This is a genomic window from Sinorhizobium sp. BJ1 (genome assembly GCF_002531555.1).
Taxonomy (GTDB): domain Bacteria; phylum Pseudomonadota; class Alphaproteobacteria; order Rhizobiales; family Rhizobiaceae; genus Sinorhizobium; species Sinorhizobium fredii_B.
In genome coordinates, this window is sequence record NZ_NWTH01000007.1 from 1 (window position 1) to 55,511 (window position 55,511).

The 55,511-nt window shown below is 63.3% G+C and carries 55 protein-coding genes, 2 tRNA genes, 2 pseudogenes and 2 riboswitches (1 of these 61 running past the window's edge); of the genes and pseudogenes, 29 read left to right on the forward strand and 30 right to left on the reverse strand.

Annotation, left to right across the window (positions count from 1 at the left end; translation table 11 throughout):
• Window positions 1-731: 731 nt before the first annotated feature.
• Window positions 732-821: transfer RNA gene (locus CO676_RS11970), tRNA-Ser, on the reverse strand.
• Between the two features lie 304 nt (window positions 822-1,125).
• Here CO676_RS11970 and rplU point away from each other — a divergent pair.
• The 14 genes from rplU to CO676_RS12045 all read left to right on the forward strand — a co-directional run bounded on the left by rplU (window position 1,126) and on the right by CO676_RS12045 (window position 13,799).
• Window positions 1,126-1,497 carry a 50S ribosomal protein L21 gene (gene rplU / locus CO676_RS11980; RefSeq protein WP_041414740.1) on the forward strand — a complete coding sequence of 124 codons (372 nt, stop codon included), beginning with the start codon at window positions 1,126-1,128 and terminating at the stop codon, window positions 1,495-1,497.
• A 32-nt stretch (window positions 1,498-1,529) separates the two neighbouring features.
• Window positions 1,530-1,799 (forward strand): 50S ribosomal protein L27, encoded by a 270-nt coding sequence (rpmA, locus tag CO676_RS11985; RefSeq protein WP_003531206.1) that lies wholly within the window; start codon window positions 1,530-1,532, stop codon window positions 1,797-1,799.
• Between the two features lie 131 nt (window positions 1,800-1,930).
• Complete coding sequence (locus CO676_RS11990; RefSeq protein WP_014766297.1) at window positions 1,931-2,563, forward strand: GNAT family protein; 633 nt, start codon at window positions 1,931-1,933, stop codon at window positions 2,561-2,563.
• On the forward strand, window positions 2,560-3,144 hold the full coding sequence (locus CO676_RS11995) for a GNAT family N-acetyltransferase (RefSeq protein ID WP_097521253.1): 585 nt from the start codon (window positions 2,560-2,562) through the stop codon (window positions 3,142-3,144). The genes CO676_RS11990 and CO676_RS11995 overlap by 4 nt, the downstream gene beginning before the upstream one ends.
• Before the next feature lie 181 nt (window positions 3,145-3,325).
• On the forward strand, window positions 3,326-4,336 hold the full coding sequence (gene obgE / locus CO676_RS12000; protein WP_014766299.1) for a GTPase ObgE: 1,011 nt from the start codon (window positions 3,326-3,328) through the stop codon (window positions 4,334-4,336).
• A gap of 1 nt (window position 4,337) precedes the next feature.
• A complete protein-coding gene (gene proB / locus CO676_RS12005; protein WP_097521254.1) occupies window positions 4,338-5,519 on the forward strand; it encodes a glutamate 5-kinase in 1,182 nt (393 codons plus the stop codon).
• Complete coding sequence (locus CO676_RS12010; protein WP_097521255.1) at window positions 5,512-6,795, forward strand: glutamate-5-semialdehyde dehydrogenase; 1,284 nt, start codon at window positions 5,512-5,514, stop codon at window positions 6,793-6,795. Before proB ends, CO676_RS12010 begins: the two co-directional genes overlap by 8 nt.
• Before the next feature lie 56 nt (window positions 6,796-6,851).
• The gene (locus tag CO676_RS12015; protein WP_231698946.1) at window positions 6,852-7,418 is read left to right on the forward strand and encodes a nicotinate-nucleotide adenylyltransferase; all 567 of its coding nucleotides are present in this window, start codon (window positions 6,852-6,854) and stop codon (window positions 7,416-7,418) included.
• A gap of 90 nt (window positions 7,419-7,508) precedes the next feature.
• A complete protein-coding gene (rsfS, locus tag CO676_RS12020; protein ID WP_041414745.1) occupies window positions 7,509-7,955 on the forward strand; it encodes a ribosome silencing factor in 447 nt (148 codons plus the stop codon).
• A gap of 261 nt (window positions 7,956-8,216) precedes the next feature.
• Window positions 8,217-8,699, forward strand: coding sequence for a 23S rRNA (pseudouridine(1915)-N(3))-methyltransferase RlmH (rlmH, locus tag CO676_RS12025; protein ID WP_097521256.1), 483 nt, complete (start codon window positions 8,217-8,219; stop codon window positions 8,697-8,699).
• A 277-nt stretch (window positions 8,700-8,976) separates the two neighbouring features.
• Window positions 8,977-10,410, forward strand: coding sequence for a murein hydrolase activator EnvC (locus CO676_RS12030; RefSeq protein WP_179875472.1), 1,434 nt, complete (start codon window positions 8,977-8,979; stop codon window positions 10,408-10,410).
• Window positions 10,400-11,722, forward strand: a complete 1,323-nt coding sequence (locus CO676_RS12035) for a S41 family peptidase (protein WP_014766306.1) — start codon at window positions 10,400-10,402, stop codon at window positions 11,720-11,722. The genes CO676_RS12030 and CO676_RS12035 overlap by 11 nt, the downstream gene beginning before the upstream one ends.
• 285 nt (window positions 11,723-12,007) lie before the next feature.
• Window positions 12,008-13,213, forward strand: coding sequence for a divergent polysaccharide deacetylase family protein (locus tag CO676_RS12040; protein ID WP_097521257.1), 1,206 nt, complete (start codon window positions 12,008-12,010; stop codon window positions 13,211-13,213).
• Window positions 13,214-13,268: 55 nt separating this feature from the next.
• Window positions 13,269-13,799, forward strand: a complete 531-nt coding sequence (locus CO676_RS12045) for an RNA pyrophosphohydrolase (protein ID WP_097521258.1) — start codon at window positions 13,269-13,271, stop codon at window positions 13,797-13,799.
• 130 nt (window positions 13,800-13,929) lie between these two features.
• Here the strand turns inward: CO676_RS12045 and bfr are convergent, their stop codons facing one another.
• The 5 genes from bfr to CO676_RS36030 all read right to left on the reverse strand — a co-directional run bounded on the left by bfr (window position 13,930) and on the right by CO676_RS36030 (window position 20,760).
• On the reverse strand, window positions 13,930-14,415 hold the full coding sequence (gene bfr / locus CO676_RS12050; protein WP_014766309.1) for a bacterioferritin: 486 nt from the start codon (window positions 14,413-14,415) through the stop codon (window positions 13,930-13,932).
• The gene (locus CO676_RS12055) at window positions 14,381-14,692 is read right to left on the reverse strand and encodes a (2Fe-2S)-binding protein (RefSeq protein ID WP_097521259.1); all 312 of its coding nucleotides are present in this window, start codon (window positions 14,690-14,692) and stop codon (window positions 14,381-14,383) included. Before CO676_RS12055 ends, bfr begins: the two co-directional genes overlap by 35 nt.
• A gap of 293 nt (window positions 14,693-14,985) precedes the next feature.
• Entirely contained in the window at window positions 14,986-18,339 is a 3,354-nt protein-coding gene (locus tag CO676_RS12060) for an error-prone DNA polymerase (protein WP_097521260.1), read from the reverse strand.
• Complete coding sequence (locus CO676_RS12065; RefSeq protein ID WP_280952035.1) at window positions 18,336-19,895, reverse strand: DNA polymerase Y family protein; 1,560 nt, start codon at window positions 19,893-19,895, stop codon at window positions 18,336-18,338. Before CO676_RS12065 ends, CO676_RS12060 begins: the two co-directional genes overlap by 4 nt.
• Entirely contained in the window at window positions 19,807-20,760 is a 954-nt protein-coding gene (locus CO676_RS36030; protein WP_245424305.1) for a hypothetical protein, read from the reverse strand. Before CO676_RS36030 ends, CO676_RS12065 begins: the two co-directional genes overlap by 89 nt.
• 169 nt (window positions 20,761-20,929) lie before the next feature.
• Here CO676_RS36030 and CO676_RS12070 point away from each other — a divergent pair, with 169 nt between their 5' ends.
• Complete coding sequence (locus tag CO676_RS12070; protein ID WP_014330104.1) at window positions 20,930-21,364, forward strand: metallopeptidase family protein; 435 nt, start codon at window positions 20,930-20,932, stop codon at window positions 21,362-21,364.
• Window positions 21,365-21,514: 150 nt separating this feature from the next.
• Here CO676_RS12070 and CO676_RS12075 read toward each other — a convergent pair whose 3' ends face one another.
• The 4 genes from CO676_RS12075 to CO676_RS12090 all read right to left on the reverse strand — a co-directional run bounded on the left by CO676_RS12075 (window position 21,515) and on the right by CO676_RS12090 (window position 24,086).
• Window positions 21,515-21,703 (reverse strand): Trm112 family protein, encoded by a 189-nt coding sequence (locus CO676_RS12075; protein WP_012709672.1) that lies wholly within the window; start codon window positions 21,701-21,703, stop codon window positions 21,515-21,517.
• A gap of 10 nt (window positions 21,704-21,713) precedes the next feature.
• Entirely contained in the window at window positions 21,714-22,394 is a 681-nt protein-coding gene (locus CO676_RS12080) for an LON peptidase substrate-binding domain-containing protein (RefSeq protein WP_014766313.1), read from the reverse strand.
• 143 nt (window positions 22,395-22,537) lie between these two features.
• Window positions 22,538-23,518, reverse strand: a complete 981-nt coding sequence (gene trxA / locus CO676_RS12085) for a thioredoxin (RefSeq protein ID WP_014766314.1) — start codon at window positions 23,516-23,518, stop codon at window positions 22,538-22,540.
• A 58-nt stretch (window positions 23,519-23,576) separates the two neighbouring features.
• Window positions 23,577-24,086, reverse strand: coding sequence for a prolyl-tRNA synthetase associated domain-containing protein (locus CO676_RS12090; protein ID WP_014766315.1), 510 nt, complete (start codon window positions 24,084-24,086; stop codon window positions 23,577-23,579).
• Between the two features lie 250 nt (window positions 24,087-24,336).
• Here CO676_RS12090 and CO676_RS12095 point away from each other — a divergent pair.
• Window positions 24,337-24,411 (forward strand) — tRNA-Gly (locus tag CO676_RS12095).
• Between the two features lie 264 nt (window positions 24,412-24,675).
• Here the strand turns inward: CO676_RS12095 and CO676_RS12100 are convergent.
• The 8 genes and pseudogenes from CO676_RS12100 to CO676_RS12135 form a co-directional block, all read right to left on the reverse strand.
• Window positions 24,676-25,692, reverse strand: coding sequence for an aldose epimerase family protein (locus CO676_RS12100; RefSeq protein WP_097521262.1), 1,017 nt, complete (start codon window positions 25,690-25,692; stop codon window positions 24,676-24,678).
• Between the two features lie 83 nt (window positions 25,693-25,775).
• Window positions 25,776-26,958: pseudogene (locus tag CO676_RS12105) on the reverse strand (VWA domain-containing protein).
• On the reverse strand, window positions 26,958-27,881 hold the full coding sequence (gene metA / locus CO676_RS12110; RefSeq protein WP_014766317.1) for a homoserine O-succinyltransferase: 924 nt from the start codon (window positions 27,879-27,881) through the stop codon (window positions 26,958-26,960). Before metA ends, CO676_RS12105 begins: the two are co-directional and overlap by 1 nt.
• A gap of 60 nt (window positions 27,882-27,941) precedes the next feature.
• Window positions 27,942-28,019: riboswitch (SAM riboswitch) on the reverse strand.
• Between the two features lie 117 nt (window positions 28,020-28,136).
• Window positions 28,137-28,597, reverse strand: a pseudogene (locus tag CO676_RS12115) (NUDIX domain-containing protein).
• Window positions 28,594-29,433 carry a MoxR family ATPase gene (locus CO676_RS12120; RefSeq protein ID WP_097521263.1) on the reverse strand — a complete coding sequence of 280 codons (840 nt, stop codon included), beginning with the start codon at window positions 29,431-29,433 and terminating at the stop codon, window positions 28,594-28,596. The pseudogene CO676_RS12115 and the gene CO676_RS12120 overlap by 4 nt, the downstream one beginning before the upstream one ends.
• A 57-nt stretch (window positions 29,434-29,490) precedes the next feature.
• The gene (locus tag CO676_RS12125; RefSeq protein ID WP_097521264.1) at window positions 29,491-29,871 is read right to left on the reverse strand and encodes a RidA family protein; all 381 of its coding nucleotides are present in this window, start codon (window positions 29,869-29,871) and stop codon (window positions 29,491-29,493) included.
• 6 nt (window positions 29,872-29,877) lie between these two features.
• A complete protein-coding gene (gene leuD, locus CO676_RS12130; protein WP_097521265.1) occupies window positions 29,878-30,483 on the reverse strand; it encodes a 3-isopropylmalate dehydratase small subunit in 606 nt (201 codons plus the stop codon).
• A gap of 101 nt (window positions 30,484-30,584) precedes the next feature.
• The gene (locus tag CO676_RS12135; protein WP_041414755.1) at window positions 30,585-30,830 is read right to left on the reverse strand and encodes a hypothetical protein; all 246 of its coding nucleotides are present in this window, start codon (window positions 30,828-30,830) and stop codon (window positions 30,585-30,587) included.
• Window positions 30,831-30,930: 100 nt separating this feature from the next.
• On the opposite strand from CO676_RS12135, the gene CO676_RS12140 reads away from it, so the two are divergent.
• The 3 genes from CO676_RS12140 to ispG all read left to right on the forward strand — a co-directional run bounded on the left by CO676_RS12140 (window position 30,931) and on the right by ispG (window position 33,546).
• Window positions 30,931-31,836 carry a CoA ester lyase gene (locus tag CO676_RS12140; protein ID WP_097521378.1) on the forward strand — a complete coding sequence of 302 codons (906 nt, stop codon included), beginning with the start codon at window positions 30,931-30,933 and terminating at the stop codon, window positions 31,834-31,836.
• A complete protein-coding gene (locus CO676_RS12145) occupies window positions 31,833-32,039 on the forward strand; it encodes a DUF1737 domain-containing protein (RefSeq protein ID WP_097521266.1) in 207 nt (68 codons plus the stop codon). Before CO676_RS12140 ends, CO676_RS12145 begins: the two co-directional genes overlap by 4 nt.
• A gap of 253 nt (window positions 32,040-32,292) precedes the next feature.
• A complete protein-coding gene (ispG, locus tag CO676_RS12150; protein ID WP_014766323.1) occupies window positions 32,293-33,546 on the forward strand; it encodes a flavodoxin-dependent (E)-4-hydroxy-3-methylbut-2-enyl-diphosphate synthase in 1,254 nt (417 codons plus the stop codon).
• A 10-nt stretch (window positions 33,547-33,556) separates the two neighbouring features.
• Here the strand turns inward: ispG and CO676_RS12155 are convergent, their stop codons facing one another.
• From CO676_RS12155 to CO676_RS12165, 3 genes are all read right to left on the reverse strand, one after another.
• Entirely contained in the window at window positions 33,557-34,198 is a 642-nt protein-coding gene (locus tag CO676_RS12155) for a LysE family translocator (protein ID WP_097521267.1), read from the reverse strand.
• Between the two features lie 202 nt (window positions 34,199-34,400).
• Complete coding sequence (gene hisC / locus CO676_RS12160; RefSeq protein ID WP_097521268.1) at window positions 34,401-35,456, reverse strand: histidinol-phosphate transaminase; 1,056 nt, start codon at window positions 35,454-35,456, stop codon at window positions 34,401-34,403.
• Window positions 35,457-35,461: 5 nt separating this feature from the next.
• Window positions 35,462-36,376 (reverse strand): polyprenyl synthetase family protein, encoded by a 915-nt coding sequence (locus CO676_RS12165; RefSeq protein ID WP_041414756.1) that lies wholly within the window; start codon window positions 36,374-36,376, stop codon window positions 35,462-35,464.
• Window positions 36,377-36,587: 211 nt separating this feature from the next.
• Here CO676_RS12165 and mtgA point away from each other — a divergent pair, with 211 nt between their 5' ends.
• From mtgA to rpmF, 3 genes are all read left to right on the forward strand, one after another.
• Window positions 36,588-37,334 (forward strand): monofunctional biosynthetic peptidoglycan transglycosylase, encoded by a 747-nt coding sequence (gene mtgA, locus CO676_RS12170; RefSeq protein ID WP_080605851.1) that lies wholly within the window; start codon window positions 36,588-36,590, stop codon window positions 37,332-37,334.
• 77 nt (window positions 37,335-37,411) lie between these two features.
• Window positions 37,412-38,059, forward strand: a complete 648-nt coding sequence (locus CO676_RS12175; protein WP_097521269.1) for a glutathione S-transferase family protein — start codon at window positions 37,412-37,414, stop codon at window positions 38,057-38,059.
• Between the two features lie 172 nt (window positions 38,060-38,231).
• Window positions 38,232-38,417, forward strand: a complete 186-nt coding sequence (rpmF, locus tag CO676_RS12180) for a 50S ribosomal protein L32 (protein WP_012067326.1) — start codon at window positions 38,232-38,234, stop codon at window positions 38,415-38,417.
• Between the two features lie 215 nt (window positions 38,418-38,632).
• Here the strand turns inward: rpmF and phaR are convergent, their stop codons facing one another.
• On the reverse strand, window positions 38,633-39,211 hold the full coding sequence (phaR, locus tag CO676_RS12185; RefSeq protein WP_014766329.1) for a polyhydroxyalkanoate synthesis repressor PhaR: 579 nt from the start codon (window positions 39,209-39,211) through the stop codon (window positions 38,633-38,635).
• Between the two features lie 225 nt (window positions 39,212-39,436).
• Here phaR and CO676_RS12190 point away from each other — a divergent pair, with 225 nt between their 5' ends.
• Entirely contained in the window at window positions 39,437-40,618 is a 1,182-nt protein-coding gene (locus tag CO676_RS12190) for an acetyl-CoA C-acetyltransferase (protein WP_097521270.1), read from the forward strand.
• Between the two features lie 110 nt (window positions 40,619-40,728).
• On the forward strand, window positions 40,729-41,454 hold the full coding sequence (locus CO676_RS12195; protein WP_097521271.1) for a beta-ketoacyl-ACP reductase: 726 nt from the start codon (window positions 40,729-40,731) through the stop codon (window positions 41,452-41,454).
• 140 nt (window positions 41,455-41,594) lie between these two features.
• On the opposite strand, the gene CO676_RS12200 is transcribed toward CO676_RS12195, so the two are convergent.
• From CO676_RS12200 to CO676_RS12210, 3 genes are all read right to left on the reverse strand, one after another.
• Window positions 41,595-43,418 (reverse strand): ABC-F family ATP-binding cassette domain-containing protein, encoded by a 1,824-nt coding sequence (locus CO676_RS12200; protein ID WP_097521272.1) that lies wholly within the window; start codon window positions 43,416-43,418, stop codon window positions 41,595-41,597.
• A 4-nt stretch (window positions 43,419-43,422) separates the two neighbouring features.
• Window positions 43,423-44,073, reverse strand: coding sequence for a thiamine diphosphokinase (locus CO676_RS12205; protein WP_097521273.1), 651 nt, complete (start codon window positions 44,071-44,073; stop codon window positions 43,423-43,425).
• A gap of 81 nt (window positions 44,074-44,154) precedes the next feature.
• Window positions 44,155-44,637 carry a GNAT family N-acetyltransferase gene (locus CO676_RS12210; RefSeq protein ID WP_097521379.1) on the reverse strand — a complete coding sequence of 161 codons (483 nt, stop codon included), beginning with the start codon at window positions 44,635-44,637 and terminating at the stop codon, window positions 44,155-44,157.
• 167 nt (window positions 44,638-44,804) lie between these two features.
• Window positions 44,805-44,919: riboswitch (TPP riboswitch) on the forward strand.
• Between the two features lie 49 nt (window positions 44,920-44,968).
• Between CO676_RS12210 and thiB the strand changes: the two genes are divergently transcribed.
• From thiB to ampC, 5 genes are all read left to right on the forward strand, one after another.
• On the forward strand, window positions 44,969-45,997 hold the full coding sequence (gene thiB / locus CO676_RS12215; protein WP_097521274.1) for a thiamine ABC transporter substrate binding subunit: 1,029 nt from the start codon (window positions 44,969-44,971) through the stop codon (window positions 45,995-45,997).
• Window positions 45,998-46,004: 7 nt separating this feature from the next.
• A complete protein-coding gene (gene thiP, locus CO676_RS12220; RefSeq protein ID WP_097521275.1) occupies window positions 46,005-47,630 on the forward strand; it encodes a thiamine/thiamine pyrophosphate ABC transporter permease ThiP in 1,626 nt (541 codons plus the stop codon).
• Window positions 47,627-48,358: a thiamine ABC transporter ATP-binding protein gene (thiQ, locus tag CO676_RS12225; RefSeq protein ID WP_097521276.1), complete on the forward strand. Its 732-nt coding sequence runs from the start codon at window positions 47,627-47,629 to the stop codon at window positions 48,356-48,358. Before thiP ends, thiQ begins: the two co-directional genes overlap by 4 nt.
• A gap of 332 nt (window positions 48,359-48,690) precedes the next feature.
• Window positions 48,691-50,199: a M48 family metalloprotease gene (locus CO676_RS12230; RefSeq protein ID WP_014766340.1), complete on the forward strand. Its 1,509-nt coding sequence runs from the start codon at window positions 48,691-48,693 to the stop codon at window positions 50,197-50,199.
• Between the two features lie 202 nt (window positions 50,200-50,401).
• On the forward strand, window positions 50,402-51,586 hold the full coding sequence (gene ampC / locus CO676_RS12235; RefSeq protein ID WP_097521277.1) for a class C beta-lactamase: 1,185 nt from the start codon (window positions 50,402-50,404) through the stop codon (window positions 51,584-51,586).
• A gap of 25 nt (window positions 51,587-51,611) precedes the next feature.
• Here the strand turns inward: ampC and CO676_RS12240 are convergent, their stop codons facing one another.
• The 5 genes from CO676_RS12240 to CO676_RS12260 form a co-directional block, all read right to left on the reverse strand.
• Entirely contained in the window at window positions 51,612-52,478 is an 867-nt protein-coding gene (locus CO676_RS12240; RefSeq protein WP_097521278.1) for an RNA polymerase factor sigma-32, read from the reverse strand.
• Window positions 52,479-52,888: 410 nt separating this feature from the next.
• Window positions 52,889-53,458 (reverse strand): CarD family transcriptional regulator, encoded by a 570-nt coding sequence (locus tag CO676_RS12245; RefSeq protein ID WP_014766344.1) that lies wholly within the window; start codon window positions 53,456-53,458, stop codon window positions 52,889-52,891.
• A 405-nt stretch (window positions 53,459-53,863) separates the two neighbouring features.
• Window positions 53,864-54,202, reverse strand: coding sequence for a ferredoxin FdxA (fdxA, locus tag CO676_RS12250; protein WP_012709747.1), 339 nt, complete (start codon window positions 54,200-54,202; stop codon window positions 53,864-53,866).
• Window positions 54,203-54,633: 431 nt separating this feature from the next.
• Window positions 54,634-55,044, reverse strand: coding sequence for an RNA-binding S4 domain-containing protein (locus CO676_RS12255; RefSeq protein ID WP_097521279.1), 411 nt, complete (start codon window positions 55,042-55,044; stop codon window positions 54,634-54,636).
• Window positions 55,045-55,051: 7 nt separating this feature from the next.
• A protein-coding gene (locus CO676_RS12260) for a helicase-related protein (RefSeq protein WP_179875479.1) crosses the window boundary here: on the reverse strand, window positions 55,052-55,511 show its end. 2,579 nt of this gene lie beyond the right edge of the window; only the last 460 of its 3,039 coding nucleotides appear in the window; the start codon falls outside the window, past its right edge; the stop codon is at window positions 55,052-55,054.

The following is a 55,511-nucleotide window of genomic DNA, read 5'->3' on the forward strand; positions in this document are numbered from 1 at the left end:
CACGCCGCAACCTTGAAGATTCATGTCCCGCCAAAACGCGTTTCCACACAGTCTCCACCCCGTGCAGACGGTCGATTGATTGGAGAAGCTCACGGCATCATCGCCCCCGCCGAAGCCCGAGGACTTTGGTTGGCTATTCGGTCGTGAAGGCAGCGATGGGGTGCCGACGTTAGGCAGCGGCTCGGTTGAGGCGGACCCAGCCACGCCTTCGCACTTCTGGATCCTGACGACGACATTGTTCAGCCTCAACGGTTGATCGATGCCTACGGGGAATTCGTGATCGTGGGGGGCGCAGCGGTGAATGGGCAACGAGCATCGACGGGCGGGCGCGACAGGGACCTAGACCTCCTCCTCCGCCAGACAGACGCAAACCTCGAGCGCCTGATCGACGTGCAACTCAACTGGTTACGCTTCAACGACACGCGCATCGCCAACTCAAGGAAGCGGGCGCAAAAATCCAGGATCGTAGACGGGGTCTAGGCGCGTCTGCTTACGGGTGGCGCTCAAGGCAATCATCTTCTTGCTTCGCGCACGTTTCGATGGTCGCCGTATCTTCCGCCACCGCGCTGACGCGATGGGAGCAGGAGGGGATTTACGCATGCAGCCGGGCAAGCGGATATGGTCAGCGGGTCCACTTCGAGCGAGGACGCGCGGATTCGTTGGAAAGAGCTTAGGCTAGAGCCGCTGCTTTAATGGTTTTCGCCAAACAATTCAAATACTTACTAGTGTACTGGCGGAGAGGGGGGGATTCGAACCCCCGATGGGCTTGCACCCATGCCGCATTTCGAGTGCGGTGCATTCAACCACTCTGCCACCTCTCCGCGGGGCCGGTTGGCGCTATGTGAGCGCGGCCGGTTCATAGCGGCAGTTTCCGCCGCTGACAAGGGGCAGAAAGAAGAATATCTTCAACTCAGTACCTTTCGCCTTGACAAGGCAGGGCGACTCCCTTAATCCGCGCCATGAAGTGGTGTGGCCTGCCCGCACCGCGGCGGGTCATGGTTTGTGCCCGTTCACTGGCGGTGGCCAAGAGTTTCCCTCAAGGCGCTCCGCTCAACGTAACGACTGAAAAAAAGACGGCCTTGCTGTTTCAGGCAAAGAGCCGGACCGAACATGAAAGGATAACAAATGTTCGCAGTCATCAAGACCGGCGGTAAACAGTACCGCGTGGCAGCCGACGACGTCATCACCATCGAAAAGTTGGAAGGCGTTGCAGGCGACAAGATCGAATTCACCGAGATCCTGATGGTCGGCGTCGGCGCCGATGCAACCATCGGTGCTCCGTTTGTCGAAGGTGCCGTTGTCAGCGCCGAGGTCGTGGACCAGGGCCGCGCCAAAAAGGTCATTGCCTTCAAGAAGCGCCGCCGCCAGAACTCCAAGCGTTCGCGCGGCCATCGCCAGCATCAGACGACCGTCCGCATCCTGGACATCGCTGCCGCCGGCGGCAAGGCGAAGAAGGCTTCGAAGAAGACCGAAGCCGCCGCTGAAGCTGCAAACTGAGTTCGGGATCGAAGGTTTAAAGGAGAACACCAATGGCACACAAGAAAGCTGGCGGTTCGTCGCGCAACGGTCGCGATTCTGAGTCCAAGCGCCTTGGCGTGAAGAAGTTCGGCGGCGAAGCCGTCATTCCAGGCAACATCATCGTGCGCCAGCGCGGCACGAAGTGGCATGCCGGCGCCAATGTCGGCCTCGGCAAGGACCATACGATTTTTGCGCTTACGACCGGTAACGTGGACTTCCGTAAGAAGGCCAACGGCCGAGTCTACGTGTCTGTAATGCCGAAAGCCGAAGCAGCGGAATAAGCCGGTAGCGCTCTAAAACAGCCGGCGTCTCATCGACCCGGCTGACGCACCCGCAAGGTTCTAAAGCCAGACTTCAAAGGGGAGATGGGGCAATACCCAGCTCCCCTTTTCACGTATCTGGAGGAAGAACCATGCAAACCGAGCTCGTCAGGGAAGACCAATCCCGGTCTCCCGAACAAAGGCTGAGGCCTCAACGGTCAAGGACCGATTGCCCGATATTGTTATCGCCCCGGCTCGTTTTGCGCGCCCCGCATGAAGACGATATCGACGCCCTTGCCCATCTTGCCAACAACGCCAATATCGCCACCATGGTCTCGCGCATGCCGCACCCCTACACCACGGCGGATGCGGCCGATTTCGTGCGACGCGCAAAAGCCGGCACGATTGGCAAGTGCGTCTACGCGATCACCAAAGCGGACAATGGCGCATTCCTCGGCTGCTGCGGGATCGAGCCGCATGCCGACGGCAGGACGGTCGAACTCGGCTACTGGCTGGGCGAGCCCCATTGGAACCAGGGCTATGCCACCGAGGCGACGCAAGCGCTGACCGACATGGCCTTCCGCACCCGCGACATCGACCAGATCGATGCGCGCTGCCGGGTCATGAACATGGCTTCGCGCCGGGTCATTCAGAAGTGCGGCTTCCAGTTCCAGGGCTCCGGCATGGTCGACAGCCTGGCGCTCGGCGGCACCGTCGCCGTCGAGTGGTACAGGCTCGACCGCAAGACCTGGGTTTCGCTCAAGAGCTGGGGAGGCATGCGATGAACGCGCTCGTCACCGAACGGGCGCGGATCGTCGCAAAGCCCGATCCCGGCCCCTGCCCGGACATCGAGACGAAGCGGCTCAGACTGCGGCCGCACCGCCTCTCCGACGCGGCACCGATCGCCGAATCGCTCGGCGATTTCCGGGTGGCGCGCATGCTGGCGCGGGTGCCGGCGCCCTATCACCAGCAGGACGCGCTCGACTGGCTGAACCGCCAGGCGGCGAACGTGCTGCCCGACTGGACGTTCGCCGTCACGTCCGGCGACGAGGTCCATATCGGCTGCGTCGGCATCGAACTGAGACACGGCGAATGGCATGTCGGCTACTGGCTGAACCGCTTCTATTGGGGCAAGGGCCTAGCGAGCGAGGCGGTCTATGCCGCGGTCGACCGGTTCCTGCGGCGGATGCCGGAGGCGGTGCTGCATTCGGGGGTCTTCGCCGACAACCCAGCCTCGCTCAAGGTGCAGGAGAAGCTCGGCTTCAAGATCACCGGCTGCAGCCAGATCTATGCGCTCGCCCGCAACACCATGGTGGCGCATATCGAAACGCGGCTGTCGGCCGAGGACCTGCGCCGGCCAGCCTGACGAACCGAACCCGCCAGAGCCGGCTCTGGCGGGTTCTTTTGCACGATAGTCTTTGACCTCCGCCGGAACCGCCTATATCGATGGCGGCGAAGAGGCGGGGTCATGGAAAACTCCACGCGGTTTTGCGCGCGCAGCCCGCTCTGCAGACAATCAAGCCGAACATGCAAGAAATGGCGAACCGATGAAATTCCTCGATGAAACAAAAGTCTATATCCGGTCCGGGGATGGCGGCGCAGGCGCCGTCTCCTTCCACCGCGAGAAATTCATCGAGTTCGGCGGGCCGGACGGTGGCGACGGCGGTCGCGGCGGCGATGTCTGGGTGGAGGCGGTGAACGGTCTCAACACGTTGATCGACTTCCGCTACCAGCAGCACTTCAAGGGCAAGACCGGCATCCACGGCATGGGCCGCAACCGCACCGGCGCCAAGGGCGCCGACGTGACGCTGAAAGTGCCGGTCGGCACGCAGATCTTCGAGGAGGACAATGAGACGCTGATCGTCGACATGGTCGCGGAAGGCCAGCGCTATCGGCTCGCCGCCGGCGGCAATGGCGGCTTCGGCAATGCCCATTTCAAGACCTCGACCAACCAGGCGCCGAACTGGGCCAATCCCGGTCTCGAGGGCGAGGAGAAAACCATTTGGCTCAGGCTGAAGCTGATCGCCGATGCCGGCCTCGTCGGCCTGCCGAATGCCGGCAAGTCGACCTTTCTCGCCGCCTGCACGCGCGCCCGGCCGAAGATCGCCAACTATCCCTTCACGACGCTCCATCCCAATCTCGGCGTTGCCACCATCGACGGGCGGGAATTCATCCTCGCCGACATTCCCGGGCTGATCGAGGGCGCCCATGAGGGGATCGGCATCGGCGACCGTTTCCTCGGCCATGTCGAGCGCACCCGCGTTCTTCTGCACCTGGTCTCGGCGCAGGAGGAGGATGTCGCCAAGGCCTACACGACGGTCCGGCACGAGCTCGATGCCTATGGCGGCGGGCTCGAAGATAAGCCGCAGATCGTCGCGCTGTCGCAGATCGACGTGCTTGACGACGAGGAGCTGAAGGCGAAGGCGAAGGCGCTCGCCAAGGCCTGCGGCGCGCCGCCGCTCCTCATCTCGGCCGTTACCAACAGGGGCATGACCGAGGCGCTGAGGGCACTGCGCGACGTCATTTCCGCCGCCAAGGCGGGCGAGGAGCAGGTTTGAGATGGCTGCTACGCGCAAACCGCTCGCAAAATACCGCCGGATCGTCATAAAGATCGGCTCGGCCCTGCTCGTCGACCGCAAGACGGGGCTAAGGAAGAGCTGGCTCGACGCCATGTGCGCCGACATCGCCGCCCTGAAGGCCAAGGGTGTCGAGGTGCTGGTGGTCTCCTCCGGCGCCATCGCCCTCGGCCGCACCGTGCTGAACCTGCCGACCGGAGCCTTGAAGCTCGAGGAGAGCCAGGCGACCGCCGCGGTCGGCCAGATCGCCCTGGCGCGCGCCTGGTCGGAAAGCCTTTCGACCGATCAGATCATCGCCGGCCAGATCCTGCTGACACTCGGCGATACGGAGGAGCGCCGCCGCTATTTGAACGCGCGCGCCACGATCAACCAGTTGCTGAGGCTCGGCTCAGTGCCGATCATCAACGAGAACGACACGGTCGCGACCACCGAGATCCGCTATGGCGACAACGACCGGCTGGCCGCCCGCGTGGCGACGATGGTCGGGGCAGATCTGCTTGTGCTGCTGTCCGACATCGACGGGCTCTACACGGCCCCGCCGCATGTCGATCCGGAGGCCCGCTTCCTCGAGACGATTGCCGAAATCACCCCGGAAATCGAGGCGATGGCAGGCGGAGCGGCGTCCGAGCTGTCGCGCGGCGGCATGCGCACCAAGATCGATGCCGGCAAGATCGCCACCACCGCCGGCTGCGCGATGATCATCGCTTCCGGCAAGCCGGAGCACCCGCTCAAAGCGATCGAGGCGGGCGCCCGCTCCTCCTGGTTCGCGCCTTCCGGCTCGCCGGTGACGGCGCGCAAGACCTGGATCGCCGGGCAATTGCTACCGGCCGGCTCGATTGCGATCGACGCCGGGGCGGAGACGGCGCTGCGCTCCGGCAAGAGCCTGCTTCCGGCCGGCGTGCGGCAGGTGACGGGAAGTTTCAGCCGCGGCGACACGATCGCGATCCTTGGCAGCAGCGGCCGCGAGATCGCCCGCGGGCTTGCCGGCTACGATGCCGACGAAGCGCGCCAGATCGCCGGCAAAAAATCGGCCGAAATCGGCGCGATCCTCGGCTATGCCGGCCGCACCGCCATGGTGCATCGCGACGATATGGTGATGACCGCCCCCTCCGGCCCGCGGCCCGAGGAGGAACTGGATGACAGGAAGGGCAAGCTCCATGCTTGACGCGGCCGAAAACGGCAAGGATGTCAACGCGATGATGCTGGAGATCGGCCGGCGCGCCAAGGCGGCCGCCCGGCCACTCGCCATCGCCAGCGCCGAGCACAAGCATGCGGCGCTCGTCGCCATGGCGGACGCGATCGTCGCCAAAAGCGACGAAATTCTCGCCGCCAATGTGATCGATCTCGAAAACGCTCGGGAGAGCGGTGTCGCCACGGCCTTCATCGACCGGCTGACGCTGACGGAGGCTCGTATCCGCGACATGGCGGACGGCATTCGCGCGATCGCCGCGTTGAAGGATCCGATCGGTGATGTCATCGCCGAATGGGACCGGCCGAACGGGCTGCATATCGAACGGGTCCGCACCCCGCTTGGCGTCATCGGTGTGATCTATGAAAGCCGTCCGAATGTCACCGCGGATGCCGGCGCGCTCTGCCTCAAGGCCGGCAATGCCGTGATCCTGCGCGGCGGCTCCGACAGCTTCCATTCGTCACGGGCGATCCATGCCTGCCTCGTCGAGGGGCTGAAGTCGGCGGGCCTGCCGGAGGATGCGATCCAGATGGTCCCGGTTGCCGACCGCGCTGCCGTCGGCGCCATGCTTTCGGGTCTTGAGGGCGCGATCGACGTGATCGTGCCGCGCGGCGGCAAAAGCCTCGTCGCCCGCGTCAAGAACGAGGCGCGCGTGCCGGTGTTCGCCCATCTCGAAGGGCTATGCCATATCTACGTCGACGCTTCCGCCGATCTCGATATGGCGAGAAAGATCGTCGTCAACGCCAAGATGCGCCGCACCGGCATCTGCGGCGCCGCCGAGACGCTGTTGATCGACCGCAATGCAGCCGATCGGCTGGCAACACCGCTGCTCCAGGGGCTGCTTGATGCCGGATGCGAAGTGCGCGTCTCCGAAGAGTTGCAAGACCTGCTTCCCGGCCTGAAGGCGGCGAGCGATGAGGACTGGGCGACCGAATACCTCGACGCGATCATTTCGGCAAAGCTGGTCGACGGCATCTCCGGCGCCATCGAGCACGTCAACAGCTGGTCTTCGGCCCATACGGAGGCGGTGATCGCCGAGGACCCGGCGGTCGTCGAGCGCTTCTTCACGGAAATCGACTCGGCGATCCTCCTGCACAACGCCTCGACGCAATTTGCCGATGGCGGCGAATTCGGTATGGGCGGCGAGATTGGCATTGCCACCGGCAAGATGCACGCCCGCGGTCCGGTCGGCGTCGAACAGCTCACCTCGTTCAAATATCGCGTGCGCGGCACGGGACAGGTGCGGCCCTGACGACACCTGCCGATGTGAAGCCAAGCTATCTGCGCATGCCGCATGTCGAAAGCGGCATGACGGTCGGTCTGTTCGGCGGGTCCTTCAATCCGCCCCATGACGGCCACGTGCTCGTTGCCGAGACGGCGCTGCGCAAGCTCGGGTTCGACCAGCTGTGGTGGATGGTGACGCCCGGCAATCCGCTGAAGGACCGCAACAATCTCGCGCCGCTTGCCGAGCGCATCGCGATGAGCGAAAGGATCGCCCGCAATCCGCGCATCAAGGTCACCGCCTTCGAGCAGGCGCTCGGCCAGAGCTATACGGCACGCACTTTGGAGTTCGTCCGGGCGCGCAATCGCGGCGTGCGCTTCGTCTGGGTGATGGGGGCGGACAATCTCCGGAATTTTCACCGCTGGCAGAACTGGCGCCGGATCGTCGGCACCTTCCCGATCGCGGTGATCGACAGGCCGGGCGCGACGCTCGCCTATCTGTCGTCGCGGATGGCGACGACTTTCAGCCATGCGCGAATCGACGAGGACGACGCGACGACGCTCGCCTTTCAAAGGGCGCCGGCCTGGACCTTCATCCACGGGCCCCGCTCGTCCTTGAGCTCGACGGCGCTTCGTTCCGCCAAATCCGGGTGAATTCCCGTCATTTACTTCTCGCGTCTTGAAACTGCACCGGTTTGGTGCCTACATTTGACACATGGTTCGTCCTCAGATCACGAACCGGAAGTGCATGTTCTGTTCATTCGGAAAGGAAAGACCCTGACAACAGCACACGCCAAGGGATATGCGGTCTCCGCATACCCGCGCAGCACGGGATCGAGCGACGAAGCCGCTGTCCGTGCGCTTAAGCTGGTCCTCGAAAGCCTAGAGGACTCAAAGGCAGAAGACATCATCACCATCAACATTGCCGGAAAGTCGGCGCTGGGAGACTTCATGGTCGTCGTCTCCGGGCGTTCGAACAGGCATGTGATGGCTATTGCCGACCACCTGGTGAGAGACCTGAAGGACGAGGGACTTGGCAATCCCCGCGTCGAGGGCCTCGAGGGTGGTGACTGGGTGCTGATCGACACCGGCGATGTGATCATTCACATCTTCCGGCCCGAGATCCGGGAGTTCTACAACATCGAAAAGATGTGGGCCGCCCCGGAGATGGAGGACAGTACCCTGCACTGAGACGCGCCGCCCGTCCCTGACCGATCGCCTCAGGACGGAGCGACGACCGGTGCCGATTTGAGATGCGGCTGTCATCACCCGACCGGGCGGATGGCAGCAAGAGGGTTTTTGCCGACCGAAACCTACAGCGCCGTGCGTCTTTTCAGACGCACAAAGGTCGCTGTAGCACTTTGAATCTCTGCATGTTTTATCCTTGAACTGAGAACGGTTTAAGGAAACAAACAGTAGTCGGTCGGATGCCGGTGGGGACGGAACGGGTCAATGCGTATCGGACTTTTCGCAGTCGGCCGCCTGAAGGCGGGTCCGGAGAAGGATCTCGCGGCCCGTTATCTCGATCGCTTCTCCAAGGCCGGGCCGGCCGTGGGCCTGGACCTGGCGCGTGTTGTCGAGGTCAATGAGAGCCGCGCGGCGAACGCTGAAACGCGCAAGCGCGACGAAGCGGCCCAGCTCGAAAAGGCGCTTGCCGAGGGCAGCCTGCTCCTGTTGCTCGACGAGCGCGGCAAGGCGCTCGATTCCGAGAGTTTCGCCACGCTGCTCGGCGCGTTCCGGGATGGCGGCAAGCGCGATCTGATGATCGCCATCGGCGGTGCCGACGGGCTCGACCCGGCGCTCCACGCCCGCGCCGATGCCGTTCTCTGCCTTGGCAAGATGACCTGGCCGCACCAGCTCGTCCGCATCCTCATCGCCGAACAGCTTTATCGCGCCGTGACCATCCTTGCCGGCCACCCGTACCACCGCGCGTGAAAAGAGTCGAAGAGCATCCTGCAGAAGACCCCCTCCCCAACCCTCTCCACAAGGGGGATGGGCTTACTTTGCCGCGATCCCGCCTCCCATTTCGAATGTTTCCGCGATAAGCGGTGGATGGAAAATGGTAGGCGGTCGCAGCGAACGAGATAGCCCCTCCCCCTTATGGGGAAGGGTCTGGTCGATGCGCTTCACCGCAATAACAAGAATATGTATTGGTGGCCTCCGACAAATCGGATTAGGGTTCCCTGATTTAACTGCTAGCCCACGAGACAGGATGACGAGCGCCAGGAACAGAGCCGACGTCGCCCGGTTGAGATCTGCCGCGAGGCAGATCCGCCGGCACGCGGCGATCGCCGCCGTTCTTCTGTCGATGTACGGGCCGGCGCTTGCGCAGGAGGCCGCGAGAGACGTGGCTCCAGGCCCGACCGCCGCGCAACAGGGGCCGCCCGATCCCGCGGCCGACCTGACGTTAAGACGCGACAGCACGCGCAGCGAGCTCGACGCGCTGTCGAAGACGATCGGTCTTTCGCGCGACCGCGCCACGGCTCTCGAGCAGACGATTGCCGAGATCGACAAGAGCAATACGGCACTGCGTTCCGCGATCGTCGACTCGGCTGCGAAGCGCCAGGAACTCGAACGGCAGATTGCCGAGGGGGAGATACAGCTCAACGAACTGCGTGCCAAGGAGGACGTGGTCAAGCGTTCGCTGAGAGCCCGGCGCGGCGTGCTCGCCGAAGTGCTCGCTGCGCTGCAGCGCATGGGCCGCAACCCGCCGCCGGCGATCCTGGTGACGCCGGAAGATGCGCTTGGTTCCGTTCGCAGCGCAATCCTGCTCGGCGCCGTCGTTCCGGAAATCCGCGAGCAGACCGACAGCCTCGTCGCCGACCTCAAGGCGCTTGCCGACATCCGCGCCGGCATTGCCAGACAGAGGGACGATCTGACGGCGGCGATGACGGCCGTTCTCGAGGAAGAACGGCGCATGTCGATGCTCGTCGCCGAGAAGGAAAAGCTGCGACAGCGGAACGCGGCGGAACTGGCCTCCGAACAGCGCAAGGCTGACGAACTCGCCTCGCAGGCGACCAATCTCGAGGGGCTGATCTCCTCGCTCGAAAACGAGATCTCCTCGGTGCGCGAGGCCGCTGAGGCCGCCCGCGCGCAGGAGGAAGAACGGCTGCGGATGAACGAGGCCGAGCGTCAGGCGGCACGGGAGTTGGCCAAGAGCGCGGTGCCCGACAAAAACCGCATTGCGCCCGCATACGTGTTTTCGGAATTGCACCAGAGGCTCAGCTATCCGGTCGCAGGCTCGATCCTGCGGCAATTCGGCGACGCGGACGGCACCGGGCACTCGCTGCAGGGGATCATGCTGGAAACCAATGCAGGCGCGCTGGTGACCACGCCGGCGGACGGCTGGGTCGTCTATGCCGGCAGCTTCCGCAGCTATGGGCAGATGATCATTCTCAATCCCGGCGACGGCTACCACATCGTGCTGGCCGGAATGGAGAATGTGAGCGTCCGCCCGGGGCAATTCGTCGTGGCAGGCGAGCCGCTCGCGACGATGGGTGCAAAAAGAGTGGCGAGTGCGGCGGCCTTGACGCTGGAAACGGACAGGCCGACGATTTACATTGAATTCCGAAAAGACGGAAAGCCGGTTGATTCCCGACCGTGGTGGACCGCAGCAGAAGTTGGAAAGGCGCGAAATGATACGTAGAGCTTCACTTGTTCTGGTCGGGGCGCTGATGGGAGCGACGGCGATGGGCGTCGTCTATTCGGCAACGATCCCGGCCGTGGCGGCCAATTCGTCCACTTACCGCGAGCTGGCGATTTTTGGCGATGTGTTCGAGCGTGTGCGCGCGCAATACGTCACGCCGCCGCAGGACGACAAGCTCATCGAGAATGCCATCAATGGCATGCTCTCCTCCCTCGACCCGCATTCGAGCTACATGAACTCGGCCGATGCCGAGGATATGCGCACCCAGACGCGCGGCGAGTTCGGCGGCCTCGGCATCGAGGTGACGATGGAAGAGGATCTCGTCAAGGTGACGAGCCCGATCGACGAAACCCCTGCCGCCCGCGCCGGCGTGCTGGCCGGCGATCTGATCTCGAAGATCGACGGGCAGGACGTCCGCGGCCTGAAGCTCGAGGAAGCGGTCGAGAAGATGCGCGGTGCCGTCGGCACGCCGATCAAGCTCACCATCCTGCGCAAGGGCGCGGAAAAGCCGATCGAACTGACGATCGTTCGTGACGTGATCGCCGTGCGTGCGGTCAAGGTCCGCGTCGAAGGCGATGTCGGCTATCTTCGGGTGATCTCCTTCACCGAGAAGACCTTCGACGATCTGAAGAAGGGCATCGAGAAGATCCAGGCGGAAGTGCCGGCGGACAAGCTCAAGGGCTATGTGCTTGACCTGCGCCTCAATCCGGGCGGCCTGCTCGATCAGGCGATCAATGTTTCGGACGCCTTCATGGAGCGCGGCGAGGTCGTTTCGACCCGCGGCCGCAACCCGGACGAGACGCGCCGCTTCAACGCTACGCCGGGGGATCTCGCGGACGGCAAGCCCGTCATCGTGCTCGTTAACGGCGGCTCGGCTTCGGCATCGGAGATCGTCGCAGGCGCGCTCCAGGATATGAAGCGTGCCACAGTGCTGGGCACACGTTCCTTCGGCAAGGGCTCGGTTCAGACGATCATTCCGCTCGGCGACGCCGGCGCGCTGCGCCTGACGACGGCGCTCTACTACACGCCGTCCGGTAAATCGATCCAGGGCACCGGTATTACCCCGGACATCAAGGTCGAACAGCCGCTGCCGCCGGAACTGCTGGGCAAGGTGGAAGCGCAGGGCGAATCCGATCTGCGCGGCCATATCCCGGGGCAGAACGAGACGGACGAAGGCTCCGGCTCCGTGGCTTACGTGCCGCCGGAAACCAAGGACGACATTCAGCTCAACTACGCGTTCGACCTGTTGCGCGGCAAGAAGACGGATCCGACCTTCCCGGCCAATCCGGAACAGGCCGAGCTCAAGAAGTGAGGCTGGGTGGCTCATTGGCCTGATCCAGGGAGCCACGCGGCCGATCGAACCGAATGAGACAAAGGCGCCGGGCTGTTCAACCCGGCGCCTTTATATTATTCATCGCCGATGTAGCCGACTGCCGATGATTCTTCGCGTGCGGGCGCATTCCTCACCGCAATTTCCTAGAGCAATTCCAGGAAAGGTGCGTAACGGTTTTCCGTCCGGAATGGCGTGAAAACAGAAAGATAGAGGCGTTTTCGCGATTCGAAGAAAAGCGGAAATGCTCTAAGGTCGAGGCTCCGTTTGGGAACTGATCTCAATGCCCCCCTTGGCCACGGCCCGAAGAAGAGGCCAGTGCGCAAGCGCGACCCGCGCCGCATGGTCGGCTATGGGTTTCTCGGCATCTTCACGCTTGCAGTCGCTGGGCTCTCCGGCTGGGCCGCTTTCGCGCCCGATCGCCTGCTCCAAACGGCCGACCCGACCACAAGCGCTGACACGACTCTGGCGTCCGCCGGGCAAGCCGCGCCTTCCGCCAAACCCGAGGGCGCAGTTCGCTCGCTTCGGCCGAGAGGGGCTCATTCGGGAGCCCATGTCGAGGAAATCCTGACGGATGACGGCGCGACGGTTACAAAATTCACGCCGAGGTCGCGCGACGGCGGCGGCCCAGCGCTGATCACTGCCGGCCCGATGCGCGGTCAGGATCCTCGCCTGGCGGCGCTTCCGAACGACGATCTCATCGAAGATACGCCTCAAGGCCGGTTGCCGATCGTCGGTCCGGACGGATTGAGGCCGATGGATCAGTATGCCCGCCCCTGGTCCGGCGCCCGCGGCACGCGCATCGGCTTGGTCGTCGGTGGTCTCGGCCTCAGCCAGACGGGAACCCAGCGCGCGATCCGCGACTTGTCGCCGGACGTGACGCTCGCCTTCGCCGCTCGCGGCAACAGCCTGCAACGTTGGATGCAGGATGCGCGGCGCGACGGCCACGAGATCCTCCTGCAAATCCCGATGGAGCCCTTCGACTATCCGGACAACGACCCGGGGCCGCATGCGCTTCTCATTTCCCGCAGCGCCACGAAAAACCTCGCCGAGTTGCACCGCAGCATGAGCCAGATCACCAATTATACCGGCGTCATGAACTATCTCGGCGGCCGGTTTCTCTCCGACGCGGATGCGCTCGAGCCGGTGATGCGCGACCTCGGCAAGCGCGGTCTGCTGTTTCTCGACGACGGCACCTCGGCGCAATCGTTGTCCGGAACGCTCTCCGGCGCCTTCGGGGTGCCGCACGGCTTCGCTGATCTGGTCCTCGACGGCGAACTCAGCCGCAACGCGATCCTGCGCAAACTCGACGAGCTCGAACGCGTCGCCCGGCGCAACGGCAAGGCGATCGGTGTGGCCTCCGCCTTCGACGAAAGCGTGGCGACGATCGCCGAATGGATGGAAGGGGCCGGCGGGCGCGGCATCGAATTCGTCGGCATTTCGGCCCTCGTCAACGATCCGCAACAAAACTGATCTAAGCACGCGAACGGGCTGAACAGCCGGCAGCAACCATGCAGGGAATGGCGAGATGGGTAAAGACAAGGACAAGGTTTTGAGGGCAGAGTACCTTCCCTATCGGCCGTGCGTCGGCGTCATGGTCCTCAATCACGAGGGGCTTGTCTGGGCCGGGCATCGGCTCGCCGTCGGCAATTCGGAATATGACGGCTCGCCGGAGCTCTGGCAGATGCCGCAGGGCGGCATCGACAAGGGCGAGGATCCGCTCGAAGCCGCCTATCGCGAACTCTACGAGGAAACCGGCATGCGCAGCGTTTCGCTGCTTGCCGAGGCGCCCGGCTGGATCAACTACGACCTGCCGGAGCACCTGATCGGCATTGGCCTCAAGGGCAAGTATCGCGGCCAGACACAGCGCTGGTACGCCTTCCGTTTCGAGGGTGACGAAAGCGAGATCGCCATCGACCCGCCGCCGGATGGCCATGATCCCGAATTCGACGCCTGGGAATGGAAGCCGATGCGCGAGCTGCCGAACCTGATCGTGCCGTTCAAGCGCAAGGCCTATGAGGAGGTCGTCGCGGCCTTCGCGCATCTGGCGGGTAGGTAAGTCATCCCGCATTCCGCTGCCGGGCCATCTCCCCGCAGGTGGAACCAGAAAACGCAACCCGCCTTTTCATCGGTGAAAAAAAGCGCCGCGCGTTCGCAACGCGCGGCGCTCCGTTGAGATCGAGCCGATATTACTCGGCTTCGTTGGCCGGGGCGGCGTTGAGCTGCCCGTATTTCTCCTCGCCAATCGTGTCGAGCAGCTGGAGCTGCGACTCGAGGAAGTCGATATGGCCCTCCTCGTCTGCGAGCAGTTCCTCGAAGAGCTTCATCGAGACATAGTCGCCAGCCGCGTGACAGACATCGCGGGAATTCTTGTAGGCCGTGCGAGCGTCGTATTCGCCGGCGAGATCGGCCTTGAGCACTTCCTTGACATTCTGACCGATGCGCAACGGTGCGACCGTCTGCAGGTTCGGATGGCCTTCGAGGAAGATGATGCGTGCGATGAGTTTATCGGCGTGGTGCATTTCCTCGATGGATTCCTCACGCTCCTTCTTGGCGAGCAGCGTGTGGCCCCAGTCTTCGAGAAGGCGGTAATGCACCCAGTACTGGTTTACGGCACCGAGTTCGAGAAAGAGCGCTTCGTTAAGCTGCTCGATGACCTTTGCGTCGCCTTTCAAGATCCGCCCTCCGGTTTTCTTCGTGGAATTGTTTTAGGCGGGTCATGAAATCAAATATCTCGGCATCCGTCGAGTCGCGACGGGCGTGATATTGCTCGGTGGTACGGATGATGATGTCGACGACATTGGGAAAACAGCCGCAGCAGCGGCCGCGCTTTTCCATCGCGTGATAGACTTTCGCCGGCACGATCAGCTGCCAACAGTCCTCATCGAGGAGGCCGATGATCGTATCCTCGATCTCTTCTTCGGTGATGAAATTGCAGCTGCAAACCAACATTTCGTCTTGCCTGTCACACGCAACATCCTGATTTTGCGATAAAGCAAAAGAGGATATTTGCCGTCAACAAAAAACTCCTCTCCATAAAGTTGCGAAGCATATTAGAGCGGTTCTAATCTTGAGGAAAAAGTTCGCGTTTTCATTAGATTAGGCGATTATAAGGCGAGGATTTTTCTCCCATGGCTTGCAAATTATATGTAGGGCAGCCTGCGACATTTTTACACAGGCAATTCCGGAGGCAAAAGTTGTGGGTGAATCGACGATGCAACGATCGTCGGTAGTTGACGGGAGGCTCAATGGAAATTGCGTCCCTTCGGCATGACCTCGGCCACCTCGCTCCCCGCCTCCGAAGCTTTCGGCCCCTCGTGCGCAGGCGGGGCCAGACGCATTTGCCGGAGTGCCTTCTTGTCGCGGGCATCCGCAGTCGGCCGCAGCGCCTCATCGGCCCGATCATTGGCTCCGAAACGCCTGGCCTCGTTGCGCAGGAGACCGAGCATCGGCGTCATGTCTTCCATATACTCGGCGACCACATGGATGACGCCGCTTTCGCTCTGTAAGCGGCCGCGCACCTTCACGAGCCGCGATCCCATGACCTGCCGCCGGTATGTCTGGAACGTCTTTTCCCAGACGATGATGTTGGCGACACCGGTTTCGTCCTCGATCGTCATGAAGATGACGCCGTTGGCGGAGCCCGGCCGCTGGCGGACCAGCACGAGGCCTGCCACCGTCACCCGTCTTCCGGCCGGGGTCCTTGCAAGGTCACGGCTGGAAAGGATGCCCATGCGCGCGAAATCCTCCCGCATGAAGGAAACCGGATGCGCCTTCAGGGAAAGCGTCAGGTACCGATAGTCATGGATGACATGCTCGCCCGCGGGCATGGCCGGCAGGGCGACCGCCGGTTCGACCTGCAGGTCCGCGGAGCCCGCTCCGTCGAAAAGCGGCAGGCGCTCGACCGCCGACTGCTCGTTTAGAGCCTTCACCGCCCAGAGTGCTCTTCGCCGATCGAGCCCGATGGAGCGGAAGGCATCCGCATCCGCAAGGCGCTCCAGCACGGCCCGGGACAGGCCGGAACGGATCCAGAGATCGTGGACGGAACCATATCCCTCGCCGCGGCGCGCCACGAGCGCCTCCATATCCGGTTGCCGCACGCCCTTGACCAGCCGAAACCCCAGCCGCACCGCCTTCCTTGATTGGATGACATCCCGCATATCGGCATGACGCGGATCGATCGCCTCCTTGTGGAACATCCCATCGCCTTCGAGCAGGGCATCCCAGTCCGAGTGGTTGACGTCGACCGGCAGCATCCTGACCCCGTGTTCGCGGGCATCGCGCACGAGCTGGGCGGGCGCATAGAAGCCCATCGGCTGCGAATTCAGCAGCGCGGCGCAGAAGACATCCGGGTAGTAGGCTTTGAACCAGGAGGAGGCATAGACGAGGGAGGCGAAGGAGGCGGCATGGCTCTCGGGAAAGCCATATTCGCCGAAACCCTTGATCTGGTTGAAGCAACGTTCGGCGAACTCCCTGTCATAGCCGTTCCTGACCATGCCATCGATCATCTTCCGTTCGAAAGTATGGATCGTGCCGGTCCTCTTGAAGGTCGCCATAGCGCGGCGCAGGCGATCGGCTTCGCTGGGCGAGAAGCCTGCAGCGGTGATGGCGATCTGCATCGCCTGTTCCTGGAACAGCGGCACGCCCAGCGTCCTTTCCAGCACCGCCTTCAATTCCGGACTCGGATAGTCGACCGCCTCTCCCCGGCGCTGCGCCTCGCGCCTCTTCAGATAGGGATGCACCATGTTGCCCTGGATGGGGCCGGGCCGGACGATCGCGACCTCGATCACCAGATCGTACATTTCGCGTGGGCGTAGGCGCGGCAGCATGCTCATCTGCGCCCGGCTTTCGATCTGGAACACCCCCACCGTATCGGCGCGGCAGATCATGTCGTAAACTGCTTCTCGCTGATCCTGGTAGAGTTCGGCGAGCGTTTTTCGTTCACCGTAATGGGCTTCCAGGAACTTGAAGGCCCTGGCGAGGCAGGTCAGCATGCCGAGCGCCAGCACATCGACCTTGAGGATCTTCAACTGGTCGAGATCGTCCTTGTCCCATTCGATCATGTAGCGGTCGGGCATGGCCGTGTTCATGATCGGCACGACCTCGTCGAGCCTGTCGCGGGTGATGACGAAGCCGCCGACATGCTGGGAGAGATGCCGCGGGAAATTCATGAGAAGGCTGGCATAGGCAAGAACGCGTCTGGTGAGCGGATCCGCCACGTCGAGGCCCGCCCCCTTGGCCTGATCTTCGGTGAAGGGCGAAGTTCCCCAGCCCCAGATCGAACTGACGAGAGCGGATTGCACATCCTCCGACAGGCCAAAGGCCTTGGCGACCTCGCGCCCGGCCGAACGCGAGCGATAGCTGATCACCGCGGCGGTGAGCCCGGCATGCTCCTTGCCATAGGTCCGGTAGATATATTGGATGACCTCCTCGCGCCGCTCGTGCTCGAAGTCGACATCGATATCGGGCGGCTCGTCGCGGTCGCGCGACAGGAAGCGGTCGAACAGCAGCGTGAACTTCTGCGGATCGACATCGGTGATGCCGAGACAGAAACAGACCGAGGAATTGGCCGCAGACCCCCGCCCCTGACAGAGAATGTTCACGCTGCGGGCAAATTTCACCAGCTTGTGCACGGTCAGGAAATAGGGCTCGTATTTCTTGTCGTGAATGAGTTCGAGTTCGTACTCGATCTGCCGCTGGACCTTTTCCGGCACGCCCGTCGGGTAACGCTCCAGCGCGCCTTTCGCGACCAGCCTTCGCAAGCTTTCAGCCGGCGTCTCGCCCTCGGCGTTTTCGTCCGGATATTGGTGGCTGAGTTCGTCGAGGCTGAAGGAAAGCCGCTTGAAGAATTTGCCCGCATTGGCGATCGCTTCGGGATAGTCGCGGAAAAGCCGTGCCATCTCCTTCGGGCTCTTCAGGTGCCTTTCGGCGTTCTTCTGGAGGAGGAAGCCGGCGCTGGCGATCGTCACATGTTCGCGAATGGCGGTTACGACATCCGCAAGCGGCCTGTAATGCGGATCGTGATAGAGCGCGTCATTGGTGGCCAGAAGCCGGACATCCAGGCTCCTGGCGACTGCGGCGAGGACGGCGAAGTCATGCCGGTCGAAACCGTCATAACGGGGCGCCAGACCAAGATAGAGCCGGTTGCCTACATGCTCCTGCAATTTTTCGAGAAGCGTGCGCATGGCTTCCGGCTGCGGCCGACCCTCGCCCGGCATGGCGATCAGGAGAAGCTCCTCCTGCCATTCGAGGAGATCGGCGAGATAAAGCGTGCAATCGCCCTTCTTCGAGCGCAGATTGCCGGTGCTGAGCAGACGGCAAAGATGCCCCCAACCCGACCTGTTTCGGGGATAGGCGAGAATATCCGGCGTGCCGTCGGCAAAAACCAGGCGGGCCCCCGGCTGGAAAGGGTAACCCTCCACTTTCGCCTTGCCATGGGCACGGACGACACCGGCCACGCTGTTGCGATCGGCGATGCCGAGACCCGAAAGCCCGGCCTTCCTGGCAAAGACGATCATCTCCTCGGCCGGCGCCGCCCCCTCGAGGAAGGAGAAATTCGTGCGCGCCCCAAGCTCGTAGAAGATCGGCTCCTCGCTCATGCGAACACTCCGTGCATGAACCATCGGGCCGCGGCGACTTCCCTTCCGTAGAGGCCTTCGCGGAACAGCCAGAAGCGGCGGCCCTGCTGATCCTCGACCCGGAAATAGTCGCGGGTCGGATGCCCCTCGCCGTCGATCCACCATTCGGCGGCGATCCGCTCCGGCCCCTCGGCGCGGGCGACGCGATACTGGGTCTTGCGCCAGTTGAAGCCGCGCGGGGCGCCGTCCGGAACCTCGGCCGTCGCCTCCACCAGTTCGGGATAGCTGAAAATCCGAAGCGGGCGGTTTTCAGGAAAAGGCTGGCCTGCAAAAAACTTGTCGTCAGAGGCAGGGGACCCCATCACCGCCGCCACATCCCGAACGGCGGCAAACCCGCCCGCCCGTTCCGGCAGGTGGCTTTCGGCCAGGCTCGCCTGCATCAGGCAATCGGGACCGAAACGGGCGGAAACCTTGTCGATGAAGGCGGCAAGCGGCTGGCTTTCCTCGGGCACGCCGGAAAAATCCTGCTGTGCCGGATCGAGCCTTTCGCTGCGCAAAACCGCGAGCCTCAGGATTTCGAAACCATATCCGGCATCGAGATCGTCATGAAGCGCCTGCAGCCGTTCGCGAAAGAGCGCCGCAATGCGATCGGCATCATTCAACGGGATGGCCGCATGCGCCCGGACGCGGAACACCCGTCCATCGACGCGAAACAGGAGGAGCTCGAACAGCCGCCCGCCTTCGCCATGCCGCTCCAGCGAGGCGCGGACGTCCTTGGCAAGGTGCCGTGCCAGTTCGAGAATGTATTCCTCGTCCATAAGCGGCTCGGCGAGCCGGCGCTCGGCGGAAAAGCTCGGCACCGGCAGGCGGGGCGATAAAGGTTCGTCCGCCTCGCCTCTCGCCTGGTCGAGCTTGAGGAGAAGAAGGGAACCGAAGCGGCGGGCGAGCGGCGCGCGCGGCGCTTCGAGAAGATCGCCGATCTGCTTCAGCCCGACCCGTTCGAGCGCGGCGGCGGTTTCCGCCGGCAGGCGCAGCGCAGCGACCGGCAAAGGGGCAAGAACCCGGTCGGCCTCTCCCGGTTCGATGACGTCGGCACTGCCATAGCGGGCAACCGCCCAGGAAAGGCCAGCAGCGGAGGAGACGGTCGCCCGCGCTTCGACGCCGAGCGAAAAAAGCCGGGACAAGACGTCGCTGACGAGCCCCTTCTCGCCGCCATGCAGATGAGCACAGCCGGTGATATCGAGGAACAGGCCGTCCTTTCCATCGAGCGCGACGAGCGGCGTATAGCGGTCGCACCAATCGGCAAGCCCTTCCAGGAAGGCCTGGTCCGCCGCCGGATCGGCGGCGATCACGTCGAGCGCCGGGCACATGGCGCGAGCCTCCGCAGCCCCCTGGCCGCGCTTCAGGCCGATGCACTCGGCAAGCGTGTCGAGCGCGACGAGGCGCATGGCATTGTCGACCTTGGCGGCAAAAGCCACCGGCGGATGATCAGGACGCCCGCGCGAAAGCCAGGAGGCGCCCCAGCGGCTGCGTGCGATGCGATCGGCCGGCAGATGCGGAAAGTGGATCGACAGGATTCTCTGGCTGTCCGTGGGCTTGAAGAGCGGCGCTCCGGCGCTCGTCGAGGGGGTAGAAGCGGCGGTCATGGGCGTTCCATTCCAGAAAAATGCCGGCAGAGCCGTAAGCCCTGCTTTTTTCGACATGGAGGTGAAAGGCGGGATGATCGAAGCTGCCGCAAAGCACCGAACCATCGGGGAGAGGACGTTCGCCGGCCGGCGCCGGCTTGATCTGGAACCGGAAGAAGGCGCTGCTCGCCTCCTCCTCGCCCGCCTGGCGGAGGAGAAGGAGAGGCACGCCGCCGGCCCGGGCCCGGACATGCAGGCGCCGGCTCTCGCTCAAGGCGAGGCTGGCGGGATTGCCGCGGATTTCCAGAACGACCGCGGCGAAGACCGGCACCGAAAGTGCTGTTTCGGTAACCCACAGCGCATCCTTGACGGTGCGCACTGAGACGAAGAGGAAGCGCTCCGGGTCGAGCCCGTAGGACTTGAGGCCGGGCGCATAGAGCTGCCCCGCCTCGCGGGAAGCAAGCGCCTGGCTGATCCAGAGCACCGGGGCGAGATGGCCTTTCTCCTTCCTTTCCCGTTGATAAAGCACCGCAAGCGCCGCCACGAAGCCGGCGGCCGCGCCCGCATCGCGGGTTTCGGCATTGCGGATTTCCATCAGGCCTTCGAGCGGCAGCCCGCCCTTGAGGACATCGTCGAGCGGCGCAATCCCGAGCGGCAGGACCTTGCGATGCAAGGTTCCTTCCCTGCCGCGCCGAAAGCCGGCGGCATCGGCCGCCTTGGCGGTCCGCACAATTCCAGGCAAGTTGCAATTTTCAATCCGTGATATGGTGTCACGAAGGGAAAGAATGGTTTGCCGTTGCACGGCGTTCTCGGCCATGACGGTCAACCTCCCATCAAATGTTCATGTTATGTTCTTATGGATTCCAGAGCTTGGGGGAAGAGTCAACAGCAAAGGATAAGAATTTATTCCTCATCCCTGCTCGAGCAGAATTCAACACTCGAAAAACAAACGAGAAATCGCTATATGAGGGCAACAAGGAGTGCCTATGGCCCGCATTGACCAGACCGAGGATTGGCGGGAACGCCACGCACCGACGCTTACCACATTCGAACAGCTTGCGTTTGAAGCCTTTAGCCACCTGCCGCAAGAATTCCGCAAGCTGACGACGGACCTCATCATCGAAGTTGCCGATTTTCCAAGCGACGACGTCTTCGAAGACATGGCGCTCGAGACGCCTTTCGACCTTCTCGGCCTGTTCGAAGGCCGCGGCATCGGTGAACGCTTCACCATGGAGACCGGCCAGTTCCCGAACCGGATCACGCTCTACCGCCGTCCGATCCTCGACTACTGGGCGGAGAACGAGGAGACCCTGGGCGACATCATCACCCATGTGCTGATCCACGAGATCGGCCACCATTTCGGTCTTTCCGACGACGACATGGAACGGATCGAGGCCAGCGTCGAGCACGTCGGCGGGTAGCCTAGCAGCAGCTTTTCCGATCACAAATTTGCCCCTCATCCGGCCTGCCGGCCACCTTCTCCCCCGCGAGCGGAGCGAAGGAAACCCGTTGCACGCTCCGAAGTCACCTCCCTCGCCTGCGGGGAGAGGGGTTAGGGGCAGAATTCCGCGCTAATCCTCGATCTTGCGCGCCTCCGAGACCAGCATGATCGGCACGCCGTCGCGAATCGGATAGGCAAGCCGCGCCTTTTCCGAGACCAGCTCATGGGCCTCGGCATCGTAGCGCAGCCGCCCCTTCGTCAGCGGGCAGACGAGCAGTTCGAGGAGTTTCGGATCGACCCTGCTGGCATTTGCGTCCATGGCTTCGTCTTCACTGCAGAATGTTGTCGAAATCGCCGAAATTGCGGGCGAGCACGATCTCGGTGATCGCGATCAGCGTTTCGGCGCGCGTCCTGAGATCGGGCGCTTCCAGCAGCGCCTGTTTCTCCGCCGGCCCATAGGGCGACATCATCGCCATCGAATTGACGAGCGTACGGTTGCTGGCCCGTTCGACACTTTCCCAGTCCGCTTCCAGCTTGTTGGCGTCGAGATAGGCGCGGAAGGCGGCGAGCAGCGCCTCGCGATCGACGAGGGCTTCGTCGTCGGGCCCCTCGAGATCGGCCGCAAAGGGGCCGATGCGGAAACGCCGATAGCCGCGCACGCCGGAAATTTCGGAAAAGAGCCTGTAGCGGCAGACGCCGGTGAGCGACGTGATATAGCGGCCGTCGCCGGTCTCGGCGAAGGAGGTGATGCGGCCGATGCAGCCGACCTGGCATAGGGCCGGCACCGGCGAGGAATCGATGTCGCTGCGACCTTCGGCAAAGGAGGGTTGGACGATGCCGATCAGCCGGTCACCGGAGAGCGCGTCGTCGAACATTGCGAGGTAGCGCGGTTCGAAGATATTGAGTGGAAGCTGTGCACCCGGAAGCAGCAGCGCGCCCGTCAGGGGGAAGACCGGAATTATCTCCGGCAGATCCTTCGGACTGAGATAGCGCGCATTTCCGACATGCATTTCCGAATGCCCCTGAAGATCACGGCGTCCCCGTCGCAGAGCGTGGGCCGCACGCTCAAGAGATGGTGCATCCCTCGAAAATCTCAAGAAGAAAGCTGCGATCGGCGACGCAAAAAGCAGGTCCGCTTGCTGACGCCAACCGGTCAGGAGAAGAGAAGCGCGGAAAGCTTGCGGCGGGCGGCAATCGTCGCCGGATCCTTCGGCCCCCAGACTTCGAAGAAGGACAGGAGTTCGCGCCGGGCGGCGTCGTCCTCAAAGCTGCGATCGCGCTTCATGATCAGCAAGAGATGGTCGGCCGCACCGGTCCTGTCGCCTTCGACATTGCGGATCTTGGCAAGCTTCAGCCGCGCCGCGTGATCGTCGGGGTTAAGTGCCAGCTGATGCTCCAGCTGAACCGGATCGCCGAGTTTGCGGGCCTCTTCGATCTGGTCGAGCTTCTTCGAAACGGCGCTGATGGAAGCGGCCTTGCCGAGTTCCTCCGGCAATTGCGAAAGCGCCTGGCGCGCCTCGGCAAGCTGGCCGAGCGCGATCATGCATTCGACCATGCCGGCGATTGCATCGGTATTTTCCGGCTCCGCCTGCAGCACGGCACCGTAAAGGCCGGCGGCGTTCTGCGCGTCGCCCGCTTCGAGCAGCGCCTTGGCGTCGGCAAGCACCGCTTCGACCTCGGCCTTGGAATCGTCGACGGTCGGGCCGGCAATGCGGTCGATGAACTGCTTGATCTGGCTCTCGGGGATCGCGCCCATGAAGCCGTCGACCGGACGCCCGCCGACGAAGGCGATGACCGCCGGGATCGACTGGATACCGAGTTGGCCGGCGATCGAAGGATGGTCGTCGATGTTCATCTTGACGAGCTTCACACGGCCGGCTGCTTCCTTGACCACCTTCTCGATGATCGGCGTCAGCTGTTTGCAGGGTCCGCACCAGGGCGCCCAGAAATCGACCAGTACCGGCTGCTGGCGCGAGGCCTCGAGCACGTCGCGCGCGAAGCTGGCGGTCGTCGTCTCCTTGATCAGGTCGCCGGCCGCGGCGGCGGCATTCGGTGCCGGCTGCTCGCCGAACGACGCCGAGGCCGTCATCTGGTTGCCGAAGGAACCTGCATAGGGATTGTCGCTACCGCCCATTTTCTCTCCTCGCGGGCTTGTCGCCCGACTTCATGGTTTCCGCGCCAAAGATCGTATGTCAGGCCGTCACTTTCAAGACAAGCGGTTCGTGTCCGGTTGCCTCCATGAAGCGCAGCATATCCTTGGCGGCGATCGAGGTCGTCTGGTCGTTCGAGAGCGGGTGGCAGTTGATCGTGTCGAATTCCATCAGCCCCTCGTCGAGAATGAACTTCACCTTGCCCGACGTGTCGTTGATCGCCCCGAGGGCAGTCACGGCGCCGGGGATCACGCCCAGATATTCCATCAGCTTCTCCGGCTTGCCGAAGGAGACCTTGCTTGCCGCACCGATGGTCTGATGAATGGTCTTCAGATCCACCGTCGCATTCTCCTCGACGATCAGCAGGAAATAATTGTCTTTTTTGTCCTTCAGGAACAGGTTTTTTGTATGTCCGCCGGGAATTTCGTCGCGTAGCGCCACCGATTCGGCCACGGTGAAGACCGGCGCATGCCGCTTCGTCCGGTGTTCGATTCCGAGTTCGTCGAGAAAGCGGAACAGGTCTTCCGCGGTCTTCGGCTGTGCCTCGCTCATGCTCTTGATCCTTCTGCCACCCGAGATTTCCCCCTGCTTTACGAGGAAGGGACGGCTTGCGCAATCTCAAGGGCGACAGCGAATGACCGGGATCACGGCAGGAGCTTTTGGGATTAGCCCGAAAAATTTCTTGCCTTCGACGCTATTTCCCTGTTGCATTTGAAAAATGCTTAGGCCATATAGCGCCGGTCGCCGCAAGACGGGGCGGCAACCCACGGTCCACAGACTACCCCGGACCTGGGTTTGATGAGCGGGTGTAGCTCAGGGGTAGAGCACAACCTTGCCAAGGTTGGGGTCGAGCGTTCGAATCGCTTCACCCGCTCCATTCTTCCAAGACCTTCAAAGCCTCGGTTTTCCGGGGCTTTTGTGTTTTTCTGGCGCGCGCGAAGTCACGTCGGCTGGAAGCTGCGAAAGAGGACGTGGTTACCGCGCGGTTACCTATTCTCGCAAACGCATAGGGCGTTGACCCTCGTAAACATTGCCAGTGGAGCGCGCGCTAATTCCCCTACAGACGACTCAAGGGGCCTCGCTCTCCAAAGTCGCTTGCCTGCGTTCCGCCCTAACTTTCAGGCTAGGCAGAGCTACGATATTAGCTCTTCACGAAAACGTAGTCCGTCTCCTGCCGGAGCACTTCGCCGGGCCTCAGCACCGCCTTCGGGAAACCCTCGCGGTTCACCGCATCCGGCCAGATTTGCGTTTCGAGGCAGAAGCCGGCGAAGGGGCCGTAGCGGCGGCCCTCGAGGCCGGGGACGGGTACGTTCAGCTTGCTGCCGGTATAGAGCTGGACGCCGGGTTCGGTGGTCAGCACCTCCAGCGACACGCCGGAATTGATGCTGCGCGCCAGCGCCACGGAGCGCTTCTGCATGCGCTCCGGCGAGAGGCAGAAATTGTGGTCATAGGCGATCTTCTCGCCCTCCAGCTGCCGCCGCAGCGAGGTCATCTCGCGGAGATCGAAGGCGGTGCCGGCGACCGGGCGGATCTCGCCGGTCGGGATCAGCCGCTCGTCCGTGGGAAGATAATGGTCGGCGGCGATCATGATGTCATGGCCGAACGCGTCGGCGCCGCCGTCAAGGTTGAAATAGCTGTGCTGGCAGAGATTGGCGAGCGTCGGCGCGTCCGTCTCGGTTTCGTAGAGAACGTTCAGCGTGCCGCCCGGCTTCAGCGTATAGATGCAGGTGACGGAGCAATTGCCCGGATAGCCGGCGCGACCATCGGGATCGGTGATCCTGAGCGTCACGCTGTCTTCCGCCCCGTCGACGATCGTCCAGTTGCGCTTGCCGATATTGTCGCTGCCGCCGTGGAGATGCGTAACGCCCTTCTCGTTGAGCTCGAGCTGGTAGGCCTTGCCGTCCAGCACGAAGCGCCCGTCGCCGATGCGGTTGGCGTTGCGGCCGGGCGTGGCGCCGAAATAGGAGGAATGGGCTGGATAGCTTTCGAAATCCTCGAAACCGAGCACGAGCGGGGCCGCATGGCCCTCGAGCCGCAGGTCCTGGATGACCGAGCCCCAGCTGATCACCTTCGCCGTCAGCCCGCCGCCCTTGAGCGTCACCCGATGGACCGGTTCGCCCGACGCCAGGTGGCCGAAGATTTCCGTGTCAGCGCTCATCTTGTCTCTCCTCGCTTCGTCGGTCCAAACGGGCGACAAACTGCGTCATTTCCGGCGGTGCGGCAACCGGAAAGTCAGACTATTCAGCGGGACAATTCCTTCGTCGCCGCCTGCAGGCCGGCAAGCGTCAGCGGGAACATGCGGCCGTGAAAGAGCGCGCGGATCATGCCCGTCGAATGGGTGTGGCGCCAGTCACCCTCCGGCACCGGATTGAGCCAGATCGCACGCGGGAAATGCGTCGTCAGGCGCTCGAGCCAAAGCGCCCCCGCCTCGTCGTTCCAGTGCTCGACCGAACCGCCCGGATGGCTGATCTCGTAAGGGCTCATAGCGGCGTCGCCCACGAAGATGGCGCGGTAATCGCTGCCATAGGTGCGCAGGAGTTCCGCCGTGCGGGTGATGTCGGCGCGGCGGCGGCGATTGTCCTTCCACAGGCCCTCATAGACGCAATTGTGGAAATAGAAATAGTCCATGTGGCGGAACTCGGCGCGCGCCGCGGCGAACAGTTCCTCGACGATACGGATGTGGTCGTCCATCGATCCGCCGACATCGAAGAACATCAGGAGCTTGACGGCGTTGCGCCGCTCCGGCCGGGTCACCACGTCGAGATAGCCGTGCTCGGCGGTCGAGCGGATCGTGCCGGAAAGGTCGAGTTCCTCGGCCGCCCCCTGGCGCCCAGCGCCTGAGCCGTTTCAACGCGACCTTGATGTTGCGGGTGCCGAGCTCGACCGTATCGTCATTATCCTTGAACTCCCGCCGATCCCAGACCTTGACGGCGCGGCGGTGGCGCGAGCCCTCCTGACCGATCCTGACACCCTCGGGATTGTAGCCATAGGCGCCGAAGGGCGAGGTGCCGGCCGTACCGATCCATTTCGAGCCGCCCTGGTGACGGCCGGCCTGCTCGGCAAGCCGTTGGCGCAGCATCTCCATCAGCTTGTCGAAGCCGCCGAGCGCCTCGACGAGCTTCTTCTCCTCTTCGCTCAGATATTTCTCGGCGAGCTTCTTCAGCCATTCCTCGGGGATCTCCGCCTCGGCGACACCCTGTGACGGCGAAACCGCCTCAAGTCCTGCGAAGCGATGGCGGAAGACCCGATCGAAGCGGTCGATGTAGCGCTCGTCCTTGATGAGCGCCGTGCGCGCCAGGAAATAGAAGGCCTCCACGTCGAAGGCGGCAATCCCCGTCTCCATTCCCTCGATCAGCGACAGAAACTCCCGGAGCGTTACCGGGACCTTCTCGGCCTTCAGTTCGAGGAAGAAGGGGATGAACATCACTCTCCAGTGCCGATCTTTTCGAGCTCGTAGGATGTCGTCTGGTACATCTCGTTGATCCAGTTGCCGAAGAACAGATGCGCATGGCTGCGCCAGCGGTTCTGAGGCGGCAAAGTCGAATCGTTATGCGGGAAATAGTCATGCGGCAGCTTGATCGGCACGCCGGCATCCGCGTCGCGGAAATATTCGTCCGACAGCGAGGTCGAATCATACTCGACATGGTTGAACATGTAGAGCCGGTTGCCCTTCTTTTCGTGTACCAGGCAAACCCCCATCTCCTTCGATTCCATCAGGATCTCGAGGCTCGGCACCCGATCGATGTCGGCGCGGCGCACCTCGGTCCAGCGCGACACGGGGACGGCGAAATCATCCGAAAAGCCGTTCAGGTAGACGGAGGAAGGCTTGAGGTTCTGGTGGCGATAGACGCCGAAGGCCTTTTCTTTGAGCGGATACTTCGGCACGCCGTGGAAGTGGTAAATCGCCGCCATCGCGCCCCAACAGACGTTCAGCGTCGAATGCACGTGCGTCGTCGTCCAGTCCAAGATGCGCTTCAATTCCTCCCAATAGGTGACCTCTTCGTAGTCGAGCGTCTCGACCGGGGCGCCGGTGATGATAAAGCCGTCGAACTTGCGGCCCTTCACCTCCTCCCAGGTCTCGTAGAAGGCGAACAGATGTTCCTCGGGCGTGTTCTTCGGCCGGTAGCCGCCGATGCGCACCAGCGTCAGCTCCACCTGCAGCGGCGTCGCGCCGATCAGCCGGGCGATCTGGATCTCCGTCTTGATCTTGTTGGGCATCAGGTTCAAGAGCCCGATCTGCAGCGGGCGGATGTCCTGGCGGACCGCCGCGGTCTCGGTCATCACCCGCACGCCCTCGTTGACGAGTGTTTCGAAGGCGGGCAGCGTATCCGGAATCTTGATGGGCATGGTTCCACTCGATCAATACAAAAAAACCGGCGGCGAGATGATCGCGACCGGTCCTCGGAAATCCGTTGTTCCTCGGCCCTTTAGCGATTTCTTTAACGTGGCTGCAAGCCGGCCGGCCAAATCACCACAGGATCGCTTGATAGCGTGGCGGAGGCGGCGCGGTCAATGAAAAACGATTCGCGGATGTTGCGGCGGCCCCTCATCCGGCCCCGCATCCCCTCGCCCCGCTTGCGGCGAGAGGGCTAGTCCTCGGGGTTAAACCCGAGGAGAGGGGCCAACTGCCGCTGGCTTTTGCAGCAAGGCCAGAGCTTCATTCATCCCATATCCCAATCGACTGCTGGCATCGCTTTGGCTGACCCAGAAGAAGCGAAAGCGGATCGGCGGACCGCCGCTGTCCGGCGTCATTTCGTCGTCAGCCAGCTTTGCCGCTGCTCGCCGACGAGGGCCGTGTGGAAATAGAGCCGCCGGTGCCAGATCTCGCTGCCGCTCTTCACGAAGCGGTAGTCCAATGTGGCGAGTTGGGCGAATGGTTCCCGCGGTGCCAGCCCGGTCTCTTCGAAGAACTCCCGGCGGGCGGCCGCTTTCGGGCTCTCGCCCGGCTCCATCGTGCCGCCCGGCACCTGCAGGTCGACCTCGGGAAAATCCGGTTGATCGAAGACCAGCAGCGAATCTCGCCAGGTGGCGTAGATCAGCACCTTGTGAGCGTCCGGCCTCATCCGTCACGGCGCGCCATGAAGGCCAGCCGCTCGAAAAGATGGACGTCCTGCTCGTTCTTCAGAAGCGCGCCGTGCAGCTTCGGCAGAATCGATTTCGGATCGGCGCGCAAGTCTGCCGGATCGATCTCGTCGGCGACCAGCAGGCGGATCCAGTCGAGCGCCTCGGAGGTCGAGGGCTTCTTCTTCAGGCCCGGCACCTCGCGGATGCCGTAGAAAGCGGTGAGCGCCGCCGAAAGCAGGGTCTTGCGGATGCCGGGATAATGAACCTCGACGATGCGGGCGAGCGTCTCGGCATCGGGAAAGCGGATATAGTGGAAGAAGCAGCGGCGCAGGAAGGCGTCCGGCAATTCCTTCTCGTTGTTCGAGGTGATGATGACGATCGGTCGGTGCCGGGCGCGGATGGTCTCGCCCGTTTCGTAGACGTGGAACTCCATCCGGTCGAGCTCCTGAAGCAGGTCGTTCGGGAATTCGATGTCCGCCTTGTCGATCTCGTCGATCAAGAGCACTGCCTTCTCAGACGCCTGGAACGCCTGCCAGAGCTTGCCTTTGCGGATATAGTTCCCGACGTCATTGACGCGGGCGTCGCCGAGCTGGCTGTCGCGCAGCCGGGAGACGGCATCGTATTCGTAGAGTCCCTGCTGTGCCTTGGTCGTCGACTTGACGTTCCACTCGATGAGTTCGAGGCCGAGCGCTGCGGCGATCTGGCGGGCAAGCTCGGTCTTGCCGGTGCCGGGCTCGCCCTTGACGAGCAGCGGCCGCTCCAGCCGGATCGCCGCATTGACGGCGACCATCAAGTCCTTGTCGGCGATATACTCGGCGGTGCCTTCGAAGTGCATGGGGCTGCTGCTCTCGAATTTGGAGGAACGTGCGATACGGGCAAAGACCGATCCCGTTTAGCCGCGAAACGCCGTGACCTCGATTTCGATCAGCATTTCCGGGCGGATCAGGTCGCAGACGACCATCGTCGCGGCCGGGCGGATCTCGCCGAAGATCTCGCCGAAGATCGGGAAGACCCGGTCGGCGAAGCTGGCGTCGGTGACGTAATAGTGGTTGCGCACCACATCGGCGAGCGAGAAGCCGGCTTCCTTCAAGGCGGCTTCGATCGTCTTCAGGCAGTTGCACGCCTGTTCCTCGACCGTCTCCGGCATGGTCATGGTTGCGTAGTCGTAGCCGGTCGTGCCGGAGACGAAGCACCAGTCGCCCTTTGCGACGGCACGCGAATAGCCCGCCGTCTTCTCGAAAGGCGAACCGGAAGAGATGAGCTTGCGCGCCATCAGCGCTCAGGCCCAGGGATGCGACGCGGCGTTCCTCTTCTCGAAGCTGTCGATGGCGCTCGCCTTTTCGAGCGTCAGGCCGATGTCGTCGAGACCGTTCAACAGGCAGTGGCGCTTGAAGGCATCGATCTCGAACTTGATCGAGCCGCCGTCGGGGCCGGTGATTTCCTGGGCTTCCAGATCGATCGACAACACGGCGTTGGAACCCCGGTTGGCGTCGTCCATCAGCTTGTCGAGGTCGGCCTGGCTGACAACGATCGGCAGGATGCCGTTTTTGAAGCAGTTGTTGTAGAAGATGTCGGCGAACGAGGTGGAGATAACGCAGCGGATGCCGAAATCGAGGAGCGCCCACGGCGCATGCTCGCGCGAGGAGCCGCACCCGAAATTGTCGCCGGCAACCAGGATCTTGGCGTTCTGGTAGGCCGGCTTGTTGAGCACGAAATCCGGATTTGGCGTGCCGTCCTCGTTGTAGCGGGCCTCGGCGAAAAGTCCCGTGCCGAGCCCGGTGCGCTTGATCGTCTTCAGGTAATCCTTCGGGATGATCATGTCCGTGTCGATGTTGACGACGGGCAGGGGCGCAGCAACGCCGGTGAGCTTGACGAACTTGTCCATGGTCTAGCCTTCGATTTCAGCGGAAATGTTGGGAGAGCGTTTAGATCAGTTTTGCGCCGAAATGAAGGGGAATCTGCGTTTGCGGACCTTCCCGGCTCGATTCAGAGATCGATGATCGTGCCGCGCCCGTCGTTCCAGATCCGCATTTCGCGCTGCTGGCCGGCAGCGGCCGCGCGGGCACGTGCCGGCATCGGCTTCGCGTTGAACCGTGCGGCGATCGCACTGCCGATCGCAATGACGGCGGCAATGCCGGCAAGCGCCAGGGCGAGCGACGCGGTCAGCACGAAGGCCGCAAACGTGATGGCAATGGCTGCGGCCGTGAAAAGAACAGAGCGAATGCTTTGCATGTTCGTCACCTTTCTAAAACGCATGTGGTGGCTTGCGGCACCGCTTGCAAGAGGGCCCATCGACTTGCGCAAGGCACGAAAGGCGGGCACAACCAATCCCATGAGTCGAGCGACCAATCATCATCCCGCGCGGCTCCGCCGCTCCGTGCTTTGCGTGCCGGCGGACAATGCCCGTGCGCTTGCCAAGGTCAAGGACCTTGCCGCGGATGCGGTGATCTTCGACCTCGAGGACGCCGTAGCACCCGAGCGCAAGGCCGAGGCCCGCGACGCTCTTGTCCGCCACCTGTCGGAAAACCGGCCCGGCGGCGAAGCGATCATCCGCATCAATGTGGCGGAATCGGGTTTCAGCGAAGCGGATCTCGTCGCCGCGGTCGCGGCGAGCCCGGATGCGATCCTCCTGCCCAAGGTCGAAAGCCCCGCCGACATTCAAGGCATCCTTGAATGGCTGTCTGAAAACGACGCGCCGGAGAGCTTGCGGCTCTGGGCGATGATCGAGACGGGGCGCGGCGTCATCAACGCGCCGGCGATCGCCGAGACGGGCCGCACCTTCGGCGGCCGGCTCGATTGCTTCGTCGTCGGCCTCAACGATCTGCGCAAGGAGACGGGCGTTGCCGCACTCGCCGGCCGCACCTATCTCGTCCCCTGGCTGATGCAGGTCCTCGTCGCCGCCCGCGGTAGCGGCCTCGACGCCATCGACGCGGTCTTCAACGATTTTCGCGATGCGGAGGGTTTCGAGGCCGAATGCCGGCAGGGACGCGACATGGGCTATGACGGCAAGATGCTGATCCACCCCGCCCAGATCAACGCGGCCAATCGCTGCTTCGGCATCGACCAGGCGGCGCTTGACGAGGCGCGCGCGATCATCGACGCTTTTGCCCGGCCGGAACATGCAGGCAAAGGCGTGATCAATCTCGGCGGCCGCATGGTCGAACGGCTCCATCTCGAGCAGGCGCTGAAACTCGCCGCGAAAGCGGAGACCATCGAAAGACGAAAGGCGAAATTTTGAAGCTCTACCGATTTTTGACCGGCCCCGACGACGCGTCGTTCTGCCACAAGGTGACGGCGGCATTGAACCAGGGTTGGAGTCTGCACGGCCCGCCGGCCTATGCCTTCAACGCCGATACACAGCATATGCTGTGCGGCCAGGCAGTGGTGAAAGAGGTGGAAGGCACGGATTATCATCCCGAGATGAAACTGTCGGAGCAATAGGGCCGCTCATAGGCGGATATCGATTAGCCCTCGCACCTGGCTCGTCCCGTAGGCCGACGCTTACAGGCGAAAGTGGCCGGCAGGCCGGGGCCAATCACCCGCCTCGACGACCCTCGCCATCAATTCGCCGTCAGCGCGTGATGTTGCCGTTGACAAGCAGGCTTTCCTCCTCCACCTGAAGGGCGAAAGCTCGGGACGCGACTGCCGTCCGCATCCCGCTTCGAACTCGCCGGGACCCCAAGAAGAGGCCTTCATGTCTTCTGCTTTCGATTTCGAGCCAAAGCCGCGCCGCCCGTCGGTTGCCGTCGATGTCGGCGGCGTCATCGTCGGCGGTGGCGCGCCGGTCGTCGTGCAGTCGATGACGAATACGGACACGGCCGATATCGATGCGACGGTGGCGCAGGTGGCGGCCCTCCACAAGGCAGGCTCCGAACTGGTGCGCATCACCGTCGACCGCGACGAAAGCGCCGCCGCCGTGCCGAAGATCCGCGATAGGCTGCTGCGCCTCGGCATGGACGTGCCGCTCGTCGGCGATTTCCACTATATCGGCCACAAGCTGCTTGCCGATCACCCGGCCTGCGCCGAAGCACTGGCGAAATACCGCATCAATCCGGGCAATGTCGGCTTCAAGGACAAGAAGGACAAGCAGTTCGCCGAGATCATCGAGATGGCGATCCGCTACGACAAGCCGGTGCGCATCGGCGTCAACTGGGGCTCGCTCGACCAGGAGCTCCTGACGCGGCTGATGGATGAGAATCAGGCCAAGGGCTCGCCCCTGACGGCGCAACAGGTGACGCGCGAGACGATCGTGCAGTCGGCGCTGCTCTCGGCGGAGCTTGCCGAGGAGCTCGGCCTGCCGCGCAACCGCATCATTCTCTCCGCCAAGGTTTCAGGCGTCCAGGACCTGATCGCCGTCTACGCGATGCTGGCCGCCCGCTCCGACCATGCGCTGCATCTTGGCCTTACCGAGGCTGGCATGGGGACGAAGGGCATCGTCGCCTCCTCGGCTTCGCTCGGCATCCTGATGCAGCAGGGCATCGGCGACACGATCCGGATTTCGCTGACGCCCGAGCCCGGCGGCGACCGCACCCGCGAGGTGCAGGTGGCGCAAGAGCTCCTGCAGGTCATGGGCTTCCGCCAGTTCATCCCCGTCGTCGCCGCCTGTCCCGGCTGCGGCCGCACCACCTCCACGGTCTTCCAGGAACTCGCCCAGAAGATCCAGGAGGATATCCGCGCCAGCATGCCGGTCTGGCGCGAGAAATATCCGGGCGTCGAGGCGCTCAAGGTCGCCGTCATGGGCTGCATCGTCAACGGCCCGGGCGAGAGCAAGCATGCCGATATCGGTATTTCGCTTCCCGGCACCGGCGAGATGCCGGCCGCGCCGGTCTTCATCGACGGCCAGAAGGCAATGACCTTGCGTGGCCCGAAGATCGCCGAAGACTTCCAGCTTCTCGTCGCCGACTATATCGAAAAACGCTTCGGCCGCGGCCAGGCGGCAGCCGAGTAAGCAGCAACGATCAAAGCCGGGTGGTCAAAAGCTTCAGGCCGGCAAAGGCGAAGAAGCCGGCCATCAGGCTCTCGATGATCCGCCGCGATTTCAGATAGCCGCGGTGCACCGGCGACAGCGAGAAGACGATCGCAAAGCCGCAAAAGGTGACGAGGCCGATCAGCATGCAGCCGCCGATGAAGGTGGCGGTGACGGCGACCGGCGCCCCTTCCGGCATGCCGAGCGACACCAGCATAATCCAGGCGAAGATCGCCTTGGGATTGGTCAGGTGGATGCCGAGGCCCTTGAGATAGAGCTTCTTCAGCGACATTTGCAACGGAACGCCAAGGGATGGCCGGGGTGTGTCACCTCGCATCGCTGCTCGCAGCGCATTGTAGGCGAGCCAGAAGAGATAGCAGGCGCCGGCGATCTTCAGGACGATGATCGCCTCGCCATAGGTCCGGATGAGCGCCGAGAGGCCCGAGGCGGTCAGCATCGCCCAGGTGTAGCTGCCGGTCAGCACGCCGAAGGCAAGCGCCAGCCCGGCCTTTCGCCCCTGGCTCACCGACGTCGCGATGATCGCCAGAACCGCCGGGCCTGGCGATGCGGTGGCGATGACATAGGCCGTCCAGGCGACCAGAAGCTGCGGAAGATAAGGCGTGAGTTCGAGCATGCGGCGCCACCCATTTTGTCGTTCCGGACGGAAAGTAACCGAGGCCCTCGCGGCAGCCAAGGGCTAGCCTTTCCTGGTTAAATTGAACCATTCTGTTGGCTCAAGCGGAGCGGAATGCTTGCTCGGCTGGCGCGCGGCGTAGCCAACGCTACGGCGAAGCCAGCCGAGCAAACAGGCCGCCCGCTTCAGCCAACCCGAAGGGCTAGAGAATCTCGTCGAGCGCCGAAATCAGCCTGGCGCATTCCTCGTCGGTGCCGATGGTGATGCGCAGGAAATCCGAAATCCGCGGCTTGGCGAAGTGCCGGACGATGACTGCGCGCTCGCGCAGCTTGGCCGCGAGCGTCTGACCGGCCTGGTCCGGATGGCGGGCGAAGATAAAGTTCGCCTGCGACGGCAGGACTTCGAAGCCGCGTTTCTCCAGTTCGCTCGTCAACCGCGCACGCGTGGCGATGATCTTGCCGCGCGTCGCCTCGAACCATGCCTCGTCCCTGATCGCGGCGGTCGCGCCAGCCTGGGCGGCGCGTCCGAGCGGATAGGAGTTAAAACTGTCCTTGACGCGCTCCAGCGCCTCGATCAGCACCCGCTGGCCGATCGCGAAACCGACGCGCAGGCCGGCCAAAGCCCGGGACTTGGAGAAGGTCTGCACGACCAGCAGGTTGTCGTATTTCGGAACGAGCGCGGCCGCCGATTCGCCGCCGAAGTCGATATAGGCCTCGTCGATCACCACCGTCTGGTCGGGATGTTCGGCGACCAGCCGCTCGATCTCGCCAAGCGGCAGGCCGATGCCGGTCGGCGCATTGGGGTTGGGCAGGATGATTGCGCCGCAGGGGCGACGATAGTCGGCGATATCGATGCGGAATGCGGTGTTGAGCGGCACTTCGATCGCATCGATGCCGAAAAGCCCCGCATAGGTCGGATAGAAGCTGTAGGAAATGTCCGGATAGAGCAGCGGCTCGTCGTGCTTCAGCAGCGCGGCGAAGGCGTGGGCCAGCACCTCGTCGGAGCCATTGCCGACGAAGACTTCCCCGGCCGAGACGCCACATCGTGCGGCGATCGCCTCCCTCAGGCCCAGCGCGACCGGATCCGGATAGAGCCGGAGTTCGGCGTTTGCCGCCGCCCGGATCGCCTCGAGCGCCTGTTCCGACGGACCGTACGGACTTTCATTGGTGTTGAGCTTGACGAGATTGGCCATGCGCGGCTGCTCGCCCGGAACATAGGGTGTGAGCCTGGAAACGATCGGCGACCAGAATTTGCTCATTGTGTTCAGTTCCTCCGGTTCGCGACAAAGCGGGCGGTTTCGACGAGAACGGCCGAACGGGTACCGTAGGGTGCCAGCAGTTCTTCCGCCTCCGCCACCAGCTTTTCGAGTTGGCGCTCGGCCCAGGCCTGGCCATGAAGGCCGACGAGCGTACCCTTGCCGCGGGCGGCGTCCTTGCCGGTGGCCTTGCCCATCGCCTCGGCGTCGGCGGTGAGGTCGAGCAGGTCGTCGGCAAGCTGGAAGGCAAGGCCGACCTTGTCGCCGAAGGCGCGCATGCGTCGGCGATCCTCGAGACTCGCGTCGGCGATAATCGCGCCCGCCTCGCAGGCGAAGCGGATGAGGGCGCCGGTTTTCATCGCCTGCAGCGTAACGATAGCTGCCTCGTCCGGCGCCGTCTTCTCGGCGGCGAGGTCCAGCGCCTGCCCGCCAGCCATACCGCCAAGGCCGGCGGCGCGGGCAAGTGCCAGCACAAGCGCCGTCTTCTGGCGATCCGAGAGGGGCGTTGCGGGCGCGGCGACAATGTCGAAGGCGAAGGTCAACAAGCTGTCGCCGGCGAGAATCGCCGTTGCTTCGTCGAAGGCAATGTGCACGGTCGGCTGGCCGCGCCTGACGTCGTCGTCGTCCATCGCCGGTAGGTCGTCGTGGACGAGCGAATAGCAATGCACGCATTCGAGCGCCGCACCGATCCTGAGCGATGCATCGGCGCTGCCGCCGAGAAGGGCGGTACTTTCGGCGACGAGGAAAGGACGCAGCCGCTTGCCGCCATTGAGCACGCCATGGCGCATGGCATCGAGCAGCGTTGCCGGACGGGCGATCTCGTCCGCTTGGGACGCGGGCCCGAGGAGGCTCGAGAGCAGTCCCTCGACCGCCAGCGCCGCGGCCTTGAGGCGTTCCGCAAAGAATGATGGCTCGTCTTGCATGAGAGGCTCTTTGGCACGTGGGAGAGCCGCTTTCAACGGACTTTTGCGCCGCAGCTCACGCGTTTTGTTCGGGATGAGTGCACAGGCGCCCTTGTCTTTGCGAGAAAGGCCGTTCAACTTTCGCGATCCATGAAATAAGAGTGGGGCCATGAAAAAGAGCGGGGTCATGAAATAAGAATGGGGAATGGATAGAGGGGTGGACAGTCAGGCCGTGGACATCGTTCCGGAAGAACGCGAGGAGGGCGAGTTGCCCGCCGGACGGTGGTCTGCCATGCGCCGCACGTGGCGAACGCGCCGCCGGCGTCTCGTTCTCGCGGCGCTTTGCATTCTCCTGCTGCCTTACCTGCTGATCTTCGTCTACCTGCTCGGTTTCATTCATCCGGTATCGACATTGATGCTGCGCGACCTCGTGCTGCTGCGCGGCTACGACCGGCAGTGGGTGGCGTTCGACGATATCTCCCCGGTCCTCGTCCAGTCGGTGATGATGTCCGAGGATGGCCAGTTCTGTGTCCATAACGGGGTCGACTGGATGCAGATGCGCGGTGTCGTCGAGGACGCCCTGGATGGCGAGCAGACGCGCGGTGCGAGCACGATCCCGATGCAGACGGTCAAGAACCTCTATCTCTGGAACGGCCGCTCCTTCGTTCGAAAGGGAATGGAGCTGCCACTCGCCGTCGTTGCCGATCTCGTCTGGAGCAAGCGGCGCATGATGGAAATCTACCTGAACGTCGCCGAGTGGGGCGACGGCGTCTACGGCATCGAAGCCGCCGCGCGGCATCATTTCGGCGTTTCCGCAGCCAAGCTTTCGCGCCGCCAGGCGGCGCTGCTGGCCGTGGCGCTGCCCAATCCGATCGACCGCAATGCCGGCAAGCCCGGACGGGGCTTGAGGCGTCTCGCCTCGGTGATCGAACGTCGCGCCGGCCGCTCCGGCGACTACATCACATGTCTTTATGATTGAGATGAAGACAATTCATTGGTTGTGCGGCTGCGCCTATGGCAAGTCTGCCTCCCGAAAAACCAAGCGGAGACGGAGCCATGGCCGAGCTGGTCCTTTATGTCGGCAACAAGAATTATTCGTCCTGGTCGCTTCGGCCGTGGCTCGCCCTCGAAGGTTGCGGCATTCCGTTCGAGGACGTCGTCATCCCCTTCGACTTTCCGGCAGGTAACCCGAGGATTCGTGAAATCTCGCCGACCGGCCGCGTGCCGGTCCTGCAGCACGGCGAGATCCGCGTCTGGGAATCGCTGGCGATCATCGAATATGTGGCCGAGCTTTACCCCGAGGCTGGCCTGTGGCCGGAGGACCGCGGGGACCGTGCCCGTGCGCGCAGCTATTCGATGGAAATGCTTTCCGGCTTCCGGGCGCTGCGCGGCGCCTGCCCGATGAATATCCGCCGGCCGGTGAAGGCGATCGCGCTTCCCGAAGGGGTCGCCGCCGATGTCGCGCGGATCGAAGAGATCTGGCACGAGGCGATCGCCCGCTCCGGCGGACCGTTCCTCTTTGGCCGCTTCACCGCCGCCGACGCGATGTTCGCCCCCGTCGTCAACCGCCTGGAAATATATGAGCTCACGACGGATCCGGCAACGCTCGCCTACATGGACGCCGTCAAGGCACACCCGGCCTTCCGCAAATGGGAGGAGGCATCGAGGGCCGAACCGTGGATCGTGCCGGAAGACGAGGTCTGACGTCTCAAGTAGGAGCAGACGCTTGCCGCCCCGATTCGAAATTTTGCACGCGGGGACTGGTCAAAGCGTGGTTGGCCATGTATAAGCGCGCAAAATTTCCGAGATCGACATCTGTTTGACCCGGCCATTTTCGGCTGCTGAACAGTGTTTTGCCCGATAAGTGGAGAATGAAATGGCTGTACCTAAAAGAAAAACGAGCCCGTCCAAGCGTGGCATGCGCCGTTCTGCTGACGCCCTCAAGGCTCCGACCTACATCGAAGACAAGAATTCCGGCGAACTGCGCCGTCCGCACCACATCGACCTGAAGACCGGCATGTACCGCGGTCGCCAGGTCCTGACGCCGAAGGAAAGCGCATAAGCTCTTCCGTCTGCGGATGAAGTTTGAAGGGTCGGCTCTGCCGGCCCTTTTTCTTTGGTGCGTTGGAGCGCAGCGCTTCCGAAACGCCCCTCCCCACAGGTGGGAGGGGCTTGCGCGCCACCGTCCAGCCCAACTCAAGGTTCCCACAAGTGGTGACGGATTGAATCAAATGTGAAGTAGGGTAGCCCCTCCCTTTTATGGGGAGGGGCGTATTTCTAGCCGAGATTGTCGAGCTTCGTCTGCAGCGCCCGAAGCTGTTCCTTGAGCTCGTCGATATCCTTCGCCTCGGCCTTCTTGGTCTCCTTGGCCGGAGGAGCGGCCATGAAGGGCGAGAACATCTGCATGGCCTGATGAAACATTTCGGTGTTGCGCTTGACCTGCTCCTCGACCAGCTGCAACGGCACCTGGAGGTTCTTGCCGAGCGGCGTGTCGCCGAAGGCCTTGTTGATCTGCTCGCGCATCTGCGCCTGCTGCTCGGTGAAGGCCTGCATCGAATGTTCGAGATAGCTCGGCACGACCATCTGCATCTGATCGCCGTAGAATGAGATGAGCTGGCGCAGGAAGGAAATCGGCAGAAGCGTATTGCCGGTCTTCGACTCCTGCTCAAAGATGATCTGCGTCAGCACGGAATGCGTGATATCTTCGCCGGACTTGGCGTCCTGGACGACGAAGTCTTCCCCCCTCTTCACCATCACGGCCAGATCGTCGAGGGTCACATAGGTGCTCGTGCCGGTATTGTAGAGCCGCCGGTTTGCGTATTTCTTGATAACGATCTGGCCTTCATGCTTCGCCATCAGGGTCTCCTCTACCCATCGTCCCGTCTTTATTGTGTTTTTTAAGAGTATCCGCAAAAGAGCGCCGCTGACAATCTCTTTGTGCATTGCGGCGACGCAGGTGCAAAACAACGGTCGGTAGAACCGACGATGAAGCTTTTGTTGCAGAGCATCAAGAAGTTTGACTTGCGCTCCTGGCTTTGCCAGTCTGCTTCTCCAGGCAAAGGAAACAAGAGGAAACGTCCCATGAGCAATCCCTCCATCGTGATCGCCAGCGCCGCTCGCACCGCAGTCGGGTCCTTCAACGGCGCCTTCGGCAACACACCCGCTCATGAACTGGGTGCAACGGTCATCAAGGCGGTCCTCGAACGGGCCGGCGTCGAGGCGGCAGAGGTCGACGAGGTGATTCTCGGCCAGGTGCTTCAGGCCGGCGAAGGGCAGAACCCGGCCCGCCAGGCGGCGATCAAGGCCGGCCTCCCGCCGGAAAAGACCGCCTGGGGCATGAACCAGCTTTGCGGCTCGGGCCTGCGCGCGGTCGCCCTCGGCATGCAGCAGATCGTCATCGGCGACGCGAACATCATCGTGGCCGGCGGCATGGAATCGATGTCGATGGCACCGCATTGCGCGCATCTGCGCGGCGGCGTCAAAATGGGCGACTACAAGATGATCGACACGATGATCAAGGACGGCCTGACGGACGCCTTTTACGGATACCACATGGGCATCACCGCCGAAAACGTCGCGCGTAAGTGGCAGCTGACCCGTGAGGAGCAGGACGAATTCGCGCTCCGATCGCAGAACAAGGCGGAAGCGGCGCAGAAGGCCGGCCGGTTCGCCGACGAAATCGTCCCGTTCATTGTCAAGACCCGCAAGGGCGACGTCAGCGTCGACCAGGACGAATATATCCGCCACGGCGCCACGCTCGATTCGATCGCCAAGCTGCGTCCGGCCTTCGACAAGGAGGGTACGGTCACCGCGGCCAACGCCTCGGGGCTCAATGACGGCGCTGCCGCAACGCTGCTGATGACCGAGGCCGAGGCCGCCAGGCGCGGCATTCAGCCGCTCGCCCGCATCGTCTCCTGGGCGACGGCCGGCGTCGACCCGCAGATCATGGGCACCGGCCCGATCCCCGCCTCGCGCAAGGCGCTCGAAAAGGCCGGCTGGTCGGTCGGCGACGTCGAACTCGTCGAGGCCAACGAAGCCTTCGCGGCGCAGGCCTGCGCGGTCAACAAGGATCTCGGCTGGGATCCGTCGATCGTCAACGTCAACGGCGGCGCGATCGCCATCGGCCACCCGATCGGCGCTTCCGGTGCCCGCGTCCTCAACACGCTGCTCTTCGAAATGAAGCGCCGTGGTGTTTCCAAGGGGCTCGCAACGCTGTGCATCGGCGGCGGCATGGGCGTCGCCCTGTGCGTCGAGCGCCTGTAACAGTTAGCGGTATGCAAGGGCTCCGCCCTATTCGATCGAGCACGCGCGGCCCGGAGTTCCGGGCCGCGGAAGAATAGTTTTGGCAGATTTTAACCCAATGGGAGGCGAACATGAGCAGGGTAGCATTGGTTACGGGTGGGTCCCGCGGTATCGGCGCTGCGATTTCGGTGGCGCTGAAGGCGGCCGGCTACAAGGTGGCTGCGACCTACGCCGGCAATGACGAGAAAGCCGTGGCCTTCAAGCAGGAAACCGGCATCCCGGTCTACAAATGGGACGTCTCCAGCTATCAGGCTTGCGTCGACGGTATCGCCAAGGTGGAGGCGGATCTCGGGCCGATCGACATTCTCGTCAACAATGCCGGCATCACCCGCGATGCGATGTTCCACAAGATGACGCCGGAACAGTGGGGAGAGGTCATCAATACCAATCTCACCGGCCTCTTCAACATGACGCATCCCGTCTGGTCGGGCATGCGCGACCGCGGCTTCGGCCGCGTCATCAACATCTCATCGATCAACGGCCAGAAGGGCCAGATGGGCCAGGCGAACTATTCCGCCGCCAAGGCCGGCGATCTCGGCTTTACCAAGGCGCTGGCGCAGGAAGGGGCGGCAAAGGGCGTCACCGTCAATGCGATATGCCCCGGCTATATCGGCACGGAGATGGTGCGGGCGGTGCCGGAAAAGGTGCTGAACGAACGAATCATCCCGCAAATCCCGGTCGGCCGCCTCGGCGAACCGGACGAGATCGCCCGCTGCGTCGTGTTCCTGGCGTCTGACGAATCCGGCTTCATCACCGGCTCGACGATATCGGCGAATGGCGGACAGTATTTCGCCTGATCTACAGCGCCTCGCGTCTTTTCAGGCGCACAAAGGTCGCTGCAGTGCTTTGAGTTGCTGCAATTTTTACCCTTGAGTTGGGCTCGACTTCTGGCCCCTCCTCCTTGTGGGGAGGGGTTTTCCCATAAATCGGACCGGCGTCAGCCTTCGAGCTCCTCGCGCAACATTTCAAGCTCCAGCCATTCCTCCTCCATGCGCGTCAGGCCCTCTTTCAGTTTTTCGAGCTCGGCGGCAAGCTTCGCGAAACCGTCCGGATCGCGGGAAAAGAGAGAAGGATCGTGCATCTTCTCTTCGCGCTTGGCGATCTCGGCCTCGGCCTTGGCGATCTCCTTCGGCAGGTTCTCCAGCGCGAATTTCTGCTTGTAGGAGAGTTTCCCCTTGGATTTCGGCTCGGCTGTTTCGACGGGGGCATCGCTCGGCTTGGCCCTCTCGGCTTTCTCGGCCTTGCGCCGCTCCTCGATCGCGCCCTTGCGCTGCGCCATCATGTCGGAATAACCGCCGGCATATTCGATCCAGCGGCCGTCGGGCGCTTCCGGATTGGCGGGCGCAATGGTCGAGGTCACCGTGCGGTCGAGGAAATCGCGGTCGTGGCTGACAAGGATCACCGTTCCGGCAAAGCCGGCGACGATCTCCTGCAGGAGGTCGAGCGTCTCGATGTCGAGGTCGTTGGTCGGTTCGTCGAGGATCAGGAGGTTGGTGGCGCGCGCCAGGATGCGGGCGAGGATCAGCCGGGCTCGCTCGCCGCCGGATAGTTCGCTGATCGGCGTGCGGGCCTGCTCCGGCTGGAAGAGGAATTCCTTCATGTAGCCGGTGACGTGTCGCTGTTCGCCGTTGACGAGAAGCGTCTCGCCGCGCCCGTCGGTCAAGTAATGCGCCAGCGTCTCGTCGAGGTTCAGATCTTCACGCTTCTGGTCGAGCGTGGCGATCTCCAGATTGGTGCCGAGCTTGACGGTGCCTGAGTCCGGTTCGAGCTGCCCGGTCAGGAGCTTGAGCAGCGTCGTCTTGCCGGCGCCGTTTGGCCCGACGAGGCCGATCCGGTCGCCGCGATGGACGCGGATCGAGAAGGGCGCGACGATCGTCCGCTCGCCATAGGCCTTGGTGATCTTCTCCGCCTCGATGACCAGCTTGCCGGATTCCTTGGCGTCGGCGACGGTTGCCTGGATCGTGCCCTGCGGCCCCTTGTGGCCGCGATAGCGCGTCCGCATGTCCTGCAACTCGCCGAGGCGGCGCATGTTGCGCTTGCGCCGCGCCGTGACGCCGTAGCGCAGCCAGTGCTCCTCGCGCTCGATCGCCTTGCCGAGCTTGTGCTGTTCGAGTTCCTCCGCCTCCAGCACCTCATCGCGCCAGGCTTCGAAATGAGCAAAGCCTCGGTCGAGCCGGCGCGACTGGCGGCGATCGAGCCAGACCGTCGCGGTCGAGACCTTCTCGAGAAAACGCCGGTCGTGCGAGATCAGCACGAGGGCCGAGCGGCTGCGGGCGAGCTCGTCTTCCAGCCATTCGATCGTCGGCAGGTCGAGATGGTTGGTCGGCTCGTCGAGAAGCAGGATATCGGGCTCCGGCGCCATGACGCGGGCGAGTGCCGCGCGGCGCGCCTCGCCGCCGGAGAGGCGCTTCGGGTCCTCCTCGCCGGTCAGCCCCAGATGCTGCAGCAGATAGGTGACGCGGTAGTGATCGTCGCCGGGGCCGAGCCCGGCCTCGGCATAGGCCTGCACCGTGTCGAAGCCGTCGAAGTCCGGGGCCTGGTGCAGATAGCGGATGGTTACCGAGGGATGCCGGAAAATCTCGCCGGACTGCGGCTCGACAAGACCGGCGGCCATCTTCATCAGCGTCGATTTGCCCGAGCCGTTGCGGCCGACGAGGCAGATGCGGTCACCCGGCTCGACCTGCAGATTGGCGCCGGCGAGAAGCGGCGTGCCGCCGAAGGTAAGAAGGATGTCGTCAAGCTTCAGGATGGGGGGCGCCAAGGCGTCAGGCTCCGGAAAGATCGTAGGGTCGGGCGAGAACCACCGCCCGGCCGGATTTCAGGGAAAAGCGAACCGGACCTTCCGCGACATTGGAAATCGTCCGGGAGGAGCCGAAAGGCAGTGCGAAGCCGTGGAGCGGGTAGCGGGCGTTTTCGATCGACAGGCCGGTAAGGTCGGTGAAGCCGAGGATCGAGAACAGGCTCCCCTTCGGCAGGTCGATCTCGTGGACCCCCGGCATCAGCGCATGGGCCTCCTCCTCGCCGGAGGTCATGAGCGCGGCGTGTCCCTCTTCCGCCAGCGCCGCGAGTCGCAGGAGGTGCAGGAAGGCATGGTCGCTGCGGGTGCCGCCGAGCGCGCCGGCGAAGATCAACGTCGAGGCGCCCCGCGCAAGCGCCGCCTCGACTGCCAGCTCGCCATCGGTGGCGTTCTTGGCGGCCGGATAGCTTTCCCGCGGGACCTCGGCGTAATCTGCGAACAACGCCTGATCGGTCGAGTCGAAGTCGCCGACCCAGAGCTCCGGTTCCACCCCAAGCGTCTTCGCATGGCGTATGCCGCCATCGGCCGCGATGAAGCGGCTGCCGGAAAGCTGCACCGTAAGCCGCTCCGTGAGGGTGAGCGCGCCGCCGAGAAGAATGGTGAAGGTCGATCGGGTCATGGCACAAGCCCATAGCGCAAAGCGGCGCCCGAGGAAAAGGGCAGAACGTCTTTTCGGGGCGCCCTCTCGTGGCTTGCTGGATCAGGCCTCCCGCGTCCCGTCCGGAGAAAGCATGTCCGCATAGATGCCGGGCGTCGAATCCGGAATCTCCACCGCGCCGACGGCGCGCGCATAGAATTCCGCCGGGCCAACGCCGCCGATGATCGCATAGGCGTAGCCGGCGGCACGCATGGCGAAGAGGCTTTCGAGCAGCAATGCCTCTCCGAGGCCGCGGCCGCGCATCGCTTTGTCGACGCCCGTCGGCCCGAAGAAGCCGAGCGCGGTCACGTCATGACAGGCAAAGCCGGCAAGCTCTCCCTTCCATAGCGCAATATGGATCCGCGTCGGCGTCGCGGAAAAGGCCGCCTCTGCCTCGCCCGCCCAAGGGGCGCCGAATCGTTCCTCGATCCAGGAGACAACGATCCTGCGTTCGGCCGTCAGGGCGCGCCTGATGGTAACGTCGGGGCCGAGTCGGGACCCGCGGCCTTCAGGCAAGGCATAGAGGCGAACCAGCATGTCCGGCATGAAATGACCCCGCTTGGCGAACAAAACGCCGCCGCCGTTGTTTGAACTCAGAGCGCCGGCAAATCCTTCCGGTTTCTCGCAAACCCTTGATAGCGCAGGCGGCGCTCAGGGCCAATGCTTCCGCCGAAACTCCGCTTGCCTTGGCTGCCGCCGAAAGCTAAATCTTAGGCGCTCTAACGGGGTGCCCCGGACCGCTTGCGGTCCGATGGCTGAGAGGCTTCGAGCCAACCCGCGGAACCTGATCCGGCTCATACCGGCGGAGGGATTAGAAGCGATCGGACCGATACGCGCTTTTCCCGTGCAGCATCAACAACAGGGAGAGGTGCCCATCATGTCCAGTTCACTCCATCGCAAGATCCTCGGCCGGCTGGCGATTGCCAGCATCGCTGTCGCCGCATTTTCAGCGAGCGCCGTCGCCGCCGAAAAGACGCTGACGATCTACACCTATGAAAGCTTCATCACCGAATGGGGTCCGGGCGCCAAGGTCGCCAAAGGCTTTGAGAAGACCTGCGCCTGCAAGGTGAATTATGTCGGCGTTGCCGACGGCGTCGAACTCCTGACGCGGCTGAAGCTCGAGGGCGAGGGATCGAAGGCCGACATCGTTCTCGGCCTCGACACCAACCTAGTCGCAGAGGCCAAGGCCACCGGCTATTTTGTCCCGCACGGCCTCGACACGACGAAGCTCAAGGTTCCCGGCGGCTTTTCCGACGACACCTTCGTTCCCTATGACTACGGCCATTTCGCCGTGATCTATGACACCGAAACCCTGAAGAACCCACCGAAGAGCCTCAAGAACCTGGTCGAAGGCGATCCGGCCCAGAAGATCGTCATTGAGGACCCGCGTACCTCGACGCCCGGCCTCGGCCTGCTTCTCTGGGTCAAATCCGTTTACGGCGACAAGGCCGGCGAGGCCTGGGCGAAGCTCAGCGAACGCGTGCTGACGGTGACCCCCGGCTGGTCGGAAGCCTATGGCCTGTTCACCAAGGGCGAGGCGCCAATGGTCCTCTCCTACACCACCTCGCCCGCCTACCACATGGTGGCGGAAGGAACCGACCGGTATCAGGCAGCCCCCTTCGCCGAGGGCCACTACATCCAGATCGAAGTGGCCGGCGTAACGAGGAACAGCAAGGAACCGGAACTCGCCCGCAAGTTCCTCTCCTTCATGACCGGCCCGGAATTCCAGTCGATCATCCCGACGACCAACTGGATGATGCCGGTCGGTTCCACCAACGAGCCTCTGCCCGAGGCCTTCGGCAAGCTCGTCAATCCGGAAAAGACCTTCCTGATGCCGTCCGAAGAGGTTGCCGCCAACCGAAAGGCCTGGATCGACGAATGGCTGGCGGCGATGAGCAAGAACTGAGGCCGGCTTGTTCGACGCCGCCGAAAACAGGATGACAATCGCCGCCGCGGCTTTCTGCCTCGGCGGCATCCTGCTCTTCGTCGGTCTGGCAGGCGCCGCGCTGCTCGCGCAGTCCGGCGACGGCGGCGCCAACGGCCTGTTCGACGCCTATATCTGGCGCGTCACCCGCTTCACGCTGCTGCAGGCAGGTCTCTCGACGGGCCTGTCGATTCTCTTCGCCATACCCGTCGCACGCGCCCTGGCGCGCCGGGCATCCTTCCCCGGCCGGATCTGGATGCTGCGGCTAATGGCCTTGCCGCTCGGCCTGCCGGCACTTGTTGCGGCGCTCGGCCTGATCGAGGTCTGGGGTCGGCAGGGCTTCCTGAACAACGTTCTCGCGGCGACAGGATTGCAGCAGCCGATCAGTGTCTACGGCCTGTTCGGCATCCTGCTTGCGCATGTCTTCTTCAACATGCCGCTTGCGGCCCGGCTGATGCATGCCGGCCTCGAACGCATCCCAGGCGAATACTGGCGCAGCTCCGCCAATCTCGGCATGGGCTCGCTTGCCGTTTTCCGCTTCGTCGAATGGCCGGCGCTCCGGGGTCTGCTGCCGGGCATTGCCGGCCTCATATTCATGCTCTGCGCCACCAGCTTCACGCTGGTGCTGACGCTTGGCGGCGGCCCGGCTGCAAGCACGGTCGAGGTGGCCATCTACCAGGCGCTGCGCTTCGATTTCGACCCACCCCGGGCTATCGCCCTTTCCGGCCTGCAGGTCGTTCTGACGGGCACGCTGCTTGTCGCCCTTAAATTTCTCGCCCCGCCCCCCGAGGAAGGCGAGACGAGCGGCAGGGCGACCCGACGGTTCGATGGTCTGAGTCGGCTTTCGCGCCTTGCCGACGGGGCCTGGCTGGTGCTCGCCCTCGTCTTCGTCGGCCTGCCCTTCGTCGCCATCGCGACGTCCGGATTGCAGGCCGATCTCACCCGCCTCGTCGGCGAGCCGGCGTTCCATCGGGCACTCACCACCAGCGCCGCCATTGCCCTTCCGTCCGCCACCATTTCCGTCGTCATGGCCGTCCTGATGATCCGTGCGCAGCGGCTGCTCCTCGCGCGACGACGCCCTCAAGTGCCGGCCCGCCTGTTTGCCGGTGCGATCGGTGCCAGCACCTCCTTGATCCTGCTCGCCCCGCCCGTGGTGCTTGGCGCCGGCTGGTTCCTGCTCGTCCGGCCCTTCGGCGACGTCGCGCGCTTTGCCCCGTTTCTCGTCATCGCCATCAATGCGCTGATGGCGCTGCCATTCGTTCACCGCGTCCTCGCCCCGGCGATGGCGACCCATGCCGCGCGCACCGAGCGCCTTGCGTCCAGCCTCGGCATCCGGAGCTTGCATCGCCTGCGATGGATCGATTGGCCGGTGCTGCGCAAACCTCTGTTGATGGCATTCTCCTTCGCGCTCGCGCTGTCGCTCGGCGATCTTGGCGCTGTCGCCCTCTTCGGTTCGCAGGATCTCGCGACGCTGCCCTGGCTGCTCTATAGCCGGATGGGCAGCTACCGCACCGCCGACGCGGCCGGGCTCGCCCTGGTGCTTGGCCTCATCTGCCTCGTTCTGACCATGCTCGGCACGGCAGGAGAGAAGCCAGCACAAGGACGAAGCGCATGAGTTCGCTCGCCCTGTCGCTCAAGGACGTCAAGGTTCGCTTCGAAACGACGGCGCTGGCATTCGATTGCGCGGTTCCGGCCGGACAGATCGTCGCCGTTATTGGCGCCTCGGGCTCGGGAAAATCGACGCTTTTCAATGTCATTGCCGGCTTCGAGACGCCGGAGGCAGGCGAAGTGCGGATCCTCGGCGAGGACATGGCCGGGCGCATGCCCGTCGAGCGACCGATCTCCATCATCTTCCAGGAAAACAATCTCTTCGCTCATCTCGATGTCGCGACGAATGTCGGCTTCGGGATCAGCCCCTCTCTCCGCCTCGACTCATCCGACCGCGGCAGGATCGAGGAGGCGCTGGCGCGGGTCGGGCTCGCCGGCTTCGGCAGGAGGTTGCCGCCGACGCTTTCCGGCGGCGAGCGCCAGCGGGTGGCGCTTGCCCGCGCGCTGGTGCGGCATCGGCCGCTGTTGCTGCTCGATGAGCCTTTCGCCGCACTCGACCCCGGCATGCGCGCAGAGATGCGCGCGTTGCTGAGCGACCTGCATGGCGAGGAAGGCAACACCATCCTGATGATCACGCATCATCCCGATGACGTGAAGAGCCTCGCCGATAGCGTGCTTTTCCTCGACCAGGGGCGTATCGTCGCCCATGACGCCCTGGATCGTTTTCTTGCACGGCGGGACCTGGCGGCGATCAACCGGTTTCTCGGCAACGACGAGATCGGGTGGGACGAATGAGCGTCACCCGCCTGCCATGGCAATCGACCGGGGGAACGCGGCAGTATTTTTGGACAATGTCCGGTTCGCCACAATTTGACCGCCCCGGCGTGCGACGCGCGGAACGTCCGGCCGGATATGCGCGTTACTCGCGCATCCGTTGCTGTGATACCACGGGGCAACTATTTCTACGGGGATCAGCTAGGCAGGCGGCGCTTAAATCGATACAGCATGGTCATGGCTGAGAAACCTGCGCCAGCGCCCTTATGCGGCTGAAATAGTAGGATTTTTCGACGCTGGCGACTGTTGGCTCATGAGCGCAGGGCGCCTCGGCGGATGGAACGGGCTGAGGAATGGCAAGGCACACAGTCACAAGAGGCTGGTTTCCGAAGCGGCGTGGCGTGGCACCGCGCGCTCTGGTTGCATTGTCCTCGTTGAGCCTTCTTTCCGGCTGCCAGTCGATTATCGAGCAGACCTACGAGCCGGCCGTCTCGCCCTCGTCCAATCCGCAGATCGTCGAGGAGGTGCAGAAGAACGATCCGCGCGCCCAACTCGGCGCGCGCGAGCATCCGCGCATCGTCGCGAGCTATGGCGGCGAATACAAGGACGCCAAGACGGAACGGCTGGTCGCCCGCATCACCGGCGCGCTGACGGCGGTTTCGGAAAACCCGCAGCAATCCTACCGCATCACCATCCTCAACTCCCCGGCGATCAATGCCTTTGCGTTGCCGGGCGGATACCTTTACGTCACACGCGGCCTGCTGGCGCTTGCCAACGACGCCTCGGAAGTGGCCGCCGTGCTTTCGCACGAAATGGCGCATGTCACCGCCAATCACGGCATCCAGCGCCAGCAGCGCGAGGAGGCCGAGGTCATCGCCAGTCGCGTCGTCTCGGAAGTGCTGTCCTCCAACCTTGCCGGCAAGCAGGCGCTGGCCCGCGGCAAGCTGCGACTTGCGGCCTTTTCGCGCAACCAGGAACTGCAGGCCGACGTGATCGGGGTCAGGATGCTCGGCGAAGCCGGCTACGACCCCTATGCCGCCGCGCGCTTCCTCGATTCGATGGCCGCCTATAGCCGCTTCAGTGCGGTCGATCCGGAAGCGGACCAGAGCCTCGATTTCCTGTCGAGCCACCCGAACGCGCCGCAGCGCGTCGAACTCGCCCGCCGGCACGCCCGCGCCTTCGGCCCCGAAGGGACGAGCGGCGACCGCGGCCGTGACTACTATCTCGCCGGCATCGACGGGCTGCTCTATGGCGACAGCCCGCAGGAGGGCTATGTGCGTGGCCAGACCTTCCTGCACGGCCAGCTCGGCATACGCTTCGACGTGCCGCAAGGCTTCCAGATCGACAACAAGGCCGAAGCGGTGCTCGCCACGGGTCCGGGCGAAGTCGCCATCCGCTTCGACGGCATTGCCGACAATGCCGGCCGCAAACTGACCGACTACATTGCCAGCGGCTGGGTGACCGGTCTGCAGCCGGACACCATTCGACCCATTGCCGTCAACGGCCTCGAAGCCGCGACGGCGCGGGCCTCCGCCGATCGCTGGGATTTCGACGTGACCGTCATCCGCATCGGCGACCGAATTTACCGGTTCCTGACCGCGGTTCCCAAGGGATCGGCGGCGCTTGAACCGACGGCGAGCCAGCTGCGCAGTTCCTTCCGCCGCATGTCGCCGAACGAAATCCAGGCCTTGAAGCCGCTGCGCATCAGGGTGGCCACCGTGCGGCCGGGCGACACGAGCGCCACATTGGCAGCGCGAATGATGGGAACGGACCGAAAGCTCGACCTCTTCCGGCTGATCAACGCAATGCAGGTCACCTCCACCGTCAGACCGGGCGACAAGGTGAAGATCATCTCCGAATAGGTGATCCCGTCTCCATCGGCTCGGCCGGCGCTCTTCCTCGTCCTCTATGCAACGCGTCTCACCGGCCGTCTTGCTGCCGCGCCGTGCGTTTTTTCCGAGGGATAAAATCTCACACTTCGAATTGCCGCATGTTTCTCCTTATATCGACTTCGATTCGAAGAATGATGCAGTAGACACGGTTACTCGAGGGGATGATCCAGCCATGAGAAATATTCGCCTGAGGACGCTTGGAGTTCTCGCCGCCGCCTCTCTGTTCTGCGGCGCCTCAAGCCAGGCGACCGCCAGCGATAGCCCAGGACATATCGAACGCGTCGTTGACGAGGCGATCCGCCCGATCATGGAGGAATACGACGTTCCCGGAATGGCCGTCGCAGTCACGGTGCAGGGGAGGAGATACGTTTTGAACTACGGAGTCGCCTCGAAGGAGAGCGGACAGAAGGTCGACGATGAGACGCTTTTCGAGATCGGCTCGATCAGCAAGACTTTTACGGCGACTCTGGCGTCCTATGGGGAAGCGCGTGGGGCCCTGTCTCTCTCCGATAGCGCCAGCAAGCACCTGCCCGCACTCTCCGGAAGCAGCTTCGACAGGATCAGCCTTCTCGATCTCGCCACCTATACGGCAGGCGGCCTGCCTTTGCAGTTTCCGGCTTCCGTCACCGACCAGAAAGAGATGATCGGCTATTTCAAAGGCTGGCAGCCGAGCTACCCCGGGGGTGGCCATCGGCTCTATTCGAACCCCAGCATCGGCCTGTTCGGCTACCTCGCCGCCAAAAGCATGGGCGAGCCGTTCGACGCTTTGATGGAGAAGACGCTTTTCCCGGCGCTTGGCCTGACTCAAACCCATATCAGCGTTCCCGAGGACCGGATGGGCGACTATGCCCATGGCTATTCGAAAGCTGGCAAGCCCGTCCGGGTAAGTCCCGGCGTCCTCGATTCGGAAGCCTATGGCGTAAAGACCACTGCCGCCGATTTGATCCGTTTTGTCGAGGCAAACATAGAAGGCGCGGAGTTGGACGACACACTCCAGCGCGCGATCGCGGCAACGCACAGCGGTTACTTCAGGGTCGGCGACATGACCCAGGGACTCGGATGGGAGATGTATGCCTATCCGGCCGATCTCGAGCGGCTGCTGGCGGGGAACTCGCCTGAGGTCAGTTTCAAGCCGAACAAGGTAACGAGACTGGATCCGCCGCTGCCGCCTCGGGACGACGTGCTGATCAATAAGACCGGCTCGACAAGCGGATTCGGCGCCTATGCCGCCTTTGTTCCCGCCGAGCAGATCGGCATCGTCATCCTGGCCAACAGGAACTACCCCATTCCAGCCCGGGTAAAGGCCGCCTATCAGATCCTGACGGCGCTCCAACGCCTACCGGCGGAAGACCGGTAACGCCGGCCACTAGGAAATCGCCAATTCAATGCATGGCAGCGGTCAATGCCGGCGCCCTTGCAGCTAGCGCCGTCCGCAGCTTCTCGAGCGCCCGGGTTTCGATCTGCCGCACGCGCTCCTTGGATATGCCCAACGACAGGCCGAGTTCCTCGAGGGTGGCCCCGTCCTCGGAGAGGCGACGCGCCCGAATGATCTTCATCTCGCGCTCGGTGAGCTGCGTCAGCGCGGTCTGCAGCCAGCGGCGAGCCCGCTCGCCGTCGATCATTTCGCTCACCTGCTCGTCGGGAAGCGGTGCATCGCTCGGGAGAAAATCCAGCCGCGCACCGCCGTCGGACTCTCCGTGACCGACCGGCGCCTGCAGCGACGCGTCGTTGCCGGAGAGGCGGGCATCCATGGTCTGCACATCGGCGAGGCTAACGCCCAGGGCGGCGGCGATTTCCTCGTGCATAGCCTGCGATGTAAGTTGCCGATCGCCCTGCGCCAGGCGCGCCCGCAACCGGCGCAAATTGAAGAACAACGCCTTTTGCGCCGAGCTGGTGCCGCCCCGCACGATCGACCAGTTGCGCAGCACGAAGTCCTGCATCGATGCGCGGATCCACCAGGTGGCGTAAGTCGAAAAGCGGACCTCACGGCTAGGCTCGAAACGCGCCGCCGCCTCCAGGAGCCCGATATGCCCCTCCTGGACGAGATCGCCCATCGGCAGCCCGAAGCTGCGGAACTTGGCCGCCATCGCGATCACCAGCCGCATATGCGACATGGCGATCTTGTTTCGCGCTTCCTGATCGTGATCATTCCGCCAAGCCTCGGCCAGCGCATGCTCCTCGTCCCGCTCGAGATAGGGGGCATCCATTGCAATCTTGATCAAACGCCTGTCTGCTGTGAGGGTCTTCATCGATTGCTCCCTGGCTGGCGCCGAACGCCAACACTGTTGATCTTAGAAGTGCCGAACGCCTGTCGCGGCGGTCGGTTGAAGGGCGGCCGGCGCTGCTTGACGAATTCAGGCAGTGCCCTAAATCGAGGAATACGACCTGAGACGGTGAGGAATCACAGAACCGAGATCGCACGGGAACGCAGGCGCATGCCTGTCCCGTGAACGAGAAACGTGCGCAGGGTTGAAAAGTTCCCGCTCGTGATGACGATTTTAGATTGCAGGAGGCGCGCCATGCCACCTGCGCTGTCCTGGTGGCAACGAACTTCCCGCGCGGTGTCGGCTCAGGAGGTCGGCGCAAGAAAAAGGCCCGGCGCTAAGACCGGGCCTTGATCAAACTCGTGAATGCTGCTTGCAGTGCGTCGCTGCCGATCTTAGGCGGCTTCGTCCTGCGTATCGTCTTCTTCGATGGCCTTGCCGCGCTTCGGCCCCTTGTTCAGATTGGCTTCGACGAGACGCACGGCTTCTGTTTCCGACATCTTGTTCACGGCAGCGATTTCGCGCGCCATGCGATCGAGAGCGGCTTCATAGAGCTGGCGCTCGGAATAGGACTGTTCCGGCTGGTTTTCCGCACGATAGAGGTCGCGCACCACTTCCGCGATGGAAATGAGGTCGCCGGAATTGATCTTGGCATCGTATTCCTGGGCGCGACGCGACCACATGGTCCGCTTCACGCGTGCCTTGCCCTGCACAACCTTCAATGCGCGATCGACGAAATCGGTCTCGGACAGCTTGCGCATGCCGATGCTGACTGCCTTGGCCACCGGCACCTTGAGACGCATCTTGTCTTTTTCGAAATCGATAACAAAAAGCTCGAGCTTCATGCCGGCGACTTCCTGCTCCTCAATCGCCACGATCTGACCAACGCCATGAGCCGGATAAACGATCGATTCACCGGTCTTGAAGCCTTGGCGCATTGAAGATTTTTTCTGCTGGGTCGTCATTCGTTTCAAACACTCCCTATTGCGCACCGGCCTCAATCGGCCGGGCCGGGTCGTGAGGCCCGGATAGACGGGGATACCGCCGGGTGGGGTCAATCCTGGTCCGTCCAACGAAATGCAAAAGGCTTCTTGCGTCGCAGTCACGAGCAACGGAACGTTGCCTATTTTGAAAGTGCCGCGCCGTGGAAATCGATTTGCTTTCGTGCTGGTTTTCGGGCGCGCAAAAGCACCCTCTGTGGATCAGTGTACGGAACCTAGCACAAAAAAGAGCGGAAATCAATAATTTGCTGCATGGCAACGATCAAGCCACCATGCTCGCACTTGCGAGGCACCGACAGGATTTCCCCAGATTTCCGGCCTCGCCCTTTCTCGCCTGCGTCAGCCGAGACGAACCGAGCCGCCGACGCTTCAGTCGCCCTGCCCGGGTTTCTCGGAGAAATACTGCTCGTATTTCCCTTCGACGCCGTCCATTTCCTTGGCTTCCGGAAGCGGATCGCGCTTGACGGTGATATTAGGCCACTGGGTCGCAAAATCAGCGTTCAATTTCAACCACATATCGAGCCCCGGCTCGGTATCCGGCTTGATCGCCCCGGCAGGACATTCCGGTTCGCATACGCCGCAATCGATGCACTCGTCCGGATGGATGACGAGAAAGTTCTCGCCCTCATAGAAGCAATCCACCGGGCAGACTTCCACACAGTCCGTGTACTTGCAGCGAATGCAATTGTCGGTCACGACATACGTCATGAGGTACTCCAGCCAATGCTCACATTTGATGGCAGACGGCAACGCTTCATCGTCCGCGCATGCTAGGAATGTCCGGCGCGCATAGCTGCCCGAAGCAAACCACAAGTGCCACCTCTGCATGGTTCCTTAAATCGGCACCGGTTTAAGGATAAAACCATGCAGCATTTCAAAATTCCTACAGCGACCTTTGTGCGCCTGAACCGGCGCACGACACTGTAATGTGGCTTGTGACCTAAAGGCTTTGAGCAGCCTTTGCAAGAATAATCCACTCGCGTTTTGCCGCGAAAAGGGCAGAGTTTTCCAGCATCGCCGCGCTATCGGATCGATAGCAGCTAAATTTGCCGGATAGCTGTTCAAGAGTGCGCCCGCCACTACCCGCGACGGCATCCGGGAGTTCGGGAGATCGCGAAAATCGCGCTTCAAGAAGAGCCCTAATCGTCGTCGTCGACGTCGGGCCTGAGGCGGTCGGTCTCACGCCGCTGCCGTTTGGTCGGGCGCCCCGCGCCGCGCTCGCGCGTCGCCTGTTCGAAGGGCGTCAGACGCTCGACGGGTGCAGGCGGTGTCAGATCTTCGTAGAGCAGCCGCGCCTCCTCATAGGGACCCCGCCGGGTTCCCGGTAACAGGACCCGCAGGACGAGGTCGCGACGTTCGAGCGAGAGCTCCAGCGTGTCGCCCGCCTTGACGTGCGCGGACGGCTGCGTCGCCCGCGCGCCATTGACGGCCACTTGGCCAGCCTCGATCGCCTTCTGGGCGAGCGATCGCGACTTGATCAGCCGGGCGAAGAACAGCCACTTGTCGAGCCGCTGGCGCGCTGCGGGCGAGGACGGTGGCTGTTTCTCCATGATCCGCCTACTTTTTCAGTTGCTCCTTGAGCGCGGCAAGCTTCGCGAAGGGCGAATCCGGATCGATGGGCTTTTCCTTGCGCGGCGGGCGATTGTCGAATTTGGCGCCCCGGTCGTGACGTTCGTGACGCTCATGACGGTCCTGGCGCTCCTTGCGCTGACCGCCCGGCTTGCCGTCCTGAGGCTTGGCGCGCGCCGGAGCGCCGCCCTTGCGGCCGCCTTCCCTGGCCTCGCCCTGGCCCTGACGTTGGCCCTGACGTTGGCCGCCGCGGCGCTGATCGCCCTGTTGGCCGCCGCGGCGCTGATCGCCCTGTTGGCGGCCGCCGCGCTGGTTGTCCTGGCGGGTGCCGGGACGCCACAGGAGCACCGGCTTCGGCTCGGCCGGCACTTCCGGTTGCTCCGCGGCAGTCGTTTCGTCGCCGCTCGCTTCTGCCGGGGCGGCTTCTGCCGGGGCGGCTTCTGCCGAA

Excerpts from the sequence above, each read along its gene's own strand:
- rplU (WP_041414740.1), top strand. The coding sequence starts at position 1,126 with ATGTTCGCAGTCATCAAGACCGGCGGTAAACAGTACCGCGTGGCAGCC.
- rpmA (WP_003531206.1), top strand. The coding sequence starts at position 1,530 with ATGGCACACAAGAAAGCTGGCGGTTCGTCGCGCAACGGTCGCGATTCT.
- CO676_RS11990 (WP_014766297.1), top strand. The coding sequence starts at position 1,931 with ATGCAAACCGAGCTCGTCAGGGAAGACCAATCCCGGTCTCCCGAACAA.
- CO676_RS11995 (WP_097521253.1), top strand. The coding sequence starts at position 2,560 with ATGAACGCGCTCGTCACCGAACGGGCGCGGATCGTCGCAAAGCCCGAT.
- obgE (WP_014766299.1), top strand. The coding sequence starts at position 3,326 with ATGAAATTCCTCGATGAAACAAAAGTCTATATCCGGTCCGGGGATGGC.
- proB (WP_097521254.1), top strand. The coding sequence starts at position 4,338 with ATGGCTGCTACGCGCAAACCGCTCGCAAAATACCGCCGGATCGTCATA.
- CO676_RS12010 (WP_097521255.1), top strand. The coding sequence starts at position 5,512 with ATGCTTGACGCGGCCGAAAACGGCAAGGATGTCAACGCGATGATGCTG.
- CO676_RS12015 (WP_231698946.1), top strand. The coding sequence starts at position 6,852 with ATGACGGTCGGTCTGTTCGGCGGGTCCTTCAATCCGCCCCATGACGGC.
- rlmH (WP_097521256.1), top strand. The coding sequence starts at position 8,217 with ATGCGTATCGGACTTTTCGCAGTCGGCCGCCTGAAGGCGGGTCCGGAG.
- CO676_RS12030 (WP_179875472.1), top strand. The coding sequence starts at position 8,977 with ATGACGAGCGCCAGGAACAGAGCCGACGTCGCCCGGTTGAGATCTGCC.
- CO676_RS12035 (WP_014766306.1), top strand. The coding sequence starts at position 10,400 with ATGATACGTAGAGCTTCACTTGTTCTGGTCGGGGCGCTGATGGGAGCG.
- CO676_RS12045 (WP_097521258.1), top strand. The coding sequence starts at position 13,269 with ATGGGTAAAGACAAGGACAAGGTTTTGAGGGCAGAGTACCTTCCCTAT.
- CO676_RS12055 (WP_097521259.1), bottom strand. The coding sequence starts at position 14,692 with ATGTTGGTTTGCAGCTGCAATTTCATCACCGAAGAAGAGATCGAGGAT.
- CO676_RS12060 (WP_097521260.1), bottom strand. The coding sequence starts at position 18,339 with ATGAGCGAGGAGCCGATCTTCTACGAGCTTGGGGCGCGCACGAATTTC.
- CO676_RS36030 (WP_245424305.1), bottom strand. The coding sequence starts at position 20,760 with ATGGCCGAGAACGCCGTGCAACGGCAAACCATTCTTTCCCTTCGTGAC.
- CO676_RS12070 (WP_014330104.1), top strand. The coding sequence starts at position 20,930 with ATGGCCCGCATTGACCAGACCGAGGATTGGCGGGAACGCCACGCACCG.
- CO676_RS12075 (WP_012709672.1), bottom strand. The coding sequence starts at position 21,703 with ATGGACGCAAATGCCAGCAGGGTCGATCCGAAACTCCTCGAACTGCTC.
- CO676_RS12080 (WP_014766313.1), bottom strand. The coding sequence starts at position 22,394 with ATGCATGTCGGAAATGCGCGCTATCTCAGTCCGAAGGATCTGCCGGAG.
- trxA (WP_014766314.1), bottom strand. The coding sequence starts at position 23,518 with ATGGGCGGTAGCGACAATCCCTATGCAGGTTCCTTCGGCAACCAGATG.
- CO676_RS12090 (WP_014766315.1), bottom strand. The coding sequence starts at position 24,086 with ATGAGCGAGGCACAGCCGAAGACCGCGGAAGACCTGTTCCGCTTTCTC.
- CO676_RS12100 (WP_097521262.1), bottom strand. The coding sequence starts at position 25,692 with ATGAGCGCTGACACGGAAATCTTCGGCCACCTGGCGTCGGGCGAACCG.
- metA (WP_014766317.1), bottom strand. The coding sequence starts at position 27,881 with ATGCCCATCAAGATTCCGGATACGCTGCCCGCCTTCGAAACACTCGTC.
- CO676_RS12120 (WP_097521263.1), bottom strand. The coding sequence starts at position 29,433 with ATGCACTTCGAAGGCACCGCCGAGTATATCGCCGACAAGGACTTGATG.
- CO676_RS12125 (WP_097521264.1), bottom strand. The coding sequence starts at position 29,871 with ATGGCGCGCAAGCTCATCTCTTCCGGTTCGCCTTTCGAGAAGACGGCG.
- leuD (WP_097521265.1), bottom strand. The coding sequence starts at position 30,483 with ATGGACAAGTTCGTCAAGCTCACCGGCGTTGCTGCGCCCCTGCCCGTC.
- CO676_RS12135 (WP_041414755.1), bottom strand. The coding sequence starts at position 30,830 with ATGCAAAGCATTCGCTCTGTTCTTTTCACGGCCGCAGCCATTGCCATC.
- CO676_RS12140 (WP_097521378.1), top strand. The coding sequence starts at position 30,931 with ATGAGTCGAGCGACCAATCATCATCCCGCGCGGCTCCGCCGCTCCGTG.
- ispG (WP_014766323.1), top strand. The coding sequence starts at position 32,293 with ATGTCTTCTGCTTTCGATTTCGAGCCAAAGCCGCGCCGCCCGTCGGTT.
- CO676_RS12155 (WP_097521267.1), bottom strand. The coding sequence starts at position 34,198 with ATGCTCGAACTCACGCCTTATCTTCCGCAGCTTCTGGTCGCCTGGACG.
- hisC (WP_097521268.1), bottom strand. The coding sequence starts at position 35,456 with ATGAGCAAATTCTGGTCGCCGATCGTTTCCAGGCTCACACCCTATGTT.
- CO676_RS12165 (WP_041414756.1), bottom strand. The coding sequence starts at position 36,376 with ATGCAAGACGAGCCATCATTCTTTGCGGAACGCCTCAAGGCCGCGGCG.
- CO676_RS12175 (WP_097521269.1), top strand. The coding sequence starts at position 37,412 with ATGGCCGAGCTGGTCCTTTATGTCGGCAACAAGAATTATTCGTCCTGG.
- rpmF (WP_012067326.1), top strand. The coding sequence starts at position 38,232 with ATGGCTGTACCTAAAAGAAAAACGAGCCCGTCCAAGCGTGGCATGCGC.
- phaR (WP_014766329.1), bottom strand. The coding sequence starts at position 39,211 with ATGGCGAAGCATGAAGGCCAGATCGTTATCAAGAAATACGCAAACCGG.
- CO676_RS12190 (WP_097521270.1), top strand. The coding sequence starts at position 39,437 with ATGAGCAATCCCTCCATCGTGATCGCCAGCGCCGCTCGCACCGCAGTC.
- CO676_RS12195 (WP_097521271.1), top strand. The coding sequence starts at position 40,729 with ATGAGCAGGGTAGCATTGGTTACGGGTGGGTCCCGCGGTATCGGCGCT.
- CO676_RS12205 (WP_097521273.1), bottom strand. The coding sequence starts at position 44,073 with ATGACCCGATCGACCTTCACCATTCTTCTCGGCGGCGCGCTCACCCTC.
- CO676_RS12210 (WP_097521379.1), bottom strand. The coding sequence starts at position 44,637 with ATGCCGGACATGCTGGTTCGCCTCTATGCCTTGCCTGAAGGCCGCGGG.
- thiB (WP_097521274.1), top strand. The coding sequence starts at position 44,969 with ATGTCCAGTTCACTCCATCGCAAGATCCTCGGCCGGCTGGCGATTGCC.
- thiQ (WP_097521276.1), top strand. The coding sequence starts at position 47,627 with ATGAGTTCGCTCGCCCTGTCGCTCAAGGACGTCAAGGTTCGCTTCGAA.
- CO676_RS12230 (WP_014766340.1), top strand. The coding sequence starts at position 48,691 with ATGGCAAGGCACACAGTCACAAGAGGCTGGTTTCCGAAGCGGCGTGGC.
- ampC (WP_097521277.1), top strand. The coding sequence starts at position 50,402 with ATGAGAAATATTCGCCTGAGGACGCTTGGAGTTCTCGCCGCCGCCTCT.
- CO676_RS12240 (WP_097521278.1), bottom strand. The coding sequence starts at position 52,478 with ATGAAGACCCTCACAGCAGACAGGCGTTTGATCAAGATTGCAATGGAT.
- CO676_RS12245 (WP_014766344.1), bottom strand. The coding sequence starts at position 53,458 with ATGACGACCCAGCAGAAAAAATCTTCAATGCGCCAAGGCTTCAAGACC.
- fdxA (WP_012709747.1), bottom strand. The coding sequence starts at position 54,202 with ATGACGTATGTCGTGACCGACAATTGCATTCGCTGCAAGTACACGGAC.
- CO676_RS12255 (WP_097521279.1), bottom strand. The coding sequence starts at position 55,044 with ATGGAGAAACAGCCACCGTCCTCGCCCGCAGCGCGCCAGCGGCTCGAC.